35 protein-coding genes are annotated in these 42,283 nt (G+C 75.0%); 15 read left to right on the top strand and 20 right to left on the bottom strand.

Annotation, left to right across the window (positions count from 1 at the left end):
- Positions 1-332 precede the first annotated feature (332 nt).
- Positions 333-833, top strand: coding sequence for a signal peptidase I (gene lepB, locus ABT299_RS43045; protein ID WP_500254296.1), 501 nt, complete (start codon positions 333-335; stop codon positions 831-833).
- Between the two features lie 67 nt (positions 834-900).
- A complete protein-coding gene (locus ABT299_RS43040; RefSeq protein WP_500254295.1) occupies positions 901-1,812 on the top strand; it encodes an aldo/keto reductase in 912 nt (303 codons plus the stop codon).
- Between the two features lie 9 nt (positions 1,813-1,821).
- Here ABT299_RS43040 and ABT299_RS43035 read toward each other — a convergent pair whose 3' ends face one another.
- The 7 genes from ABT299_RS43035 to ABT299_RS43005 all read right to left on the bottom strand — a co-directional run bounded on the left by ABT299_RS43035 (position 1,822) and on the right by ABT299_RS43005 (position 11,255).
- Entirely contained in the window at positions 1,822-2,586 is a 765-nt protein-coding gene (locus ABT299_RS43035) for an SDR family NAD(P)-dependent oxidoreductase (protein WP_500254294.1), read from the bottom strand.
- 88 nt (positions 2,587-2,674) lie between these two features.
- On the bottom strand, positions 2,675-3,280 hold the full coding sequence (locus ABT299_RS43030) for a TetR/AcrR family transcriptional regulator (protein ID WP_500254293.1): 606 nt from the start codon (positions 3,278-3,280) through the stop codon (positions 2,675-2,677).
- Between the two features lie 86 nt (positions 3,281-3,366).
- Positions 3,367-6,213, bottom strand: coding sequence for a glycoside hydrolase family 2 protein (locus tag ABT299_RS43025; RefSeq protein WP_500254292.1), 2,847 nt, complete (start codon positions 6,211-6,213; stop codon positions 3,367-3,369).
- Between the two features lie 116 nt (positions 6,214-6,329).
- Complete coding sequence (locus ABT299_RS43020) at positions 6,330-7,829, bottom strand: ABC transporter ATP-binding protein (protein WP_500254291.1); 1,500 nt, start codon at positions 7,827-7,829, stop codon at positions 6,330-6,332.
- The gene (locus ABT299_RS43015; protein WP_387032262.1) at positions 7,826-8,716 is read right to left on the bottom strand and encodes an ABC transporter permease; all 891 of its coding nucleotides are present in this window, start codon (positions 8,714-8,716) and stop codon (positions 7,826-7,828) included. The genes ABT299_RS43020 and ABT299_RS43015 overlap by 4 nt, the downstream gene beginning before the upstream one ends.
- The gene (locus tag ABT299_RS43010) at positions 8,706-9,689 is read right to left on the bottom strand and encodes an ABC transporter permease (RefSeq protein ID WP_190855566.1); all 984 of its coding nucleotides are present in this window, start codon (positions 9,687-9,689) and stop codon (positions 8,706-8,708) included. The genes ABT299_RS43015 and ABT299_RS43010 overlap by 11 nt, the downstream gene beginning before the upstream one ends.
- A complete protein-coding gene (locus ABT299_RS43005; RefSeq protein WP_500254290.1) occupies positions 9,690-11,255 on the bottom strand; it encodes an ABC transporter substrate-binding protein in 1,566 nt (521 codons plus the stop codon).
- A gap of 815 nt (positions 11,256-12,070) precedes the next feature.
- Here ABT299_RS43005 and lanL point away from each other — a divergent pair.
- The 5 genes from lanL to ABT299_RS42980 all read left to right on the top strand — a co-directional run bounded on the left by lanL (position 12,071) and on the right by ABT299_RS42980 (position 20,810).
- A complete protein-coding gene (lanL, locus tag ABT299_RS43000; protein WP_500254289.1) occupies positions 12,071-14,920 on the top strand; it encodes a class IV lanthionine synthetase LanL in 2,850 nt (949 codons plus the stop codon).
- A complete protein-coding gene (locus tag ABT299_RS42995; protein WP_500254288.1) occupies positions 14,917-16,944 on the top strand; it encodes a S9 family peptidase in 2,028 nt (675 codons plus the stop codon). Before lanL ends, ABT299_RS42995 begins: the two co-directional genes overlap by 4 nt.
- A 5-nt stretch (positions 16,945-16,949) precedes the next feature.
- Complete coding sequence (locus tag ABT299_RS42990) at positions 16,950-17,108, top strand: VenA family class IV lanthipeptide (RefSeq protein WP_190855574.1); 159 nt, start codon at positions 16,950-16,952, stop codon at positions 17,106-17,108.
- Positions 17,109-17,253: 145 nt separating this feature from the next.
- On the top strand, positions 17,254-19,080 hold the full coding sequence (locus ABT299_RS42985) for an ABC transporter ATP-binding protein (RefSeq protein WP_500254287.1): 1,827 nt from the start codon (positions 17,254-17,256) through the stop codon (positions 19,078-19,080).
- On the top strand, positions 19,077-20,810 hold the full coding sequence (locus tag ABT299_RS42980) for an ATP-binding cassette domain-containing protein (protein ID WP_500254286.1): 1,734 nt from the start codon (positions 19,077-19,079) through the stop codon (positions 20,808-20,810). The genes ABT299_RS42985 and ABT299_RS42980 overlap by 4 nt, the downstream gene beginning before the upstream one ends.
- Positions 20,811-20,825: 15 nt before the next feature.
- Here ABT299_RS42980 and ABT299_RS42975 read toward each other — a convergent pair whose 3' ends face one another.
- The 13 genes from ABT299_RS42975 to ABT299_RS42915 all read right to left on the bottom strand — a co-directional run bounded on the left by ABT299_RS42975 (position 20,826) and on the right by ABT299_RS42915 (position 34,910).
- A complete protein-coding gene (locus ABT299_RS42975) occupies positions 20,826-21,995 on the bottom strand; it encodes an LLM class flavin-dependent oxidoreductase (protein WP_500254285.1) in 1,170 nt (389 codons plus the stop codon).
- The gene (locus ABT299_RS42970) at positions 21,992-23,092 is read right to left on the bottom strand and encodes an LLM class flavin-dependent oxidoreductase (RefSeq protein ID WP_500254284.1); all 1,101 of its coding nucleotides are present in this window, start codon (positions 23,090-23,092) and stop codon (positions 21,992-21,994) included. The genes ABT299_RS42975 and ABT299_RS42970 overlap by 4 nt, the downstream gene beginning before the upstream one ends.
- The gene (locus tag ABT299_RS42965) at positions 23,089-24,285 is read right to left on the bottom strand and encodes an LLM class flavin-dependent oxidoreductase (protein WP_500254283.1); all 1,197 of its coding nucleotides are present in this window, start codon (positions 24,283-24,285) and stop codon (positions 23,089-23,091) included. Before ABT299_RS42965 ends, ABT299_RS42970 begins: the two co-directional genes overlap by 4 nt.
- Entirely contained in the window at positions 24,282-25,643 is a 1,362-nt protein-coding gene (locus tag ABT299_RS42960; RefSeq protein WP_387032241.1) for an NtaA/DmoA family FMN-dependent monooxygenase, read from the bottom strand. Before ABT299_RS42960 ends, ABT299_RS42965 begins: the two co-directional genes overlap by 4 nt.
- Positions 25,643-26,188 carry an NADPH-dependent FMN reductase gene (locus ABT299_RS42955; RefSeq protein ID WP_500254282.1) on the bottom strand — a complete coding sequence of 182 codons (546 nt, stop codon included), beginning with the start codon at positions 26,186-26,188 and terminating at the stop codon, positions 25,643-25,645. The genes ABT299_RS42960 and ABT299_RS42955 overlap by 1 nt, the downstream gene beginning before the upstream one ends.
- Positions 26,185-27,042: a DUF1684 domain-containing protein gene (locus tag ABT299_RS42950; RefSeq protein ID WP_500254281.1), complete on the bottom strand. Its 858-nt coding sequence runs from the start codon at positions 27,040-27,042 to the stop codon at positions 26,185-26,187. The genes ABT299_RS42955 and ABT299_RS42950 overlap by 4 nt, the downstream gene beginning before the upstream one ends.
- Positions 27,039-28,718: a dipeptide ABC transporter ATP-binding protein gene (locus tag ABT299_RS42945; protein ID WP_500254280.1), complete on the bottom strand. Its 1,680-nt coding sequence runs from the start codon at positions 28,716-28,718 to the stop codon at positions 27,039-27,041. Before ABT299_RS42945 ends, ABT299_RS42950 begins: the two co-directional genes overlap by 4 nt.
- Positions 28,715-29,623 (bottom strand): ABC transporter permease, encoded by a 909-nt coding sequence (locus ABT299_RS42940; RefSeq protein ID WP_387032235.1) that lies wholly within the window; start codon positions 29,621-29,623, stop codon positions 28,715-28,717. The genes ABT299_RS42945 and ABT299_RS42940 overlap by 4 nt, the downstream gene beginning before the upstream one ends.
- Positions 29,620-30,579 (bottom strand): ABC transporter permease, encoded by a 960-nt coding sequence (locus ABT299_RS42935; RefSeq protein ID WP_433146478.1) that lies wholly within the window; start codon positions 30,577-30,579, stop codon positions 29,620-29,622. Before ABT299_RS42935 ends, ABT299_RS42940 begins: the two co-directional genes overlap by 4 nt.
- A 2-nt stretch (positions 30,580-30,581) precedes the next feature.
- Positions 30,582-32,153, bottom strand: a complete 1,572-nt coding sequence (locus ABT299_RS42930) for an ABC transporter substrate-binding protein (RefSeq protein ID WP_500254279.1) — start codon at positions 32,151-32,153, stop codon at positions 30,582-30,584.
- A 127-nt stretch (positions 32,154-32,280) separates the two neighbouring features.
- On the bottom strand, positions 32,281-32,796 hold the full coding sequence (locus tag ABT299_RS42925) for a flavin reductase family protein (protein ID WP_241755456.1): 516 nt from the start codon (positions 32,794-32,796) through the stop codon (positions 32,281-32,283).
- 13 nt (positions 32,797-32,809) lie between these two features.
- A complete protein-coding gene (locus ABT299_RS42920; RefSeq protein WP_500254297.1) occupies positions 32,810-34,015 on the bottom strand; it encodes an acyl-CoA dehydrogenase family protein in 1,206 nt (401 codons plus the stop codon).
- 103 nt (positions 34,016-34,118) lie between these two features.
- A complete protein-coding gene (locus tag ABT299_RS42915) occupies positions 34,119-34,910 on the bottom strand; it encodes an IclR family transcriptional regulator (RefSeq protein WP_500254278.1) in 792 nt (263 codons plus the stop codon).
- 59 nt (positions 34,911-34,969) lie between these two features.
- On the opposite strand from ABT299_RS42915, the gene ABT299_RS42910 reads away from it, so the two are divergent.
- The 8 genes from ABT299_RS42910 (at position 34,970) to ABT299_RS42875 (ending at position 42,135) form a co-directional block, all read left to right on the top strand.
- Complete coding sequence (locus ABT299_RS42910; RefSeq protein ID WP_190855604.1) at positions 34,970-35,986, top strand: ABC transporter substrate-binding protein; 1,017 nt, start codon at positions 34,970-34,972, stop codon at positions 35,984-35,986.
- Positions 35,983-36,987 carry an NrtA/SsuA/CpmA family ABC transporter substrate-binding protein gene (locus ABT299_RS42905; protein WP_387032222.1) on the top strand — a complete coding sequence of 335 codons (1,005 nt, stop codon included), beginning with the start codon at positions 35,983-35,985 and terminating at the stop codon, positions 36,985-36,987. Before ABT299_RS42910 ends, ABT299_RS42905 begins: the two co-directional genes overlap by 4 nt.
- Positions 36,984-37,895, top strand: coding sequence for an ABC transporter permease (locus ABT299_RS42900; RefSeq protein WP_500254277.1), 912 nt, complete (start codon positions 36,984-36,986; stop codon positions 37,893-37,895). The genes ABT299_RS42905 and ABT299_RS42900 overlap by 4 nt, the downstream gene beginning before the upstream one ends.
- Positions 37,892-38,749, top strand: coding sequence for an ABC transporter ATP-binding protein (locus tag ABT299_RS42895; RefSeq protein ID WP_500254276.1), 858 nt, complete (start codon positions 37,892-37,894; stop codon positions 38,747-38,749). Before ABT299_RS42900 ends, ABT299_RS42895 begins: the two co-directional genes overlap by 4 nt.
- The gene (locus tag ABT299_RS42890; protein WP_500254275.1) at positions 38,746-39,594 is read left to right on the top strand and encodes an LLM class flavin-dependent oxidoreductase; all 849 of its coding nucleotides are present in this window, start codon (positions 38,746-38,748) and stop codon (positions 39,592-39,594) included. The genes ABT299_RS42895 and ABT299_RS42890 overlap by 4 nt, the downstream gene beginning before the upstream one ends.
- The gene (locus tag ABT299_RS42885; protein WP_387032213.1) at positions 39,584-40,696 is read left to right on the top strand and encodes an LLM class flavin-dependent oxidoreductase; all 1,113 of its coding nucleotides are present in this window, start codon (positions 39,584-39,586) and stop codon (positions 40,694-40,696) included. The genes ABT299_RS42890 and ABT299_RS42885 overlap by 11 nt, the downstream gene beginning before the upstream one ends.
- Complete coding sequence (locus ABT299_RS42880; protein ID WP_500254274.1) at positions 40,693-41,607, top strand: ABC transporter substrate-binding protein; 915 nt, start codon at positions 40,693-40,695, stop codon at positions 41,605-41,607. Before ABT299_RS42885 ends, ABT299_RS42880 begins: the two co-directional genes overlap by 4 nt.
- A 93-nt stretch (positions 41,608-41,700) precedes the next feature.
- Complete coding sequence (locus tag ABT299_RS42875; RefSeq protein WP_500254273.1) at positions 41,701-42,135, top strand: Fur family transcriptional regulator; 435 nt, start codon at positions 41,701-41,703, stop codon at positions 42,133-42,135.
- The last annotated feature ends 148 nt before the right edge of the window (positions 42,136-42,283 follow it).

Below are 42,283 nucleotides of genomic sequence, written 5' to 3'. Positions count from 1 at the left end.
GCCACCCTCCCGCCACCTCCGGCCCGCCCCCCACCCCCGCGGCCCCCACCTCCCCGCCCAGCCGGCCCCCCCCTTGCCCGGGGCCCCCGCGGCCGGCGCGGCCCCCCCCCCCCGGCCCTGTCGGGAGGAACCGGCGCCACGCTCATTGACCTCGATCAGGACGGGCGGCCGGCGAGAGAGCGGGTCGAGACCCGCGCCCGCCGCATAGAAAAAGCCTTCATCACCCTGAAATCCGAAAGCCCCTGAAGCCCTCGGGCCTCGCACAGGCGGCGGGTGGATTCGGGAGATTTGGGGCGGGGCGGTCAGTAGCATGGGCGGCCATGCGGAGGCGGGTGATCGCCCTGGCGGCGGTTCCATGGTTGGTGGCGGGATGCGGCGCGGCGAATTCGGCGGTGCACGGGTACCACCGGTACAGCGATCCCAGCGTGGCGATGGAGCCGACGATCCGCGCGGGGCAGACCTTCGACGCGCGTCCGGTGGACCACGGCGACTACAAGTCGAAGCGGGGCGATGTCGTCGTCTTCTCCATGCCGTCCTGGCTCGGGGGACGTGACGCGCCGCAGGTCAAGCGGGTGGTGGCGATTCCGGGCGACCGGATCGCATGCTGCTCGCGCGATGGCCGGGTCATGCTCAACGGCGCCGCGCTGGACGAGCCGTACCTGGCGGCGGGCACGAGGGAATCGACGTTCGGGCCGGTCTCCGTGCCGGCGGGGCGGCTCTGGCTGATGGGGGACAACCGGGGGTCTTCGGCGGACTCGCGGTACCACCTCGGCGACGGCGGCCAGGGCACCGTGCCCGTGTCGGCCGTTGTCGGCGTGGCCGTTCTCAAGTAGGCCGCCGAGGTTTCGCGCAGGCGAGAAGCGATGGCGGCCGCACCGGGCCGGGTGTGATCATCCGGGCATGACCCCGAACATGATCGACGCGGCGGCGGCGGGCACCTGGCGGCTCGGCGACCTGGTGGTGAACCGGCTCGGCTTCGGCGCGATGCGGCTGCCGCAGACCGGCACGGCGCTCGTCCCGGACGCCGTGCCGCGCGACCGCGGGCAGGCGGTCGCGGTGCTGCGGCGGGCGGTCGAGCTCGGCGTGGACCACCTCGACACGGCCGCCTTCTACTTCTCGGCGCTGCGGTCGGCGAACGAGCTGATCAACAGCGCGCTGGCGCCCTATCCGGACGGTCTCGTGATCGCGACCAAGGTGGGGCCGACGCGGGACGCGTCCGGACGGTGGGCGCCGCACGCGATGACGGCGGACGCGCTGCGCGGCCAGGTCGAGGAGAACCTCCGCCAGCTCGGCCGCGACCACCTGGACCTCGTCAACCTGCGCGTCAACGACGACCACGACCGGTTCGCCGAGCGGTTCGGCGCGCTCGCCGAGCTGCGCCGGGCCGGGCTGATCCGGCATCTCGGGCTGTCGAACGTCCGGCCGCACCACCTGGCGGAGGCGCAGGCCATCGCGCCGGTCGTCTGCGTCCAGAACCCGTACGGCGTCGGCGCCTTCCCCGAGCAGGAGGAGATGCTGCGGCTGTGCGGCGAGCAGGGCATCGCGTTCGTCCCCTTCTATTCGCTGGCGGGCACCCGCCGCCTGGAGGGGCTGTCCGGCGACGACGACCCGGCGATCAAGGCCGTCGCGCGCGCACACGGGGCGTCCGCCGCGCAGATCCGCCTGGCCTGGACGCTGCACCAGGGTCCGCACGTCCTGGCGATCCCCGGCACCGGCGACCTCGGCCACCTGGAGCAGAACGTCGCCGCCGGTGCCCTCAGCCTGAGCGATGACGACCTCACCGCCCTGGCGCCGCACCCGGGCCCGCGCTGAGTCGCGGCGTCAGGCGGCTATGACGGCGGTGGTGGTGCGGCCGCCGTCGACGTCCAGGGTGATGCCGTGGACGAAGGCGGACTCCTCGGCGGCGAGGTAGACGGCGGCGTGGGCGATGGCCCGGGGGTCGCCCAGGGTGCCGGCGGGGGTGCCGTTCATCATGACCTCGCCCGGGCTCGGCTCGCCGGGCGACGGTTCGAGGATGACGCCCGGGGAGATCGCGTTCACGCGGACGCCCCGGGGACCGAACTCGGCGGCCCAGGCGCGGGTCAGCGTCTCCATCGCGCCCTTGGTGGAGCTGTAGAGCGCGCCGACGGGGACGCCCAGGCGCGCGATCCACGAGCCGAGGTTGATGATCGCGCCGCCGCCGGCTTCGGCCATGGCGGGGGCGATCACCGCGGTCAGGAAGAACGGGGCCTTCACGTTGACGGCGTAGACCCGGTCGAAGGTCTCCTCGTCGGTGTCCGCCGTGCCGTCGCCGGGGTAGATGCCGGCGTTGTTCACCAGGATGTCGAGGCCGCCGCCAAGGACGGCCGTCGCGTCGCGGGCCAGGGCGCGCGACGCCTCGGCGGTGCCGTCCAGGTCCGCCTGGACGAAGTCGGCGCGGCCGCCGCGCGCGCGGATGCCGTCCACGACGTCCTTGCCGCGGTCGGCGCTGCGGCCGGACACGACCACGTGCGCGCCTTCGGCGGCGAACGCCTCGGCGATGGCCCGGCCGATGTTGCTCGTCGATCCGGTCACCAGCGCCCGCCTGCCTTGCAGACGTCCGTTCATCATGTGCTCCCTCGACGGTTGGCGTGCCGCGGTGCTCCCGCGGTTCAGCCACTGTGCAAGGGAAAAAATGGACCCGCAAGTCCAAAAATCAGGCGGGGCCCGCCAGCCGCCGCAGGTCGTCGATCGCCTGGTCGAGGGCGGCGCGGAGGTGGGACGACCGGCCGGTGGGCTGGAGGATCGCGACGCCGCCCTGGATGCCCGCCAGCAGCGCGGCCGCCCGCCGGTCGGCGTCGACGCCGGCGGGCAGGTGGCCCGCGGCCTGCAGGGCGCGGACGCCGGCGGCGAGGCTCGCCTGCCACTGGTCCATGAGCTCCACCACGATGGCGCGGGCTCCGGGGGTGGCGCGGCCGACCTGCAGGAACAGCGAGCCGAGCGGGCACTGATCGCCCTGCTCCTCGTAGCGCTCGACGACGACGTCCCGCCACCGGCGCCACGCGTCCCACGAGTCCAGGCGTCCGAGGTAGGGCTGCTGGTCATCGAGGACCTGGTCGGCTTCGTACTGCGCGATCGCGAGGAGCAGCTCGTCCTTGCCCGCGGGGAAGTAGTGGAACAGCTGGCTCTTGCTGGCGCGGGTGCGCGCCATGATGTCCTCGAGGGTGGCGAACGCCACGCCCCGCTCCCGCACCACCTGGGCCGCGCCCTCGACGATGCGGTCCCGGGTGGCCCGTCCCTTGGCCGTCAGCTTCGTGGCCACGCGCGCCTCCCTGAAGTGGACCAGAAGGTCCAACCTAACGCGGAAGGCCGGACGGGGACGCGCCCCGTCCGGCCTTCGCGCCGGGGTCAGCCGGTGCGGCGGGTCTGCTCGGGGACGTTGAAGCCGTTGACGCGGACGTCGGGCTTGCCGGACGTGGCGGAGTAGCGGGCGGTGATCGTCTGCTGCTCGCCCGGCCAGAGCGTGACGTCGTTGTCGCTCCAGCGGATCGGCAGCACCTGCTTGCCGCCGGCGAACAGGTCGGCCCGGGTGAACAGGGCCGGGGCGCCGCCGCGGCCGACGTTGCGGACGGTCACGCTCGTCACCATCTCGCCGCCCTCGCGGCGGGTGGTGGCCTGGACCTTGACGTCGGCGGGCTTGAGGGAGCGCAGGCCGGTCAGGTCGGCGTAGCCGTCCTTCTGGAAGACCGCGAACCCGTTGGACGGGGTGTACTTGCCGGGCGCGTGGGTCTTCGGCCAGTCGACCTGGTCGGCCTTGGTGGACAGCCAGTACACGTTGCGGCTGACGACCTTGGAGCCGCGGGTGAGGGTGAGCTTCTCGAAGTAGGTCTTGGAGATCCCGGCCGGGACCTTCGGGCGCAGGACGGTCCGGACGTCCTGGCTGCCCAGCGCGCCGACGGGGGCGCTGGCGGTGGCGCGGACCTTGCCGTCGAGGTCGATGATCTGGGCGGTGGCGCGCAGGCCGTCCTGGCGGGCGCCGGTGAGGTTGGCGACCTTGATGGAGCCGTCGTCGTAGGAGTACATGACGTGCACCGGCTCGTTGGCCTTCTTCGCGCCGAAGTAGACGCCCGGCTGGTCGAAGTCGGAGCCGTACATGCTCCACTGGAGCGACGGCCACGCCTTGTTCAGCATCCAGTAGATGATCCCGGTGCTGGGGTTGGCCTTGTCGGTGGAGTTGCCGATGTACGACTCGAACTGCGCGCGCGTGACCTCGTACTGGCCGAGCTGGACGGTCTTCTGGTACGAGCCGGCGTCCTTCCAGGGGCCGTACCGGTGCCACAGCGGGGTGTTGTAGACGCCCATCCGGGACAGGCGCGTGTAGTCGGAGTAGAAGAACGTGTGGTACATGTCCTGGCCGGCGGTCTGGCCCTGCGCGGTCGCCGGGTCCCAGATCTTCTTCTGCTCGGCGGCGCTGAGGAAGCGGTTCAGCGAGTCCTGGGTCGGGATGGTGTTCCCGGTGCTGACCTCGGTGTCGAAGCCCCAGGCGCTGCCGGTCATGCTGAGCGTCGGGTCGTTGGTGTTGACGGTCTCGCGCTTGTTGTTCCACAGGGCGTTCGGCGGGAAGTAGTTGTAGCCGCCCTCCTTGGTGCCGGCGGGCCCGAGCTTCGGCGACGACTTGTACTCGGCCGCGGCGACCTGCGGGAGCCGGAAGTCGGCCCGCTCGAACGCCTTGAGGAAGAGGGCCTCCTTCTCCGCGTCGGGCGCGTCGTCGCTGCCCTGGAAGAAGGTGAAGACGCTCGGGTGGTCGCGGAGCCGCTCCGCCATCCTGCCCGCCTGGTTGGACGCGTTGGCCTTGACGTCGTCCGACCAGGTCGACGACTTGCCCTCCCACAGCGCGCAGCACTGCCAGCCCGGCATGGCGAGGACGCCGGCGCGGTCGAGCTGGGCGAACATGTCGTCCGGCGGGAAGTTGCCCTCGAACCGGACGGCGTTCAGGCCCATGTTCCTGATGTAGGAGATCTGGTTCGAGACGTTGGACGGGGAGTAGCGCAGGAACAGGTCCGGCGACCATCCGGCGCCGCGGATGACCAGCGGCTTGCCGTTGACGATGAACTGCCGGTAGCCGTCCTTGCCGTGGGTCTTGCCGGGGACGGGCTTGGTGAGCCGCGACGTCACCGTCCGGATGCCGAAGTCCTCGGCGGCGGTGCTGGAGACGGTCCCGCCCACGGACGCGTCGAGCGCGAGGTGGTACATCGGCTGGTCGCCCATCTGGTACGGCCACCAGACCGCCGGGTTCTTCAGGTGCAGGCCGGGGCAGTCCGCCTTGGTGATCGCGACGGTGCGGGTCGTGTGCGCGGGCACCGTGACGCTGGCCTTGCAGGCGATGCGGGTCGAGCCGTGGGTGATCGTCCCGGACACGGTCACCCGCTGCGGCGTGCCGGTGTTGTTGCGCACGTCGGCCTTGACGGTCAGGTCGGCGGTGGACAGGTCGGGGGCGTCGTCCTGGAGGACGTGCGCGTTGCGGACCGAGACCGGGCCCTCCTGGACGATCTGCGGCGCGTACTGGAGCCCGGTGTTCTGGTCGGGCGCCATCGGGTTCCAGTCGACCTGGTTCTGGGTCAGGTACCGCATGGGGGTGTCGAACTTGGTGATGTCCTCGTCGTTGCGGGAGACGTCGAGCGCGATGGCGTTCGCGCCGTCCCGGACGTACGGGGTGATGTCGTACTCCAGCCGCGCGTAGGAGCCCTGGAGCTGCGCGCCGGCGGCGATCTTCTTGCCGTTGATCCAGAGGTCGGCCTTCCCGGAGACGCCGTTCATCACCAGGAGGGTGCGGCCGTCCTTGCGGGGGTGGACGGTGAGCTGCTCCCGGTACCACCAGTTCGCGTCGAACTGCTTCGTCGGGACCTTCTTCATGTTGTCGTTGTCGAAGATGTTCGGGTAGCGGCCGTTCTCCAGCAGGCCCGCCATCAGCGTCTCCGGGCGGGACAGCGGCAGCCATCCCTTCGTCGAGTAGTCCGGTCTGGAGATCTCGGCGCCGGTGTCGCGGGTGTCGGCGGACGACCGGATCGCCCAGCCGGAGGTCAGCTCCGTCGTCCCGGACGCCCGGATCGCCTGCGCGGCGGTCCGGTGCCCGGTGAAGGCGTGGCCCGGCATCGCGTGGGCAGGCATCGCGTGGGCCGGTACCGCGGGGGCCAGCGTCCCGGCGAGGGCGAGGGCGGCGCACAGCGCCGTGGTTCGTGTCCTGGACCCGCTCATGTGTCCGTCACTCCTTAGTGCGGCGGGGGCCGGGCGCTTCCCGGCGGCCGATGCACTCATGCTCGGTCCGGGGGCACCCGCGGGGCCGTAGGGCCAGGACGTCAATGGGGGTAGTGCTAGGCCCACTTCGCGGTGAGGGCGGTGGCGTCCAGGAGCCGCCTGGTCTCGGGGTGGCGGGCGTCGCCGAGGTCGTGGGCGGGCAGGTCCTCGGCGATCCGTCCGGCGTGCAGGACGACGATCCGGTCCGCGACGCGGCGGGCGACGCGCAGGTCATGGGTGACCAGGGCGATCGTGATGCCGTGGTCGCGGCGCAGGCGGCCCAGCAGTCGCAGGACGCGCTCCTCGGTGAGGACGTCGAGGCCGCTGGTGGGCTCGTCGGCGAGCAGCACGTCCGGCCGCTGCGCGAGCGCCCGCGCGATCGCGACGCGCTGGCATTCGCCGCCCGACAGGGTGGCGGGGCGCCGCGCCGCCATGGCGGGGTCGAGGCCGACGTAGCGCAGCAGGTCGTCGTCGTAGGGGCCGGCCTGCGCGATCGCCTGCCGGACGGTGTGCCGGGGGTCGAAGGAGGCGAGCGGGTCCTGGAAGACCAGGCCGGTCCGGCGGCGGACGGCGCGCCGTTCCCGGTCGCGCAGCGCCCAGACGTCCCGGCCGCCGCGCAGGACGGTGCCGGCGTCGGGGCGGTCGAGGGCGGCGAGGGCGCCGACGAGCGTCGACTTGCCGGAGCCGCTGCGCCCGACGATCGCGACGGCCTCGCCGGGACGGACGGCCAGGTCGGCGCCGTCCAGCGCGACGGTGACGCGGCGCCGGGACCGCAGGACGCGCCGCAGTCCCCGGACGGAGACGGCCTCGCCCTCGCCCGCCGCCGGGGGAACGCCGGCCGGAGGGTGAACGCCGGCCGGAGGGGGCGCGGCGGTGGCGGCGGCGACCAGGTCCCGCGCGAGGTCGCTCCGCGGGTCGCCGAGGATCCGCGGGGCGGGCCCGTGCTCGACGACGCGGCCGTCGCGCATGACGGCGATGTCGTCGGCCCAGCGCGCGGCGGCGGCCAGGTCGTGGGTGATGAGCAGGACGGCGCGGTCGCGGGCCTGCGCGCGGACGAGGTCGAGCACGGTCGCCTGGGTGACCGGGTCGAGCGCGGTGGTGACCTCGTCGGCGATGAGGACGGGCGGTTCGTGCACGGTGGCGAGCGCGAGCGCGACCCGCTGCGCCTGCCCGCCGGACAGCTCGAAGGGGTGCGCGGCGGCCAGCGCCGGGTCGAGGCCGAACCGGGCCAGCGCGGCGGCGGGGTCGCCGGTGCCGTGCGCCTTGACGGTCTCGGCGAGGTGCCGCCGGACGGTGACGGTCGGGTTGAGCGAGGCGAGCGCGTCCTGGAAGGCGTACCCGACGTCCCGCCCGCGCACCGGGGGCCGGCCGTCCACCAGGACGGTCCCGCCGTGCGGGCGCAGGCCGGCGACGGCGCGGGCGGTGAGGGTCTTGCCGCTGCCGCTCGGCCCGACGAGCGCGAGGACGCGCCCGGCCGGGACGGCGAGGTCGATGCCGTGCACGACGCGGCGTCCGGGGACGTCCACGGTGAGCCCGGACACGGTGAGCCCGGTGGCGGTCAGGCCGCTGGAGGTCACCACGTCCCGCCTTCGCCGGAGGGGCCGGCGACCGCGCCGGCGACGGCGTTGACCGCGATGATCGTGGCGACCACGGCGGCCGCGGGGATCGCGACGGTGTACCACTCGCCGGTGAGCAGGTGCGACTGCGCCTCGGTGAGCAGGTTGCCCCAGCTCGGCCGGTTCGGCGGGACGCCGAGGCCGAGGAAGCTGAGCGTGGACTCGGTCAGCACGGCGTGGCCGACCTCGAACGCGGCGACGGACGCGACGGGCGGCAGCGCGCCGGGCAGCAGGTGCCGCCACAGCACCTGCCACCGGGACAGGCCGAGCGCGTAGGCGGCGCGGACGTGCAGGCGTTCGCGGCGGCCGCGCAGCTCGGCACGGACGATCAGCGCGACCGGCATCCAGCTCGTCAGCGCGATCGCCGCGACCACCAGGCCGAGGGACGGGCCCGCCACGGCGGCGAGCGCGAGCACGATGACCAGCAGCGGGAGGGCGAGCAGGACGTCGGCGGTGCGCGCGATGAGGCCGTCGAGCCAGCGCGGCGCGATCGCGGCGAGCCCGCCGAGGAGCAGCCCGAGCCCGACCGCGATCGCGGCGGCGGTGAGCCCGACCAGCAGGGACGTGCGGGCGCCGTACAGCATCCGGGTCCACAGGTCGCGGCCGAGCGGGTCGGTGCCGAGCGGGTGGCCGGGCGAGCCGGGCTTCAGCGATGTCGCGGACGTGTCGGTGGCGACCGGGTCGAGCCCGGTGAGCAGCGGCGCGAAGAGGGCGAGCAGTGCCAGCGCGGCGAGCACGGCGACGGCGGCGAGCAGCGCGGGGCGCCGGGGCCGCAGCCGGACGGCGAGCAGCCCGCGCACGCGGGCGGCGGCGTGGGTGGTGGTGGGGGCGGGGGCGTCAGGCGGCATCGGCTCGTCCCGTCCGGGCGCGGGGGTCCAGCGCCGCGACGATCAGCTCGGCGGCCAGGTTCGCGGCGATCACGATGAGGCCGGTGACCAGCACGATGGCCATGAGCAGCGGGTGGTCCTGGGCGCGGGCGGCGGTGATGGCCTCGCGGCCCATGCCGGGCCAGGAGAAGATGACCTCGGTGGCGTAGACGCCGGCGATCAGCGTGCCGACGCCGACGCCGAGCCGCGCGGTGAACGGCACCAGCCCCGGGCGCATGAGGTGCCGGGCGACGACGGTCCGCCGGGGCAGGCCGCGGACGCGGGCGTTCTGCACGTGCGGCGCGTCCCGGAGCCGTCCGACGCCGTTCTCCACGAGCCGCACGTACACCCCGAAGTGGTGGCCGAACGCGAGCGCGCACGCCGGCAGCACCAGGTGGGCGAGCAGCCCGTACGCGGTGACCGGCTCCCCCGGGCGGCCGACCCCGCCGGACGGCATCAGGTGCGTCGCCGCCGCGAACACGTACAGCAGCAGCAGCGCGACGACGAAGCCGGGCATGCCGCCCATCACGAACAGCAGGAGGTCGATGCCGCGCCGCAGCCACGCGCGGCGGGTGAGCGCCGCGACGAGGCCGACCGCGAGGGCGGCGGCGAAGCTCAGCAGGACGGCGGCGGCGGTGAGCAGCAGCGTCCACGGAACGGTGTCGCCCAGCGTCTCGGTGACCGGCCGCCCCGACATGTACGAGGTGCCGAGGTCGCCGCGCACGGCGTGCGACGCCCACCGCCAGTACCGGACGGGCGGCGGGTCGTCGAGGCCCATCTCCGCGCGCAGTTCGGCGACCGCCGCCGGGGACGGCGGGCGCCCGCCCGACCGCGACTCCAGCACCGACGCGGCCGGGTCGCCGGGCGCGGCGTCCAGGAGCCCGAAGCACACCGCCGACAGGGCGGCGACGACCAGCACGGCCGTCGCGACCCGGCGGACCGCACGGAGCGCCATCTAGTTGTAGCGCCAGGTCTCGGCGTTCCAGAAGAACCCGTAGCCGTGGTGGCCCAGCGTGCGCCGCGCGGGCCCGGTAAGGTTCGCCGGGACGGCGTTGATCGTCTTGAGGTAGGAGATCCACACGAACGGCGGATCGTCCTGCAGCGCCTGCTGGAACGCGGTGTAGGCGGCCTTCCTCCCGGCGGGGTCGAGGGTCGAGCGGCCGTCCTCCAGCGCCTTGTCCGCGACGGGGTTGCTGTAGGAGCCGTAGTTGGAGCCGCCCTTGGCGAGCACCTGCGACGAGGCGAACGGCCCGTAGACCGAGGAGTCCGGGTCATAGGGCGTGCCCCAGCCGACCACCATGCCCTGCAGGTCGCCCCAGTGCTTGCGCACCCAGTCGCGCGGGCGGGGGCGCGGGTCGACGTCGAACCCCTGCTGCTTGAGCTGCGTGGCGGACACGTTCAGGATCGCGACGCGCAGCGAGTCCTCGGCGAAGGTGGTCAGCTCGAACTTCACGGTCCTGCCGTCCTTCGCCCACAGCCCTCGGGCGTTCCTGGCGTACCCGGCGTCCTTCATGAGGGACGCCGCCTTGGCGGGGTCGAAGGCGAACCCCGGGGCGGCGGCGTACGGGCTCGTGTCCAGCGGCCCCTTCGCCGGGGTGCCGTAGCCGAGGACGACGCTCCTGGTGATGGCGTCGCGGTCGACGGCGTGGTTCATCGCCTGCCGGACCCGGCGGTCGGCGAACACCGGGTCCTTCATGTTGAACATGAGCGCCCGGTAGTCGGCGGTCGGGTACACCTCCAGCCGGTGCCCGCCGGCCTTGCCCGCCTGCTGCGGCGCGAGGTTCGCGGCGTCCACCTCGCCGTTGCGCAGCTGGATCAGCCGGGCCGAGTCGTCCGGGACGTACTTGACGACGACCTTCTTCAGCCCCGGCCTGCCCTCGTAGTAGCCGTCGAACGCGGTCAGCTCGGCGTACTGGCCGGGCTTGTAGGTGGTGAGGGCGAACGGGCCGGTGCCGACGGGGCGCTGCCCGAACCCGGGGTCGGTGAGCTTCTTCCCCTGGAGCAGGTGCTTCGGCAGCATGCCCATCGACACCGCGTCCAGCATCGGCGCGAACGGCTCGTCGAGGACGAGCCGGACCGTCGCCGGGTCGGGCGTCTCGACCGACCTCACCATCGAGAAGTTGCGCGACAGCGGCGAGTCGGCGCCCGCGTCGCGGACGGTCTCGATGGTGAACTTCACGTCGCCCGCGGTGAACGGCTTACCGTCCTGCCAGGTGACACCGGGCCGCAGGGCGAACGTGTACGTCCGGCCGTCGGGCGCGACCGTCCACGACCTCGCCAGCGCCGGGACGACCTTGTTGTCGTTGTCGTGCCGGGTCAGCCCACGGAACACGAGCTCGGTCACCGGGTCGGTGTGCTCGTCCTGCAGTCCGGGGTTGAACGTCTCCGGCTCGTCCCCGATCGCGTAGGTGAGCGACCCGTCCTTCCCGCCGGACGCGGGCTCGCCGCCCTGCCCGCACGCTGACGCGACTGAGGCCGCCAGCACAACGGCCATCCCTGCCATCACCGGACGTTTCACCATGCGCGGCATTATTGCAAACTCCTCGCAGTAGCGAGTTACTCGCATCTGCCCGCACGGCAACCCCGCGAGGAGCCACCCGCGCGAGGCCGAGCCCGGCTGCTTCAGCGAGGCCGCGTCCGGTCGTGGAGGGAGGTCGCGGCCGGGCACCTCGGGAATCGGTCGCGCCGGCCGGCTCCCGGGGCGGCGCAGCGGATCCTTTTTCCTGGCGCGGTCCATCCTTCTTTCCGTCAGCCCTCCGACGCCGTGAAAGGTGAACGGGGCAGTCGGAATGACGGGCGGCCTGCGGCGTGCATCTCCCGATCTAGGGCGACAATACGGATAAATTAGGACAACAGAACTGCATTCGGCCGCCTCGAAGCCCGCCGGCCGACGGAGAACGATCGCCTCGCGCCGCGCGACGGTGCGCTAAAAGGCCCGCGGTGGTGCGCTAAAGAGCCCGCCTAGCTGCGCTTTTGCCGATCGCGCGGCCGAATGCGGACAGCAACTCGATCATAACTGTCCTGTCGAGATCAGAGTGTGCCATGGGCCCGGTCAACCCCCTGAAGGGCTCCTCTTGCGGTCAGTTACCGCCTCCTACGTCACACCGGTCACACCGGTCACAGCCATTAATGCGGCCGAAGAATGTTCCCCACCAACCCGGTAGGGATGATTTGTTATTCGCCCCTCTGGATTTCTCGCCGGGTCCGTGGTTAACGTGTTCCCGTTCGCCGAGAAGTTCCGGCCGGCACCGGGAGAGGCGAACCCGATCAAGGCGGCATTCGATCTTTGCGCGCGTAGGGCGGCACTCGAAACGCGCAATGAGAGCGGAGATCCTCATGGTGGATTTCAATTTCAGTGTCTTCTCGGCTGCCCCGGAGGCGGCGGACGAGGACACGGCTCTCACCGATCTCCTCACGGCGGCGATCGGTCGGGCGCCCGCCCCGGAGCGGTGGCGCACCGGCCGGGCCGGCATGTGGTGCACCGTCGTCCCCGACGGGGCGCCCCGCCGCCAGCAGGGCTGGAAACTGCACGTCACGGCCACCCCGGCGGCGGCGCCCGAGGTCCTCGAACGATGTCTGGAGGTCCTCCTCCAGGCCGGCTCGGTGTTCAAGTTCGCCGCCACGACCGACTACGTCGCGGCCCTCAACGCGCGCAACACGCCGCGCGGTCATTCGGGCAAGTTCGTCACGGTCTATCCCGAAAGTGATGACGAGGCCGTCCGGCTCGCCGCCGCGCTGCACGACGCGACGGCCGGCCTGCCGGGCCCGCGCATCCTTTCCGACCGGCCCTACGCGGCGGACAGCCTCGTCCATTACCGCTACGGCGCTTTCACCGAGGACCGGCGTCTCACCAATGACGGATTCTACGCCTGGATGATCATCGATCCCGACGGGAATCCGGTCGAGGATCGGCGCATCGGCCGCTACACACCTCCCCCTTGGGTGACCTGTCCCTTTCCTGACAACGGCATGCGGGTCACCCGCCCGGAAGGCGGTTCCCGAAAGGACATCGTCATCGGCGGGCGCTTCGCGGTCAAGAACGCGATCCGCCACACCAACAAGGGTGGAGTTTACCGTGCCGTGGACGTCCACAGCGGTGACGCGATTGTGCTCAAGGAAGCACGTCCGCATGTCGCCGCGGATATGGAGGGCCGCGACACCCGGGACCGGCTGCGCGCGGAGGCCCGCGCCCTGGAACGGATTCAGGACCGGAGAATCGCGCCCCGCTCGGCCGGCTTGTTCACCCAGAACGGGCACCTCTTCCTCGCGCAGGAGATGATTCCCGGAACGCCGCTGCGGGAATGGACGGCCGATTCCATCCGCGAGGCCGGCTGGGGCCCGCACCTCGCTCCGGCGCTCGACATGGCGCGCCGGCTGGCCGACCTGATGATCGAGGCGCACGCCGCCGGGCTCGTCCTGCGCGACTTCAACCCCAACAACGTCATGGTGCGGCCGGACGGCGCGCCGGTGCTGATCGACCTCGAACTGGCCGCGGCGGCCGGCGGCGGTGAGGACGTGCCGCTGCGCGCAGGCACCCCCGCCTTCAGCTCGCCGGAGCAGTTCGAGGGCGCGCCGCCCCACCCGACGGCGGACTACTACAGCCTCGGCGCGACGCTGTGCTACGTCCTCACCGGCGGCCCACCCTACTTCCTGGAAGAGCACCCGCGGCCCCGACCGCTGACGCAGCGGCTCACCGAGTGGCTGGCGGCCCGCACCCAGGGCCTGGACCTGCCCGAGTCCCTGCGGGCGGTGCTCGTGGAGCTGATGGCGGACGACCCCGGACGCCGCTGCACGCCGGCGCGGGCCCGCTCCGTCCTGGCCTCGTGCGCACCGACCCCCGTCCCGCCCCAGGCCCGGCGCGCCGGGGCGGACCACGGGCACACCACCGACGGGCACGCCACCGACGGGTACTCCGCCGACGAGGGCGCCGAGCTCGGCGAGGCCGCACCCGAGTGGCTGCGGGAGGCGTGCGAGCAGGCTGTCAGGGGCCTCACCGGCCGGCTGCTCGCGGCCATGGATCCGGAGTCGCCGCAGGCGCTGTGGCCGATGTCCTGCGTGCACGGCGCGCCCGACCCGTGCAGCGTCCAGCACGGCGCCGCCGGATGCACCGGCGCGCTGGTGCGGTACATGCGGCACACCGACGATCCGCGCCTCCCGGACGCGTCCGCCACGGCGTCGCGCTGGATGCTGGACCGCCTGCACGACGGCACCCGGCGGCCGTCCGGGCTGTATTTCGGGACGGCCGGCGTCGCGTGGGCGCTGCTCGACGCGGGCCTGGCGCTCGGCGACGAGGGCCTGGCCGAGGAGGCGGTCGCGCTGGCGGAGGCGCTCCCGGCCGCCGCCCCCGGGCCCGACGTCACCCACGGCACCGCGGGAATCGGCCTGACCGCCCTGCACCTGTGGGCCCGGACCGGCCGGCCGCTGTTCGCCGAGCGCGCCCTGGCCGCCGCCGACGCGCTGGCCGCCTCGGTCGAGGAGGGCCCGGACGGGCTCGTCTGGCGGACGCCCGCCCACGTGGAGTCGAAGCTGGCGGGCAAGTCGTACTACGGGTTCGCGCACGGCATCGCGGGCGTCGGGTACTTCCTGCTCGCCTGCGCCGAGGCGACCGGGCGCGACGAGCACCGGGAGCTGGCCGTCCGGGTCGGGGACAGCCTGCTGGACGCGGCGGTCATCACGCCGCGCTCGGCGATGTGGGGCGCCGGGACCGGCGACCCGCCCACCGCGCCGTACTGGTGCCACGGCGCGTCCGGGATCGGGACGTTCCTCGTCCGGCTCGGCGCCGCGACCGGCGAGGCGCGGTTCCTGCGCGCGGCCGACCTGTCCGCCGGCGCGGTGACCGACCAGTCCTGGCGCGCGGTGCTCGGGCAGTGCCACGGCCTGGCGGGCAACGGCGACTTCCTGCTCGACATCGCCGACATCACCGGCGACGCCCGGCACCGGGCCGCCGCCTGGCGGCTCGCCCGGATCATCATCGCCAACCGCGCGCACCGCGACGGCCGGATCGTCCTGCCCGACGAGCGCGGCGACGTCTCGATGAGCTGGGGCGAGGGGCTGAGCGGGGTGCTGGCGTTCCTGGTCCGGCTGCGGTACGGCGCGGAACGGCTCTGGATGGCCGACGGCGCGGGCGCGGCGGGCGCGGCCGAGGACGCGGTGGCCGGCACGGCCGTGCGGGGGTCCGCGTCGTGAACGCCACCGCGAACGGCACCACGGGCGGCACCGCGGGCGGCACCACGGGCGGCGCCGTGAACGGCACCGCGGGCGGCGCGGCCGACCCGGCCGTGCCCGCGCTGCCGGAGATCCCGACCCGGTTCGGCCTCGCCTTCTCCGCCGGGGGCCGGTGGGCCGCCTGCCTGAGCGCCGTCGGCGACCACGTGACGCTGGAGCGGTGGAACCTCGCCCGCGCCGTGCCGTCGCGGCGGGTGTTCGGCGGCGGGACCGTCGCCTCCGGACCGGACCGCCGGGAGCCCGTCGACCGGCACAGCCGCCCGCTGCCGCTGGACGACGGCCGCCTCCTCGTGGTCCGTCCCGAGGTCGACGCCCACGGGGCGCCCTCCGGCCACGGGACGGTGGTCGCGGCGCAGGCCGGGCACGGCGGCACGACCGTCGGGCGGTCCTGGTGGATCCCGTCGATGCTCGCCGGATACGCGCTGGCGAGCCCGGGCGCCCCGCAGACCGTCGTCCTCGTGACCGTGGAGGACGAGCACCGGTCGCGGATCTGGGAGCTGTCGCTCGCCACCGGCCGGCTCGAACCGGTCATGGCCGTCCCCGGCACGCTGTCGGGCGGCGTCTGGCTCGACGACGGGCGCACGCTGGCCCTCGACCAGGCGACCGCGGACCACCGCGCCGACGGGATAGCCGTCGACCTGCGCGAACGCTCCTGGCGGCGGGTCTGGTCGGTGGCCGCCGCGACGGCGGACCGGATCGTCGCCCGCGACCGCCGCTCGGGGACGCTCGCGGTGACCACCGGCCTTCCCGGCGCCGAGTGGACCGGCTCCCTGCGGATCGGGCTGTGGTCGCCCGGCGGCGGGCGCGTCCGGTTCCCGGCGGCGCTCAACCGGCCCGGCGGCGGCATGGTCCCGCTGACCTTCGACGACACCGGCGCGCACCTGCTGGTGAGCGAGGTGTCGGGCGCCGTGTCGCGGCTCCTCGTGCACACCCGGGAGGACGACCGGCTCACGCCGGTGGCCGTCCCGCCCGGGACGGCGGGGCCGCCCGCCTCGTGGACGGGCGACCGCATCCACCTGCGGTTCTCGGCGCCGCACCTGCCGCCGACGCTGGCGACGGCGCACCGGCCGCCGCTCGCGGGCTGGGCGCCGGTGCGGCGGGCGCCCGACGTCGCGGCGGACTGGCGGAACGCCGAGCTGGTCGAGCTGGCGGGCCCGGCGGGGCCGATCGAGGCGATCGTCTACGGCGGTCCCCGCTGGCGGGAGCGGCGGCACCTGGTGCTGGCGCTGCACGGCGGCCCGCTGTCGGCGTGGCGGTTCGAGTTCGACCCGCTGTTCCAGCACCTCGCCGCCGCCGGCATCGCGGTGGTGGCGCCCAACCAGCGCGGCAGCACCGGCTACGGCGCGCGCCACCTGCGCGCGGTGATCGGCGACTGGGGCGGCCCCGACCTGGAGGACGTCGTCCACCTGGCGCGCGGCATCGCCCTGCCCCGGCGGGACGCGGGGCTGCCGGAGCCGGTCGTCCTCGGCGGCAGCTACGGCGCGTTCCTCGCGCTGCTGGCCGCCTGCCACAGCCCGGACCTGTGGTCGGGCTGCGCGGCGCTCGCGCCGTTCACCTCCGCCGACGGGCTGTACCGCGACGCGCCCGCCCCCGTCCGGGACCGGGTCGCGCGGCTCACCCGGACCGGCGGCGGCACCGGACCCGCCGGCCAGGAACCCGCCCCCACGGAAGAGGGCGGTACGGGACCGGGCGGCGACGCGCCCGGCGCGGGACGCGACGTCCTGCGCGCGTGCGCCGCGCTCACGGCGCCGCTGCTGCTGGCGCACGGGACCCGCGACGAGGTCATCCCCGTCGCGCACTCCCGGGCGCTGCGGCGGCGCCTCCTCGAACTCGGCAGGACCGAAGGGGCCGGCCTCGACTACATCGAGGTCGACGACGGGCACACCGCCGTCGTCCAGGCATGGTCCCCGGTCCTCCGGACGGCGGTGGTCCGCTTCTGCCTCGCGGCGGAGCGGATCTCGGCGACGACGAACGGAGGGAGGTGAACAGAATGGAGAACATCTTCGAGGGTGACCTCGTGGCGGAGCTTCAGGAGCTGCCCGAGACCGACCCGATCGAGATCGAGGGCGTTCAGCTCAGCGGCACGTGCGCCTGCGTCGGCCTGCTGACCCTGCTGAACTCCGTGTGCATCGGCATCTCCTGCGCGTGATGCCCGATCCCTACCGCGGGCCGGGGCGCCTGAGGTGACCCCGTCCGCAGACACCGGTCACGGGCCGGCCGAGAGGCCGGTCCGTGACCGGACCCACTTTCCACTGTAACCCGACGGCCGCCGAACGCGAACGGAGCCGACGAGCGTGCCCGATCCCGAGCCCGAGTCCGCCGCGGGCGGCGGACCCCCGCCTCTCGCCGGATCCCCCGCCGCGCCCGCCGCGCTGCGCCGGGACGGCAGGCGGCTGCTGCGCGCGGCGGCGCGCCGCTTCCGCGGACCGCTCGTCCTGCTGGCGGCCGTCACGGCCGTCCGCGTCGCGGCGATGCTCGCGACGCCGGTCATGCTCGGCCGGGCGATCGACGCCGTCCGCTCCGGCCGGGGCCTCGGCGCCGCCGTCGCCGGGCTCGCCGCCGTCCTGCTCACCGCCGCCCTCGCCGACGCCGCCGAGGAGCTGGCGGGCACCTACTGCGGCAGCCGCATCACCGCGTGGCTCCGGCACCGCCTCGTCGGGCGGGTCCTGGAGCTGGGCGTGCCCGGACGGCGCCGCTTCCCCGCCGGGGACGTGCTGTCCCGGCTCACCGAGAGCGCGGGCGGCCCGGCCGTGTTCCCGACGCTGCTGCTGTCCGGCGCGGCGGTGCTGGCGACCACGGCCGGCGCGGTCGTCGCCCTCGGCCTCATCGACTGGACGCTCGCGCTGGTCTTCGCCCTCGGGACGCCGCCGGCCGTCCTCGCGCTGCGGATGTTCGTCGCGAAGGCGGGCGCTCCGTTCGCCGACTACCAGCGCCACCAGGCGGAGATCGGCACGCGGCTGCTCGACGCCCGGCAGGGCGCCCGCACCATCCGGGCCTCCGGCACCGCCGCCCGCGAGGTCCGGCGGATCCTGCGGCCGCTCCCGCTGCTGGGGGCGGCCGGGCGCCTGACCTGGGAGGCGCAGGGGCAGGTGGGCTGGCGGCTCGCGCTGCTCGCGCCGCTGCTGCAGATCATGGTGGTCGGCGTCGCCGGGGTCCGCCTCGCGAGCGGCGACGTCACGGCCGGGGAGCTGGTCGCCGCCGCGTCGTACACGGCCATGGCGGTCGGCGCGGCGGCGCTCTTCGACACCTTCGTCGCGCTGCTGAACTGCGAGGTCGCCGCCGGGCGCGTCGCGGAGATCCTCGACGCGGACCCGGCCGTCCGGCCGCCGGAGCGGCCCGTCCCGCTGCCGGACGGTCCCGGTGCGCTGCGGCTGCGCGGGGTCACCGTCCGGGTCGGCGGCCGGACGGTGCTCGACCGCCTCGACCTCGCGGTGCCGCCGCGGACCGCCGTCGCGGTGGTCGGGACGTCCGGGTCGGGCAAGAGCGTGCTGGTGGCGACGGTCGCGCGGCTCGCCGACCCGGACGAGGGCCGCGTCGAGCTCGACGGCGTGGACGTCGCGGACGTCGCGCTCCCGGAGCTGCGGAGCGCCGTCGCGTACGCCTTCGAGCGTCCCGCGCTGCTCGGCGCGACCGTGCACGACATGATCGCCTACGCGCGGCCGGGCGCCACCCGCGCCGAGGTGCGCCGCGCGGCGCGGACCGCGGCGGCCGACGGGTTCGTCCGGGCGCTGCCGGCCGGGTACGACACCCCGCTCGCCGAGGCGCCGATGTCGGGCGGCGAGCTGCAGCGGCTGGGGCTGGCCCGCGCGGCGCTGGCGGACGCGCGGCTGCTCGTCCTCGACGACGCCACGAGCAGCCTCGACACCGCGACGGAGATGCGGGTGACGCGGGCGCTGCGGGAGGTCCTCGCGGGGCGCACCAGCCTGGTGGTGGCGCGGCGGCCCGCGACGGCGGCCCGCGCGGATCTCGTCGCCTGGCTCGACGCGGGCCGGATCCGCGCGCTCGCGCCGCACGGCGAGCTGTGGGCCGACCCCCGGTACCGGGCCGTGTTCGCCGCCGAGCCCGGCGAGCCGCCCGGCGAACCGGCGCCGTACGCCGCCGCACCGGGACCCGCCCTGTGACCGCCGCGCCCGCCGCCCGGCTGCTGCGCCGCCACCTGCGCGGGCGGTGGCCCGCGATGCGGCGCCTCGCCCTGTGGTCGGCGGTCGAGAGCCTGCCGTCGTTCGCGTCCGGCCTGCTGCTCGCCCGCGCGATCGACGACGGCTTCCTCGCCCGCCGCCCGCTGACCGGGCTCGGCTGGCTGGCCGCCCTCGCGGTCCTCCAGGCGGTCGGCGCGCTCGGCACGCGGCGGATCTACCCCTGGCTCGCCGCCACCGTCGAGCCGCTCCGCGACTCCCTCGTCGGCGCGGTCGTCACCGGCGCGCTGCGCCGCACGATCGACCGCGCGGCCGGCCCCGCGTCCGCGTCCGGCGGCGCCGGTGCGGGGATCTCGCAGGTCACCGAGCAGGCGGAGGCCGTTCGGGCGCTGCTCGGGACGGCGCTGCGCAACGTCCGGCAGATGCTCGCGGCGGGGATCGCCGCGCTGCTCGGGCTGACCCTGCTCGCCCCGCTGCCCGCCCTCACCGCCGCCGTGTCCGTGACGCTCGCGCTGGCGCTGTTCGGTGCGCTGCTCGGCGTCCAGGTCCGCCGCTACCGGACGGTCGTGCGGGAGGCGGAGCGCATCGGCGAGACGGCGACCGAGATCGTCCAGGGCGTCCGGGACGTGGTGGCGTGCGCGGCCGAGCCGCGCGCCGCCCGGACCGTGGGCGAGGCGGTCGACGCGCAGGCCGGGGCGCTGCGGGCGTTCGCCCGGTCCCGGCTCGTCCGGCTGCCCGTGCTGGCGCTCGGGGTGCACGTGCCGCTGCTCGCGCTGCTCGCCCTGTCGCCGCGGCTCGTCGAGGAGCACCGGCTCACCACCGGGCAGGTGGCGGGCGGGGTGAGCTACCTGGTCACCGGGCTCCAGCCCGCGATGGTGCTGCTGGTCGACGCCGGCGGGACGCTGCTGCTCAGCCTGGCCGTGGTCCTCGGGCGGCTCGCCGAGGTCTGCGCGGAACCGGCCCGCGCGCCCCGCTTCGCGGCGCCGGTGACCGCCACGTCCTACGACCTGGAGGCCGAGAACGTGACGTTCGCGTACTCGGCCGAGGCCGCGCCGGTCCTCGCCGACCTGTCCCTGTCCATCCCGGAGGGCACCCATCTGGCCGTCGTCGGGCCGAGCGGGACGGGCAAGTCGACGCTCGCCGACGTCCTCGCCGGACTCGTCCGGCCCCAGCGGGGAGGCGTCACGCTCGGCAAGGTGCCGCTGCCCGAGCTGGACGAGGCGCAGCTCCGGTCGGCCGTCGCGCTCGTCCCGCAGGAGAGCTACGTGTTCGCCGGGACGCTGCGGGAGAACCTCGCCTACCTGCGCCCCGACGCCGTCACCGCCGACATCGACGAGGCCGTGGACGCCGTCGGCCTGGCCGGGACGGTGGAGCGGCTCGGCGGCTACGACGCCGCCGTGCCGCCCGGCGGCGGGTCGCTGTCGCAGGGGGAACGCCAGCTCGTCACGCTCGTCCGCGCGTACCTGTCCGCGGCGCCCGTGACGATCCTCGACGAGGCGACCTGCCACCTGCACCCCGCCGCCGAGGCCCGCGCGGAGCGGGCGCTGGCCGCGCGCGGCGGCACGCTCATCGTCATCGCGCACCGGATCAGCTCCGCGCAGCGGGCCCAGCGCGTCCTGCTGCTGGACGGCTCGGCCCCGCAGCTCGGCACGCACGGCTCCCTGCTCGCCCTCAGCCCCGTCTATGCCGAACTGGTCGGCCACTGGCAGACCTGACGGCGCTGGGCGCCGTCATCGGCGGGCCTGGCGCGGGACGGTGACCGGGGGCGCCGTGACCGGGGGCGCCGCGCGGTCCCAGGCCGCGGCGAGCAGCTCGTAGGAGCGGACGCGGTCGGCGTGGTCGTGGGTGATCGTCGTGATGAGCAGCTCGTCGGCGCCGGTGACGCGCTGGAGGGTCGCGAGGCCGTCCACGACCGTGCCGGGCGCCCCGGCGAACTGGGTGTCGACGCGGTCGGCGACCAGGTCGAGGTCCTCGGGCCGCCACTCGTGCGCGGCGGCCTGCGCCGGGGTGGGGAACGGGATCGCCGCGAGCCGGGACCGGATGCTGTGCACCCACAGCGCGTACGGCGACGCCAGCTCCCGGGCCTGCTCGTCGGTCGGCGCCACCACCGCGTCGGCGGACACGATGACGTACGGCTCGTCCAGCACGTCCGACGGCCGGAACGCGGCCCGGTACGCCTCGACGGCCTCCAGCACGTTGGACGGGCTGACGTGGTAGTTCGCCGCGAACGGCAGCCCGCGCTCGCCCGCGACGCGGGCGCTCTCGCCGCCGCTGCTGCCGAGGATCCACAGGGCGAGGTCGGCGCCCTCGCCGGGGGTGGCGTGCGCCTCCTGGCCGTCCCTGGCGTAGGTGCCGGCGATCAGCGCGGCGATGTCGTCGACGACGCCGGCGAAGCCGGGGGACTCGGCGCCCGGCTGCTGGAGCAGCGCGCCGTGCAGCCCGAACGCGGCGGACGCGGCGAGCCGGGTGAAGTCGAACGGCGCGGGGATGAGCAGCCCGTCCACCACCTCGGCCCCGCGGGCGGGCTTCGGAGGCGCCGCGGGCCGGGCGGCGGCCTCGGCGCGGCGCTGCCCCGAGCGGCCGAGCCCGAGGTCGATGCGGCCGGGGTGCAGCGCGTCGATCGTGCCGAACTGCTCGACGATGGACAGCGGCGTCCAGTGCCCGGTCTGCACCGCGCCGGAGCCGACGCGGATCCGGGACGTGGCCGCCGCGACCGCCTCGATGAGGACCTGCGGCGCGGCGCTGGCGACGCCGGGCGCGAGGTGGTGCTCGGCGAGCCAGTAGCGGCGGTAGCCGGCGGCCTCGGTGCGGCGCGCCAGGTCGAGGGTGTTGCGGAGGGCGTCGCGCGCGGTGCCGCCGGCGGGGATGGGCGCGAGGTCGAGGACGGAGAGGGGGGTCACGGGCGGCTCCCTGCGGCGGTCGTGGCGGGCGCGTTCGGGGCGGGCGGGATCGGTGCGGGCGGGAACGGCCGGCTCGGGATCTCCCTGCGCAGGACGGGCGCGACGTCGCTCTGGAACAGCTCCAGGGACGCGCGGTGCAGGTCCTCGGGGAGCCCGTCGGGGTCGGCCTGGACGTGCATGACCTCGTGCCCGAGCCGGTCGTGGTAGCGGTGGACCTTGTCGATGATCTGCTGGGGGCTGCCGATGAGCGCGGAGCCGCGCGCGACGGCGTCCTCGATCGAGTCGAAGACGGGCGTGACGCCGTTGCGGCGGAACAGCGCCTGCCGCGCCTCGAACACCGGCCGGTACACCTCGATGGCGTCCTGGGACCTCGGCGCGACGTAGAGCCCGGCCGTCCCGGCGCCGACCAGGGCGTCGGCGGGGTCGTGGCCGTGGTGCGCCCACCGCTCCCGGTAGTGGGAGACCAGCTCGGCGTACGGTTCGACGGGGTTGGTGACGTTCGCGGAGAACAGCGGGTCGCCGTAGCGGGCGGCCAGCTCGACCGACTCCTTGCTGGTGGCGCTGCCGTGCCAGACGCGGACGGGGCGCTGGAGCGGCCGGGGCAGCACCTCGGCGTTGTCCAGCGGCGGGCGGTGCCGGCCCCGCCAGGTGACGGTGTCCTCCCGCCACAGCCGGCGGAACAGCTCGTAGCCTTCGCGGTTGCGGTCCCACTGGTCCTCGGCGGTGACGTCGAACAGCGCGGCCTGCGCGGTGCCGTTGCCCTTGCCGATGATCAGTTCGAGGCGCCCGCCGGACAGGTGGTCGAGCGTGGCGTAGTCCTCGTAGGCGCGGACGGGGTCGAGGAGGCTGAGCGTGGTGACGGCCGTGAACAGCCGGATCGTGGAGGTCCGGGCGGCGATGTGGCTGAGCACGACGGGCGGCGACGACGACAGGAACGGCCGCTCGTGCCGTTCGCCGACGCCGAAGCCGTCGAAGCCGAGCCGTTCGGCGAGGACGGCGTGCTCGACGACGTCGCGGAGCCGTTCGGTGACGGGTTTCAGCGCGCCCGTGCGGGGGTCGGGCGCGTGCACGATGAGGGTGATCGCGAGGAACTTCATGCGGTCGCGTACCGGTTGGCGGGACGGGACAGGCCGAGGTGGCCGCGGAGCGTCGCCGCGTCGTACGCGGTCCGGAACGCGCCGCGCCCTTGCAGGACCGGGACGAGCCCCCTGGTGATCCCCTCCAGGTCGAGGGGGAGGACGCCGGGCCGCAGCCGGAACCCGTCGAGGCCCGCGTCGCGCCAGTCGAGCAGCAGGTCGGCCAGCTCGCCGGGGGTGCCGGCGAAGATCTCGGCGTCGGAGGCGAGGGCGGCGCCGTCGAGCTCGTCCAGGCGGGCCTTGCGGGCGAACGCCGCGCCGGGCGCCTCGTCGAGGAACACGACCAGGTCGGCGAAGACCTTGAGGGGTTCGCCGGCCCGGCCGACCGTCCGTTCCGCCTCGCGGACCTGGGCGATGATGGTGACGGCGTCCGGCCGGGAGTGCGGCGTGACGTAGACGACGTCGGCGCTCCGCGCGGCGAACTCGTAGGGGCCGACGTCGTGCGCGAGGGCGGTGACGAGCGGCTGGCCCTGCGGCGGGCGCGGGGTGATCGAGGGGCCGCGGACGCTGAAGTGGGGGCCCTCGAAGTCGATGTAGTGCAGCTTGTCGCGGTCCAGGAAGCGGCCGGTCGCGGCGTCGCGGATCTCCGCGTCGTCCTCCCAGCTGTCCCAGAGCCGCCGCACCACCTCGACGAAGTCGGCGGCCTCCCCGAACAGCTCGGCGCTGAACGCCGCCCCGTCCGGGGTCGCGAACCAGGGCAGGTCGAACTCGGGGAACGTCCGGCGGCCGAAGTGGGCGGCGTCGGAGAGCCGCGCGCCCGCGACCTGCGGCCGCCAGCCCGCGCGCCCCCGGCTCGCGTAGTCCAGCGACGCGATGCCGATGGACACGTGGAACGGCTCGGTGTGCGTGGTGATCGTCGTCGGGACGAGCCCGATCCGCGACGTGGCGGGCGCGAGCAGCGCGGCCGTCAGCACCGCGTCGAGACGGCCCCTGACCTGGTCGGTCCGGTCGTCGGGCGCGGTCGGGTCGGACGACTGGAGGCCGAGCGAGTCCTCGATGGTGAGGAAGTCGAGCAGCCCGCGCTCGGCCTCGGCGGCCAGGTCCGTCCAGTAGCGGGCGGTGAACAGCGCGCCGGGGCGGGCGGCGGGGTCGCGCCAGGCGGCGGGGTGCCAGCCGGCGTCGGTGAGCGCGGCGGACAGGTGCAGGCCGGTCACGACGCCTCCCTTCCGGATCGGGTCGAGTGGACGCCCGGGACCCGCAGACCGAGGTGGTCGCGCAGCGTGGGCCCGGTGTAGTCGGCGCGGAACACGCCCTTCTCCTGCAGCAGCGGGACGACGTGCTCCACCAGGTCGTCGAGGCCGCCCGGGGTCAGGTGCGGGACGAACACGAAGCCGTCGGCGGCGTCGGTCTGCACGAACTCGTCGATCCGGTCGGCGACCGTGCGGGCCGTGCCGACGAACGTCTGCCGCGCGGTGGCCTCGATGACCAGCTCGCGGATGCTGAGGCCGCGCTCGGCGGCCAGCTCCCGCCACCGCCGGACGGTCTCGGCGCGGTCACCGCGGAACTGCGCGCGGCCCTTCGAGACGCCCTCGCCGAGGTCGGGGTCGATGTCGGGGAGTGGGCCGTCGGGGTCGTAGGCCGACAGGTCCCGGCCCCAGTAGCCCTCCAGGAACGCGATGGCGTTCTGCGGGGAGACCTGCGCCCGGCGGATCTCGGCGGCGCGCTCGGCCGCGTCCTCTTCGGTGTCGCCGAGCACGTAGGTGACCGCCGGCATGATCTTCAGGTCGTCGGGGCGCCGCCCGTACCGGGGGAGGCGGCTCTTGACGTCCTTGTAGAAGGCCCGGCCGTCCTCCAGGGTGCCGTGCCGGCTGAAGATGACGTCGGCGTCGGCGGCGGCGAACTCGCGGCCCTCGTACGAGTCGCCCGCCTGGATGATCACCGGGTGGCCCTGCGGCGGGCGCGGCACGTTGAACCGGCCGGCGATGTCGAACTGCGGGCCGCGGTGCGCGAACGCGCCCGCGCCGGGGCGGGCGAACTCCCCCGCCGCCGGGTCGGCGACCAGGTCGCCGTCCGCCCAGGAGTCCCACAGCTCGCGGGCGGTGTGCAGGAACTCGGTGGCGCGGGCGTAGCGGTCGGCCTCGGCGAGGTACCCGCCGCGCCGGAAGTTCTCGCCGGTGAACGCGTCCCAGCTCGTCACGACGTTCCAGGCGGCGCGGCCCCCGCTGAGGTGGTCGACGGTGGCGAGCCGGCGCGCCACCTCGTAGGGCTCGTTGAAGGTCGAGTTGACGGTGGCGGCGAGGCCGAGCCGGGTGGTGACGGCCGCCAGCGCCGACAGGACGGTCAGCGACTCGGGCCGCCCCGCCACGTCGAGGTCGTGGATGCGCCCCTTCATCTCGCGCAGCCGCAGCCCCTCGGCGAGGAAGAAGAAGTCGAACTTGCCGCGTTCGGCGGTCTCGGCGAGGTGGACGAACGACCCGAAGTCGATCTGGCTGGCCGACCGGGGGTCCGACCAGACGGTGGTGTTGTTGACGCCCGGGAAGTGGGCCGCCAGGTGGATCTGCTTCACCGGCATCAGAGGGCCCCCGCGGTCGTGCTCGGGGGCGCCGTGATGCTCGCGAGGGCGGCGGACACCTGCGGGGCGACGAGGTCCGCCCAGGCGCCGAGCACCTCGGCGGCCTCCGGGACCTGCGCCTCCAGGAACGCCAGGCCGGGGGTCGGGACGGTCGCGCCCAGCTCCACCAGGAGCGGCCGCAGGTGCACCTCGACGGCCAGCGAGTGCTTCGGGTCGCCCATCACCAGCAGCGGCAGCGCGACCGTCGACGCCAGCGCGCCGCCGGGCAGCCGGTCGAGGAACGCCTTCAGCAGGCCGGTGTAGGTGGCCTTGTAGGTCGGGCTCGCGACGACCAGGACGTCCGCTCGCGCGACGCGGTCGAGCGCGTCCTGCACCTCGGGCGGCGGCGCGGCGCCGAGCAGCCCGGACGCGAGTTCCGAGAGGTCGACGACGTCCGGCTCTCCGGCGTGCCCGGCGCGTCCGGCGACCGCCTCGGCGGCCTGGAGCGCGATCTGCAGCGTCCGGGACTTCGGACGCGGGTTCCCGACGAGGACCAGGACGCTCACGACCGCTCCCCCTGTCCCGCGGCGCGCTCGTAGGGGATCTTCTCGCCCGCCTCCACCGCGACCGGCAGCCGGTTCTCGGCGGGCGGCAGCGGGCAGGTCGCGAACTCGGTGTACGCGCACGGCAGGTTGTGTGCGCGGTTGAAGTCGAGCGTCACCGTCCCGTCGGCGGCGGGCACGGTGACGGGCACGGTGACGGACAGCGCCCGGTTCGCGGCGTAGGTGGTGACGCCGGACGTCGCGTCGGTGAACAGGACGAGCAGCTCGCCGGGTCCCTTGCCGTTGAACGCGGTGAGCGCGAGGGACCGGCCGTCCAGCTCGAACTCGATCCTGCCCGGCGCGTCGTAGACGTGCTGGAGCCCTTCCACGGCGGCGCCGACGGTGGTCGGGCGCGGCGCGTCGAACGGGACGTAGCGGCCGGTCACCGCCCAGCGCGGGTCGGGCGGGAAGGCGGGGGTGCCGCGGAACGCGGTGCGCAGCGGATGGTCGGGGTGCCGGGGCCGGACGAGGTCGTTCCCGCCGCGCTTGGCCACCTCGATCGCCGCGTCCCCCCAGATCGCGGTGACGCCGCCGCGCTCGGGCAGCACGCCGAACCGGTGCTCGCCGCGCACGGTCTCGCCGTCCACGACCAGCTCCTCGCCGTCGCCGAGGACGACGGTCACGCCCTCGGGGCCGGTGCTCCAGGCGCCGGGCGCGCCGGGGAGGCGGCGCGGCTCCTCGTCCAGGAAGTGCAGGCCGGTGATCGCGAGGAAGCCGTGCGGGTCGGCGAGCAGCGCCTCCTGCGCGGCGTGCCAGGCGCGCCACTCCTCCGCGAACGCCTCCGCCGTGCCGGTGGTCGTCGTGGTCTGTACGGTCATGTCCGCTCCTCCAACAGCCGTGCGCCTGCGGCGCCGATGCGCGCGTCCCCGCCGGGAATGGCGGCGAGCAGTTCGCGGGTGTACTCGTGGGCCGGGTCGCCGAAGATGGTGCCGGTCGCGCCGGTCTCGACGATCCGTCCGGCCTTCATGACCGCGACCCGGTGCGCGATCTGCCGGACGACCGCGAGGTCGTGCGAGATGAACAGGTACGCCAGGCCCGTGCCGTCCTGCAGCTCGGCGAGCAGGTCGAGCACCTGCGCCTGGACCGACACGTCCAGCGCCGAGACGGGCTCGTCGCACACGACGAGGTCGGGTTCGAGGGCCAGCGCGCGGGCGATCGCGACCCGCTGCCGCTGCCCGCCCGACAGCTCGGCGGGGCGGCGCTCCAGCGTCGCGGCCGGGAGCGCGACGCGGTCGAGCAGTTCGCGGGCGCGGGCCGTGCGGGACGCCCGGTCCCCGACGCGGAACGCCCGCAGCGGCTCGGTGATCACCTCGCCGATCGAGAACCGCGGGTCGAGCGAGGCGTACGGGTTCTGGTAGACGAGCTGGGCCCGGCGCCGCAGCCGCCGCAGCGCCGCGCCCCCCGCGGCGGTGACGTCCTCGCCGTCGAACACGATCCGGCCGGACGTCGGCGGGACGAGCCGCAGGATCATCCGGGCCGTCGTGGACTTGCCCGAGCCCGACTCGCCGACCAGCGCGAGCGTCCGGCCCCGGTGCAGGGTGAGGCCGACGTCGTCGACGGCGCGGACGGTCCGGCCGCGCGGCAGCGGGAAGTCCTTGACGAGGTGCTCGGCGGTGACCAGCACCTCGCCGGACGCCTCCGGTTCGGCGGGCTCCTGCGGGAGCGCGTGCCGGGGGCGCGCGCGGACGGCGGTGAGGCTCGGCGCGCTGCGCAGCAGCCGGCGCGTGTAGGCGTCCTGCGGGTCCTCGATGATCCGCCGCGCCGGGCCCGACTCGACGACGCGGCCCTGCGACATGACGGCGATCCGCGCGGCCCGGTCGGCGGCCACGCCGAGGTCGTGGGTGACGAGGAGCACGGCGGTGCCGAGCTCCTCGGTCAGGTGCTGGAGGTGGTCGAGGATGCGGCGCTGCACGGTGACGTCGAGGGCGCTGGTCGGCTCGTCCGCGACGATCAGCCGCGGCCCGGCGGCGATCGCGACGGCGATCAGCGCGCGCTGCCGCATGCCGCCGGACAGCTCGTGCGGGTACTGCCGCGCCCGCACCTCCGGCTCCGGCATCCCGGCGCGCTCCAGCGCCTCGACCGCCGCCGCCGGCGCCGTCCGGCGGGTGGCGAGCCCGTGCAGCCGCAGCACCTCCGCGACCTGCTCGCCGATCCGCTTCACCGGGTTCAGCGCGACGCCCGGGTCCTGCGGGACGAGCCCGATCCGGGCGCCGCGCACGGTGCGCAGCTCCCGCTCGGACAGCGCCGCCAGGTCGCGTCCCGCGAACCGGACGGCCCCCGCGTCGAGGGACGCGTTCGGTGCGAGCAGCCGCAGCACGGCGTGCGCGGTGGTGCTCTTGCCCGAGCCCGACTCCCCCACCAGCGCGACGATCTCGCCCGGCCGGACGTCCAGGTCGGCGCCGCGCACGGCCTCCACCCGGCCCGTCCGGGTCCGGTACGAGACGGACAGGCCCGCCACCTCCAGCAGCGGGGCGGTCTCCTGCGGGCCGGTCACCGCCGCCCCCACTCGCCGTCGAGCGCCCGCGCGATCCGGTTCGTGGCGAGCACGGTCGCGGCGATCGTCAGGCCCGGCAGCGCGGTCATCCACCAGGCGTTCGCGAGGTAGTTGCGGCCGTCGGAGATCAGCGTCCCCCATTCGGGCGCGGGCGGCGCCGCGCCGTAGCCGAGGAAGCTCAGCGACGACACCGCGAGCACCGCCGTGCCGAAGTCGAGCGTCGCGAGCACCAGCACCGGCCCGATGGCGTTCGGCAGGACGTGCCGGCCGAGGATCGCGTACCAGCGCGTCCCGCAGGACCGGGCCGCCTCCACGAACACGGCCTGCCGGACCCGCAGCACCTCCGACCGCATCACCCGCGCGAACGTCGCGACGCTGGCGACGCCGACGGCGACCGCGACCTTCACCGTCCCGTAGCCGAGCGCGGTGACCAGCGCGAGCGACAGGAACAGCGCGGGGATCGACAGCAGCACGTCGACGAACCGCATCAGCGCGTCGTCGATCCAGCGGCCGGCGAACCCGGCGAGCAGGCCGAGCAGCCCGCCGGCGACGAACGACACCGCGACCGCGATGAGCGTCGCCTTGAGCGACAGCGCCGCGCCGTGCACGACCCGCGCGTACAGGTCGCGGCCCAGCTCGTCGGTGCCGAACCAGTGCGCCGCGCCGGGCGCCCGGAACGCCTGCGCCGGCACGCCGGTCAGCGGGTCCCGCGAGGTGAACAGGCCGGGCCAGAACGACGCCAGCACCACCGCCGCGATCACGAGGACGGACAGGACGAGCCCCGGCCGGCGCAGGAAGAACCGGACGGTGCGGGCGGTCCCGGCGCGGCGGCGCGGCGGCGGCTCGGGCTCGCGGGGCCCGTCCGGGACGTCGAGGACGCCGAGGGCGTCGAGGGTGCTGCTCATGCGGGGCTCCAGCGCCGGCCGCCCGCGGCGGAGATCCGCGGGTCCAGCAGCGGGTAGGCGAGGTCGACGATCAGGTTGACCAGGACGAAGACCAGCGACCCGAACACCACGACGCCCTGCACGAGCGGGATGTCCTGGGTGGTGACCGCGCCGGCGGTGACGCGGCCGAGGCCGTTGCGGGAGAACACCGTCTCGATCACCACGGAGTTGGCCATGAGCTGCCCGACGAGGACGCCGACGACCGTCAGCGCGGGCAGCGACGCGTTGCGCAGCGCGTGCCGCAGGTGGATGCGGGCCCGTCCGGCGCCCTTGGCGCGGGCGGTCTGGACGTACGGCTCGTCGAGGGTGGTCAGCAGGCTCTTGGCCAGCACCTGCGCCACGACCGCGCCGGTGGGGATCGCCAGCGTGACGGCGGGCAGGATCAGGCCGCGCAGCCCGCCGTTCCCGAACGCGGGGAGCAGCCGCGCCCGGAACGAGAAGATCTCGACGAGCATCAGCCCGGCCCAGAACGTCGGGACCGACACCCCGAGCGGCGGCAGCGAGAGCAGGAGCTGCCGCAGCCACCGCCGGGAGGTGTAGGTGGCGGCCAGCGCGAGGCCGCCGCCGAGCAGCACGGCGAGCGCGAGGGCGGCGGCCACGAGCTGGAGGGTGGACGGCAGCGCGTCGCCGATGACGGACGTCACCGGCCGCCCGCCGGACACCGAGTCGCCGAAGTCGCCGCGCAGTGCCCGGCCGAGGTAGTGGACGTACTGCACCGGGATCGGCTCGTCGAAGCCGTACTCGGCCCTCAGCCGGGCGATCCGCGCGGGGTCGACGCCCGCCTGGTCGGCGCCCGCCCCGGCCATCGCCGAGACGGGGTCGCCGGGCAGCAGGTCGAGGACCAGGAACGACACCGTGTAGGCCGCCCACAGCACCCCGGCCGCCTGGGCGAGGCGCAAGGCCGCGTAGCGCCGCATCGCTAACCGATCCAGGTGTCGTGGAGCTGGATGCGGCTCGACGCGTCGAACAGCAGGCCGTGGACCTTCTTCGCGACGCCCAGCTCGGTCTGGAGCTCGACGACGGGGATCGTGTAGGCGTGCTGGACGATCTGCCGCTGCGCCTGCGCCACCAGGTCGAGGCGCTTGGCCTGGTCGGGTTCGGCGGCCTGTCCGTCGAGGAGGGCGTCCAGGCCGGTGGCCGGCAGCTTGTACGGGTTGGCGAGCTTGGTGGAGAACGAGCTGCGGAGGATGTCGGGGTCGGCGCGGGTGATGTTGCCGAACAGCAGGTCGAAGTTGCCGGAGGTCTGGAGCTGCGCGAGCTGGGCGACGGGCTGCTCCTTGAGCGCGAGCTGCACGCCGATGGTCTTGAGCTGCTGCTGGAGCAGTTCGAGCGCCGGCTTGTTGGTGGCGGCGACGGGCGCCCAGGTGGCGGTGATGCTGAGCTTCTTGCCGCCCTTCTGCAGGAGGCCGTCGCCGCCGGGCGTCCAGCCGTCGGACTGGAGCAGGGCCTTCGCGCGCGCGGGGTCGTGCGCCAGTGCGGCGCCGACGTTGACGTAGCCGGGCGTGGTGTGGGCGAGGACGCTGGTGGCGGGGTGCGTGCCTGCGGGGAAGACGGTCTGGGCGACCTGCTGCCGGTCGACGCCCAGCGCGATCGCCTGCCGGACCTTCTCGTCGTTGAGCGGGGACCGGGTGTTGTTGGGGGTGAGGCCGAAGACGACGCCGGGATTGGCACGTGCCAGCAGCTGCACGCCGGACGCCTTGAGCGCCGCCTCGTCGGCCCGGCCGACGCTGCCGATGGCGTCGACTTGCCCGGACGTGAGCCCGCCGGTCCGCACGCCCGACTCGGGGAGGATCTTGAACACGACGCGGTCGAGGTAGGCGGTGCCCGGCTTCTTCCACAGCGACGAGCCCCACGCGTAGCCCTTGCGGGCGGCCAGCGTGATCGACTGGCTCGGCACGTACTTCTGGAGCGTGAACGGCCCGGACCCGACGATGCCCTCCGCGCACCGCTGCTGCGGCGTCCTGCGGACGCTGGCCTCGGCCTCGATGCCGAGCGAGTGCGTGGCGGTGGCCTGGAGGAACTGGGCGTTCGGCTGCTTGAACCGGACCTTGAAGGTGAGGTCGTCGACGACGTCGGTGCCCTGGTAGCCGCTGAGGTAGCCCTCCGCCAGCAGCGCGAGCGGGCCGAGCTTCGGGACGGCGTCGAAGTTGGCCTTGACGACCTTGGAGGTGAGCGGGGTCCCGTCGCTGAAGGTGACGCCGGGGCGCAGGTGGAAGGTGAACGTCCGGGCGTCGTCGCCGATGGTCCAGCTCTGGGCGAGCCAGGGCACGATCTTGCCGGTGGACGGGTCCTGGTCGGTGAGCGAGTCGACGAGCTGGCGCACCGAGTAGATGCTGTCGTTGCTGGCGACCTGCTGCGGGTCGGCGCAGCCCGCGTCCGATCCGACGGCGAAGGTCAGGGTGCCGCCGGTGCGGGGCGTCCCGGTGCCGCCGCCGGACGCGCCGCCGCCCGATCCGCACGCGGTCAGCGCCGCCAGTCCGGCCGCCAGCACGGCGGCGCTCCTCCAGGGGCCCGGCGTCGCATTCACGTGGATCTCTCCCATCACGGTCTGCTGATCACGGCCAACGTAAGCGGGCGATCATGTATCAGTCAATACCGACCAACAAAGTAGGAAATAGTCAGCCGAGCCGGCGGAAGGCGCTGGCGTGGAACACCAGCGGCGGGACGTCGGGGGCGGCGTCCAGGTCGTGCACGCGGAACACGACGATGTCGTGGTCGCCGGAGCGGACCCGCTGCTCGACCGTGCACTCGTACCAGGCGGACGCGCCCTCGACGAGCACGCCGCCGCCCGGCGTGGACCGCCACGCGACCCCGGCGAACCGGTCGCCGGTGCGGGCGCCGAGCCGCCGGCCGACGTCCTCCTGGTGCGCGCCGAGCACGCTGATCCCGATGCGGGGCAGCTCGCGCAGCAGCGGCCAGGTCGTGGACGTGTGCGCGACGCACACCGACACCAGGGGCGGGTCGAGGGACACGGGGACGAACGAGCTGGCGGCGATGCCGGCGGGCCGCCCGCCCGCCAGGCCCGCGACGACCGCGACGCCGGTCGGGTAGGCGCCGTAGACGCGGCGGAGGTTCAGGTCGAGCGCCGTCATCGCGCCGCCCGCCCGGCGGACGGTGGCGCGGCGGAGGGCCAAGGGGGCGTCAGGGTCACGGTGGGGCCTTCCTTTCGGGAGGGAACTCGCCGGTCAGGAACTCGCGGCCGACCTCGGCCTGCCGGTGGGCGACCGGGTCGTGCAGGGTCTTGGCGTAGCGCCAGAACCGGGCCAGGCCCGGACGCGCGCGGGCGGAGTCCGGCCCGGCCAGCTCGAACACGCGGGAGGCGACCGCCAGCGAGGCCTGGACGGCGGCGATCTTCGCGGTGGCGACCAGGACCGCCGTCTCGCAGTACCGCTCGTCCGGCTGGCCCGCGCTTTCCGCGCTCTGGGGCCGGGCGGCGGCGCCGTGCAGGTCCGGGGCCAGGTCGTCGGCGGCCCGGTCCGCCAGCGCGCGGGCCGCGCGCACCTGCGCCAGCAGGCCGCCGTAGGCGCCGGCGAGGTAGGCGTCGCCGCCGGTCCGCCGCGCCTGCCCGAGCGGCCACGGCCGCGACCGGGCGACGGCGTGCGCGCGCGCCGCGTCGAGCGCCCCTTCGGCGATGCCGAGGTAGAGCTGCGCGAACACCATCTGGATGGCGGGGGCCATCAGCGCGGTGGACGCCGGGCCGGGCCGTCCGATGACGTCGTGGTCGCCGACGATGGCGCCGGAGAAAAGGACCGTTCCGTTCGGCGCGCCGCCCGCGCCGCCCTCGGCGCGCGCGACGCCCGGCCCGGCCGGATCGACCAGCACCATCAGCGGTTCCCCGGTGTCGGCGCGGGTCGCGCCGACGGCGAGGCGGTCGGCGAGGACGGCGCCGGAGGTGATCGCCGTCGTGCCGTCCAGGGTGAAGCCGCCGTGCGGGCGCGGCGCCAGGGTGGGCGACGCGTCGCGCGGGTCGGGGGCGCCGCCCCACAGCTGGCAGGCGGCGGCCGCGACCGGCCAGACCCGCTCGCGGTCCGCTTCGGTGCCGTGGAGGGCGGGCGTCCAGGACAGCAGGTAGTGGTGCCCGAGGAGCAGCCCGAGGTCGCCGTTGGCGGCGGCGACCTCGCGGACGACCTGGAAGGCGGTGCGCCAGGTGGCTCCGCCGCCGCCGTGGCGGGCGGGGATCAGCAGCGTGAGCAGCCCGGCCTGCCGCAGGGCCTCGGCGCCGCGCGCCTGCGGGCGCCCGGCGTGGCGGCCGTCCGGGTCGTCCACGGCCGGGCCGGACGCGGTGGTCCGCGCCAGGGCGAGCCAGCCCGCGTGGTCGCGCGGGGGGACCCGCTGCGCGGGCTCGTCGCACATGGTGGTCACGGTCGTCTCCCAAGGGCCGGGATCGTCCCGGCGGACGCGGGGAGTGTAAGCACCCATCCGGCGAAAAAGCAACTAAAACAGTAGGAAATACATGTTATGGACGGGAGCCACTCTGGCCCGCCCAGCCCCGGCGGTCCTCCGGCGGCAGCAGGAGCACCTCCATCGCCCGCGCGCACGACTGCGCGTGCGCGAGGAACCACGGGACGCGCGCGTCCGTGAGGACCTCGGGCGTGGAGCGCAGCGCGAGCGCGTACCGGGCGTGGCCGGACCGGTCCAGCAGCGGGACGGCGAGGGTGCGCACGCCCTCGGCGGACTCGCCGTCGTTCATCGCGTGCCCCGCGGCGCGGACCCGCTCCACCTCCGCGCGCAGCTCGCCGACGTCCGCGATGGTTCGGCCGGTGAGCGGGCGCAGCGGCGCCAGTTCCGCGAGGTCGTCGGCGCCGGGCCGGGGCCAGGCGAGCAGCACCTTGCCGAGGGCGGTGGAGTGCAGCGGGCGGCGCAGCCCGACGCCGTCCTCGGTGCGCCGCACGGTGCCGCCGGCCAGCAGCACCGCGTGGTCGCCGCTGCGGATCGCGAGGTCGGCGGTCGTCCCGGTGACGCGGGCCAGGTGGTCGAGCTCGGGCGCGACCCGGTGCAGGCCCTGCCGGTGGAACGACAGCAGGCCCAGCTCGGTCACCGCGGGGCCGAGGCGGTAGCGGGCGGACGCGTCGCGGATGAGGAACTCCGCGCCCGCGAGGGTCTGCGCGAGCCGGTGCGCGGTCGAGGTGCTGAGGCCGAGCCGCCGGGCGATGCCGGACGCGGTGAGCGGCGGGGCGCCGTCGCGGAAGCAGAGCAGGACGTCCAGCGCGCGCCGCACGGCCTGCCCGCCGGGGGGAGGGTGTGCCATGTTTCCCACCTTATGGGATCCAGATTGAGTTGGTAGGGATTGTTGGTAATACTCCCGGCATGGCCGACACCCGTCCCGCGGACCTCTGGTTCACCCGCTGTCCCGTCCCCACCGCCACCGGCATCGCCGCAGACCAGGGCTGGCTCGCGGCGGAGTTCGCCGCCGACGGCATCGCCGTGCGCTCCCTCCAGGACGCGGGCGCCGGGCCCGACCGCGGCGAGCACTTCCGCCACCGGCTTCCCACGCTCGTCCGCGAGGGCGGCAACGTCCCCGCGCTGTGGGCCCGCTCCACCGGCGCGCCGACCCGCCTGGTCGGCCTCACCTGGTTCGAGGAGCGGCAGGTCGTGCTCGCCCGGCCGGGCGCCGGGCTGCACGGCCCGCACGACCTGAAGGGCCGCCGGCTCGCCGTGCCGCGCCGCGCCATCGAGATCGACTTCTGGCGGGCGATGGCGCTGCGCGGCTTCGACGGCGCGCTGCGCCAGGCCGGGCTCACCCTCGCCGACGCCGAGCTCGTCGAGCTCGACGGCGACGCCCTCCCCGGGCAGTGGGAGGCCGAGCTCGCCGCGCTGCGCGACGGCCGCGTCGACGCCGTCTACACCAAGGGCTCGGTGGCCGTGGAGACCGCCGCCCGCTACGGCGCGGAGGTCGCGATCGACCTCGACGCCCTGCCGGACCGCCGGTGGAGGGTCAACAACGGGACGCCCCGGCCCATCACCGTCGACCAGCGGCTCCTCGACGAGCACCCGGACCTCGTCGTCCGGTTCCTCGCCGTGCTGCTCGGCGCCGCCGACTGGGGCCGCGACCACCCCGGCGACCTCGCCCGCATCCTCGCGGACGAGACCGGGTCGGGCGCGGAGGGCGTCGCCCGCGCCTACGGCGACGGCTTCCACCGCGAGCTGCACGCCGCGCTCGACGCCGACCGCCTCGACCTGCTGGCCGACCAGGAGGAGTTCCTGCGCCGGCACGGCTTCCACGACGCCCCGGTGGACGTGTCCGCCTGGGCCGATCCCGCACCCCTCGCCGCCGCGCGCGACCTCGTCCCGCGGCTCGCCTTCGTCGCACAGGAGCATCCATGAAGCGCTTCCCCGCCCTCCCGGCCCTGGCCGCCGGCGCCCTCGCGGTCCTGCTCGCCGCCGCGGGCTGCGGCGGCTCGGACGACTCCGGCGCGTCCGGCGGCGGGACGGTCACCATCCGCGTCCCGGACCCGGGCAACTCCGGGGTGCTCGCCGCCGGGAAGAAGGACGGCAGCCTCGACAAGGCGCTGTCGGCGGTACACGCCAAGGTCAAGTGGACCGGGAGCGCCGGGCCGTTCGCGCCCGCCGCGCAGGAGCTGAACGCGGGCGAGCTGGACTTCGCGCAGGGCTCGATCACCTCCGCGATCGCCGCGCTCGCGCAGAAGCCCGGCTTCAAGCTGTTCGCGCAGATCGCCCCCGACAAGATCGGCGAGGGGATCCTGGTCCGCAAGGACTCCCCGATCCGCACGCCGCGCGACCTCGTCGGGAAGTCGGTCGCGGTCAACAAGGGCGGCACCGCCGAGTACCTGCTGCTCAAGGCGCTCGCCGCGTCCGGGATCAAGCCGGACCAGGTGAAGCGCGTCTACCTCAACCCCGCGCAGACCGCTCCCGTCTTCAACTCCGGGAAGGTCGACGCGTGGGCGGTGTGGGCGACGTACTCGCTCCCCGAGATGGCCTCGACCGGCGCGCACTTCCTGGTGAACGGCGGGCAGATCGGATCGCAGAACTACTCGGTGTGGGCCGTCCGGACGAAGCTCGCCGACGCGCACCCCGAGGTCGTCAAGGCGTTCTACCAGTACCTGCACGACCGCGGGCAGGACCAGATCAAGAACCCCGGCGCCTACGTCAACGTGTTCACCAAGGCCGGGCCGCAGGCCGTCAGCGGCGACGCGGAGCGGCTCACCGTGCAGAACCTCGCGCAGGGCGCGACCGCCCAGCCGATCGGCGCCGCCGACCTTGACGGCTTCGCGAGCGTCGCGCGGTTCTTCGCCGACCAGAAGATCACCCCCACGGCGGTGGACGTCAAGCCGTACGTGGTGGCGCTGCCCGGGAGCGGGACGTGACCGCCGCCTCCACGGAGGTCGGCCGCACCGAGGCCGACGGCGCGACCGGCGCCGAGACCGGCGGCACGGCGGTGGGCGGCGCGGAGGCCGGCGGCGCGCACCCCGGGCTCGTCGTCCCGCGCCCGCGCGTCCCGAGGCCGCGGCGCCGCGGCGTGACCGTCGCGCTGCGCACCCTCGGCCCGCTCGCGCTGCTCGGCGGCTGGTGGGTCGCGTCCGCGACCGGCGTCCTCAGCCCCGACGTGCTCGCCTCGCCCGCGACGGTCGCGGACGCCGCCCGCGAGCTGTGGTCCGACGGCCAGCTCACCGACGCGCTGCGGGTCTCGCTGACCCGCGCCGTCCTCGGCCTGGCGTTCGGCCTCGCCGCCGGGCTGCTGCTCGGCGTCGTCACCGGCTTCTCCCGCCTGGGCGAGGAGCTGCTGGACTCGCCGCTGCAACTGCTGCGAGCGCTGCCGTTCCTGTCGCTCGTCCCGCTGTTCATGGTGTGGTTCGGGATCGGCGAGTCGGCGCGGATCATCCTCATCGCCGTCGCCACCACGTTCCCGATGTACGTCTCGACCGCGGGCGGCGTCCGGAACGTGGACCGGCGGCTGCTGGAGGCGATGCGCACCTTCGGCCTCGGCGGATGGCGGCTCGTCCGCGAGGTCGTGCTGCCCGGCGCGCTGCCGTCGCTACTCGCCGGGTTCCGGCTGTCGATGACGCTCAGCGTGATCGCGCTGATCGCCGCCGAGGAGATCAACTCCACGTCCGGGATCGGCTACCTGATGACGCAGGCGCAGAGCTTCTCGCGCACCGACATCCTGTCGGTCTGCGTGCTGGTGTACGGGCTGCTCGGGCTGGCCGCCGACCTGCTGGCGCGCGGCGCCGAGCGGCTGCTGATGCCGTGGCGGGCGAAGGGGGCGGCGCGATGAGCGACACCGCGAGCACCGGCACGGCGAGCACGGGCACGGCGAGTACCGCTGTGCACCTGCGGGGCCTGCGCCGGGTCTTCGGGACCCGCGCCGTCCTGGACGGGGTGGACCTCGACATCGAACGCGGCGAGTTCGTCGCGCTCCTCGGCGCGAGCGGCACCGGCAAGACGACGCTGCTGCGCATCCTCGGCGCCCTCGACCGTCCGGACGGCGGCACCGTGCTGGTCCCCGAGGCCCGCACGATCGTGTTCCAGGAGCCGCGGCTGGTGCCGTCCAAGCGCGTCCTCGGCAACGTCGTCGTCGGGCTGCCGCGCGGCGCCGCCGTGCAGGAGCGGGGGCGGCGGGCGCTCGCGGAGGTCGGCCTCGCCGACCACTCCCGGGCGTGGCCGCACACGCTGTCCGGCGGCGAGGCACAGCGTGTCGCGCTGGCGCGCGCGCTGGTCCGCGAGCCGGAACTGCTGCTGCTGGACGAGCCGTTCGCCGCGCTCGACGCGCTGACCCGGCTGCGGATGCAGGACCTCGTCGGGGACCTCGTCCGCACGCACCGCCCGGCGGTGCTGCTGGTCACGCACGACGTGGACGAGGCGATCCGGCTGGCCGACCGGGTCGCGGTGCTGCGGGACGGCCGGCTCGTCACCGACGAGCGGGTGACGGCGCGGCGACCCCGCGACTCCGCCGATCCGGAGTTCACCGCGCTGCGCCGCCGCCTGCTGGCCGACCTCGGCGTCCGGCTCGGCGACCCCGGCCCCGAGCGCGCGGCCGCGCCCGAGCCCGCGCCCGAGCGCAAGCCCGAGGCCGCGCACGAGCCCGACAAGGAGAAGGCCGGACGGCCCTCGGAAGGAGCGATACGTTGACCCGCTTGCATGTCGTGGCGCCGACCCGCGCGCCCGGACGGGCGGTGCTGCCGGACTTCGTCACCGACGTGCGCCCGCGCGCCGTCGAGCCCGAGCACCGCGCGGTGGGCCGCGCCGCCGAGCTGGGCGGGCTGGACGGGGTGCTCGTCCCGTTCGATCCCGGTGGCCACGACCCGCTGGTCCTCGCGGCGGCGGTGCTGCGCGACACCCGGCACGTCCAGGTCGCGGCCGAGTTCCACCCGGCGATCGCGACGCCCGTCTACGCGGCGAAGCTGTCGGCGTCGTTGCAGCGCTACACCGGCGGGCGGCTCGCGTGGCGGCTCGCCGTCGACCTCGCGCCCGACGTCGCGCGCGCACACGGCGACTTCCTGGACGGCCCTGCCCGCTACGCCCGCGCCGACGAGTTCCTCACGATCGCGAAGGGCGTGTGGGGCGAGGGCCCGTACACCTTCGAGGGCGAGCACTTCCAGGTGCTGGACGGCGGCTTCCCCGGCTCGCGCGTCCCGCGCCCGTTCCCGCGCGTGTACCTGTCCGGGACGTCGCCCGAGGCCCTCGCGCTGTCCGCCAAGCACGCCGACGCGCACCTCATCGGCCCGGACGACGACCCCGGCCTCGTCCCCGACGGCGTCGACGCGGCGCTGCGGCTCCGCGCCGACGTCCGGGACGAGACGGCGCTCGCCGACGAGATCCTGCGCCGCGCCGGCGAGGGGATCGCCGAGTTCTTCGTGGAGTCGGCGGCACCCGCCCGTGACGCAGTGCCCGCCCGTGACGTGACGGGCGCCGCCTACTGGCTGGCGCAGCGCGTCCTGCCCCTGCTGCGTAAGGAGACCGAAGGTGTCGGTTGACATCTACTGGCGCATCGCGATGGAGGGCGACGCTCCCGCGCTGCGCCTCGGCGACATCACCCGCGGCGGCTTCGGCCCGTACCTGCCGGGCAGCCTCGGCCCCGGCCTGCGCGGCGGCGCGCCGGACGGCCACGGCCCGCTCGACTACATGGCGGAGGTGGCGCGGGCGACCGAGCGGTCCGGGTTCGTCGGCGGGCTGATGCCGTCGTTCCCCGAGACCGACGACCCGTGGGCGGCGGCCGCCGCGCTCGCCGGGGAGACCACCGCCTACCGGTTCATGATCGCGTTCCAGCCGGGGTTCCTGCACCCCGTCCAGGCCGCGCGGATGTCGGCGTCGCTGCAGGCCGCGACGGGCGGGCGCGTCGTCTACAACATCATCTCCGGGGGCGGCGGCCCGCAGCAGCTGTGGTGGGGCGACAAGGTCGCGCACGACGACCGGTACGCCCGCACGTCGGAGTTCCTCGACGTGCTCAAGGGCGTGTGGGACGGCCCGTTCGACCACGAGGGCCGCTTCTACCGGGTCGAGGGCGCGGCGCTGCCGCCGGAGCTGCGCGGGCAGCCGTTCCCCGAGATCTTCTTCTCCGGGTCGTCGCCCGCCGCGATCGCCGCCGCCGGCCGCCACGCCGACTACTACCTGTCCTGGCTGGAGCCGTTCGACGCGCTCGCCGCGAAGTTCGCGCTCGTCCGCGAGCACAGCGACACGCCCCCGAAGTTCGCGGTCCGCGTCGACGTCCTCGCGCGCGAGACCGAGGAGGAGGCGTGGGAGGAGCTGCGCCAGGGCTGGGCGCGGCTCGGCGAGGCGCCGCGCACCCCGGACGCGTCCGAGTCCGTCGGCTGGCAGCGGGGCCGCGCGTTCACCGCCGACGCGGGCTCCGACCTCCGCGACCTCGAAGTGCAGCCCAACGTGTGGGGCGGCTTCAACCGGCTCCGGCCGGGCCCGCTGTTCGGGCTCGTCGGCGACTACCACCAGGTCGCCGAGCGGCTCGACCAGCTCATCGACCTCGGCGTGGACGCCTTCATCCTCGCGGGCGTCCCGCACCTGGAGGAGGCCCAGCGTGTGGGCCGCCACGTCCTCCCCCTGCTGAAAGGAAAGATCGCATGACCCTGCGCGTCGGCTACTTCCCGCAGAACAACTCGCTGTGGGTGCTGCGGCACCGCGGCATCCTGGAGCGGTCCGTCCCGGACGTGGAGTGGGTGGACCTGCGGTCGCTGCCCGCCGGCGACCGGCCCGCGCCGACCGAGGGCCTCCCGTCCGGGCACGGCGACCACCTGTTCGACGGCGGCTACGACTTCATCGGCACCGGCTCCACGCCGCCCGTCACCGCGCAGGCGAAGGGGCACGACGTCGTCTACGTCGCGATCTCCGGGCCGCGGGTGGAGAACGGCCGGATCGTCGTCCCGGACGACTCGCCGATCGCGGGCCCCGCCGACCTCAAGGGCCGCCGCGTCGCGCTCGGGCACGGCTCCTGGCAGACCACCCTGCTGCTGCTCGCGCTGGAGAAGGCGGGCCTGAGCTGGAGCGACATCGAGCCCGTGGACGCCTACGGCAACGCGGCCGAGCTGTTCCTGAACGGCGACGTCGACGCCTGGGTCGGGTCCTACCCCTACCTCACCGACGTGGAGAAGCGGCGTCCCGTCCGGACGGTCATCGAGACGCCCGGCCTGTTCAGCCACCGCTCGCTGTGGTTCACCAGCCGGGCGTTCGCGACGGAGCGGCGCGACGAGCTGGCCGCGATCGTCGCCGCGCTGAAGGAGTCGGACGCCTGGATCGAGGCGAACCCGCGCGAGGCCGCGAAGCTGTTCGCCGCCGACGACGGCGGCGACCTCGACGCGTGGGAGCACGCGCTGCGCACCCGCCCGTGGGGGCTGAACCCGGTGGACGAGGGCTTCGTCGCCGAGCAGCAGCACGCCGCCGACCTCTTCCACGCCAACGGCCTGATCCCGCGCCCGGTCTCCGTCGCCGACGCGGTCCTGCCGGAGGTCAACGCCCTGGTCTCCGCGCCCGCGTCCTGATCCGCGCGCGCGGCGCCCTTCCCAACGGAGGTACAGAGTTGTAGCGTTTACTGTTTTGAATCGTTCGTGATTCGTTAAGGTAATCTGGGGTCCATGTGCGCATCGCAGACCCCGACCACCGCCGAGGAACTGCGCGGTGCCGGCCTGCGGGTGACCGCCGCCCGCGTCGCGCTGCTGGAGACCGTCCGGGAGGGCGACCACCTCGACGTCGAGGGGATCGCCGCCGGAGTCCGCGACCGCGTCGGCCACATCTCGCTGCAGGCCGTCTACGAGGCCGTCCACGCCCTCACCAAGGCCGGGCTGGTGCGCCGCATCGAGCCCGCCGGGAGCCCCGCCCGCTTCGAGGGACGCGTCGGCGACAACCACCACCACCTGGTGTGCCGTAGCTGCGGCGCCGTCAAGGACGTCGACTGCGCCGTGGGCCACCCGCCCTGCCTGGACCCGGTCGACGACGCCGGCTACCTCATCGACGAGGCCGACGTCACGTTCTGGGGCCTGTGCCCGCAATGCCGCGAGCAGGCCGGCTGACCGCAGAACCTTCCACCGGCACGCGACGGCCGGGGGCCGGCGGGGCGGCGCCGCGGCCCCCGGCCGAGCGGGGCGGCCCCGCGGACTCAGGAAAAAACAGGATGAACCACAAATAAAACCACACCCCCCCATAGCACACCAACAAGAC

Source organism: Spirillospora sp. NPDC000708, assembly GCF_040299565.1.
GTDB lineage: Bacteria > Actinomycetota > Actinomycetes > Streptosporangiales > Streptosporangiaceae > Spirillospora.
This window is presented reverse-complemented; position numbering and strand designations above follow the sequence as displayed.

Excerpts from the sequence above, each read along its gene's own strand:
- ABT299_RS43040 (WP_500254295.1), top strand. The coding sequence starts at position 901 with ATGACCCCGAACATGATCGACGCGGCGGCGGCGGGCACCTGGCGGCTC.
- ABT299_RS43005 (WP_500254290.1), bottom strand. The coding sequence starts at position 11,255 with ATGGTGAAACGTCCGGTGATGGCAGGGATGGCCGTTGTGCTGGCGGCC.
- ABT299_RS42910 (WP_190855604.1), top strand. The coding sequence starts at position 34,970 with ATGGCCGACACCCGTCCCGCGGACCTCTGGTTCACCCGCTGTCCCGTC.
- ABT299_RS42960 (WP_387032241.1), bottom strand. The coding sequence starts at position 25,643 with ATGCCGGTGAAGCAGATCCACCTGGCGGCCCACTTCCCGGGCGTCAAC.
- ABT299_RS42915 (WP_500254278.1), bottom strand. The coding sequence starts at position 34,910 with ATGGCACACCCTCCCCCCGGCGGGCAGGCCGTGCGGCGCGCGCTGGAC.
- ABT299_RS42940 (WP_387032235.1), bottom strand. The coding sequence starts at position 29,623 with ATGAGCAGCACCCTCGACGCCCTCGGCGTCCTCGACGTCCCGGACGGG.
- ABT299_RS43015 (WP_387032262.1), bottom strand. The coding sequence starts at position 8,716 with ATGCCGCCTGACGCCCCCGCCCCCACCACCACCCACGCCGCCGCCCGC.
- ABT299_RS43010 (WP_190855566.1), bottom strand. The coding sequence starts at position 9,689 with ATGGCGCTCCGTGCGGTCCGCCGGGTCGCGACGGCCGTGCTGGTCGTC.
- ABT299_RS42970 (WP_500254284.1), bottom strand. The coding sequence starts at position 23,092 with ATGAAGTTCCTCGCGATCACCCTCATCGTGCACGCGCCCGACCCCCGC.
- ABT299_RS43025 (WP_500254292.1), bottom strand. The coding sequence starts at position 6,213 with ATGAGCGGGTCCAGGACACGAACCACGGCGCTGTGCGCCGCCCTCGCC.
- ABT299_RS42935 (WP_433146478.1), bottom strand. The coding sequence starts at position 30,579 with ATGCGGCGCTACGCGGCCTTGCGCCTCGCCCAGGCGGCCGGGGTGCTG.
- ABT299_RS43035 (WP_500254294.1), bottom strand. The coding sequence starts at position 2,586 with ATGAACGGACGTCTGCAAGGCAGGCGGGCGCTGGTGACCGGATCGACG.
- ABT299_RS42920 (WP_500254297.1), bottom strand. The coding sequence starts at position 34,015 with ATGTGCGACGAGCCCGCGCAGCGGGTCCCCCCGCGCGACCACGCGGGC.
- ABT299_RS42895 (WP_500254276.1), top strand. The coding sequence starts at position 37,892 with ATGAGCGACACCGCGAGCACCGGCACGGCGAGCACGGGCACGGCGAGT.
- ABT299_RS42990 (WP_190855574.1), top strand. The coding sequence starts at position 16,950 with ATGGAGAACATCTTCGAGGGTGACCTCGTGGCGGAGCTTCAGGAGCTG.
- ABT299_RS42875 (WP_500254273.1), top strand. The coding sequence starts at position 41,701 with ATGTGCGCATCGCAGACCCCGACCACCGCCGAGGAACTGCGCGGTGCC.
- ABT299_RS42905 (WP_387032222.1), top strand. The coding sequence starts at position 35,983 with ATGAAGCGCTTCCCCGCCCTCCCGGCCCTGGCCGCCGGCGCCCTCGCG.
- ABT299_RS42950 (WP_500254281.1), bottom strand. The coding sequence starts at position 27,042 with ATGACCGTACAGACCACGACGACCACCGGCACGGCGGAGGCGTTCGCG.
- ABT299_RS42880 (WP_500254274.1), top strand. The coding sequence starts at position 40,693 with ATGACCCTGCGCGTCGGCTACTTCCCGCAGAACAACTCGCTGTGGGTG.
- lanL (WP_500254289.1), top strand. The coding sequence starts at position 12,071 with ATGGTGGATTTCAATTTCAGTGTCTTCTCGGCTGCCCCGGAGGCGGCG.